At 66.4% G+C, this 57,671-nt stretch carries 43 protein-coding genes and 3 pseudogenes (1 of these 46 running past the window's edge); 36 read left to right on the top strand and 10 right to left on the bottom strand.

The features are described 5' to 3' along the window. The 18 genes and pseudogenes from DIE22_RS33330 to DIE22_RS33250 form a co-directional block, all read left to right on the top strand. On the top strand, positions 1-5,759 hold the 3' portion of the coding sequence (locus DIE22_RS33330) for a filamentous hemagglutinin (RefSeq protein ID WP_260426827.1). It extends 904 nt beyond the left edge of the window; 5,759 of the gene's 6,663 nt are visible here — the last part of the coding sequence; its start codon lies off the left edge, out of view; it ends in the stop codon at positions 5,757-5,759. Between the two features lie 10 nt (positions 5,760-5,769). Further along, on the top strand, positions 5,770-6,126 hold the full coding sequence (locus DIE22_RS33325) for a hypothetical protein (RefSeq protein ID WP_124607065.1): 357 nt from the start codon (positions 5,770-5,772) through the stop codon (positions 6,124-6,126). A gap of 397 nt (positions 6,127-6,523) precedes the next feature. Then, positions 6,524-7,048, top strand: coding sequence for a DUF4410 domain-containing protein (locus tag DIE22_RS33320; RefSeq protein WP_124607064.1), 525 nt, complete (start codon positions 6,524-6,526; stop codon positions 7,046-7,048). Positions 7,049-7,136: 88 nt separating this feature from the next. Then, entirely contained in the window at positions 7,137-9,173 is a 2,037-nt protein-coding gene (locus tag DIE22_RS33315) for a filamentous hemagglutinin N-terminal domain-containing protein (protein ID WP_124607063.1), read from the top strand. A 3-nt stretch (positions 9,174-9,176) separates the two neighbouring features. Then, entirely contained in the window at positions 9,177-9,317 is a 141-nt protein-coding gene (locus DIE22_RS38405) for a hypothetical protein (protein ID WP_185640747.1), read from the top strand. After that, complete coding sequence (locus DIE22_RS33310) at positions 9,314-11,113, top strand: ShlB/FhaC/HecB family hemolysin secretion/activation protein (RefSeq protein WP_124607062.1); 1,800 nt, start codon at positions 9,314-9,316, stop codon at positions 11,111-11,113. The genes DIE22_RS38405 and DIE22_RS33310 overlap by 4 nt, the downstream gene beginning before the upstream one ends. A 78-nt stretch (positions 11,114-11,191) precedes the next feature. Next, positions 11,192-12,037, top strand: coding sequence for a peptidyl-prolyl cis-trans isomerase (locus DIE22_RS33305; protein WP_124607061.1), 846 nt, complete (start codon positions 11,192-11,194; stop codon positions 12,035-12,037). 38 nt (positions 12,038-12,075) lie between these two features. Next, on the top strand, positions 12,076-12,948 hold the full coding sequence (locus DIE22_RS33300; RefSeq protein WP_124607060.1) for a hypothetical protein: 873 nt from the start codon (positions 12,076-12,078) through the stop codon (positions 12,946-12,948). Positions 12,949-13,150: 202 nt separating this feature from the next. Further along, positions 13,151-13,378: pseudogene (locus tag DIE22_RS33295) on the top strand (anthrone oxygenase family protein); the annotation flags it as partial. A gap of 440 nt (positions 13,379-13,818) precedes the next feature. Further along, positions 13,819-15,108 (top strand): glycine betaine/L-proline ABC transporter ATP-binding protein, encoded by a 1,290-nt coding sequence (locus DIE22_RS33290; protein ID WP_124499378.1) that lies wholly within the window; start codon positions 13,819-13,821, stop codon positions 15,106-15,108. Beyond that, a complete protein-coding gene (locus DIE22_RS33285; RefSeq protein ID WP_124499377.1) occupies positions 15,105-15,989 on the top strand; it encodes an ABC transporter permease in 885 nt (294 codons plus the stop codon). The genes DIE22_RS33290 and DIE22_RS33285 overlap by 4 nt, the downstream gene beginning before the upstream one ends. Before the next feature lie 153 nt (positions 15,990-16,142). After that, positions 16,143-17,024 carry a glycine betaine ABC transporter substrate-binding protein gene (locus DIE22_RS33280; protein ID WP_124499376.1) on the top strand — a complete coding sequence of 294 codons (882 nt, stop codon included), beginning with the start codon at positions 16,143-16,145 and terminating at the stop codon, positions 17,022-17,024. Between the two features lie 128 nt (positions 17,025-17,152). After that, complete coding sequence (gene glyA / locus DIE22_RS33275; protein ID WP_124499375.1) at positions 17,153-18,448, top strand: serine hydroxymethyltransferase; 1,296 nt, start codon at positions 17,153-17,155, stop codon at positions 18,446-18,448. Positions 18,449-18,608: 160 nt separating this feature from the next. Further along, positions 18,609-19,496, top strand: coding sequence for a dihydrodipicolinate synthase family protein (locus DIE22_RS33270; RefSeq protein WP_124607059.1), 888 nt, complete (start codon positions 18,609-18,611; stop codon positions 19,494-19,496). A gap of 6 nt (positions 19,497-19,502) precedes the next feature. Further along, on the top strand, positions 19,503-20,834 hold the full coding sequence (locus DIE22_RS33265) for an NAD(P)/FAD-dependent oxidoreductase (protein WP_124607058.1): 1,332 nt from the start codon (positions 19,503-19,505) through the stop codon (positions 20,832-20,834). A 16-nt stretch (positions 20,835-20,850) separates the two neighbouring features. After that, positions 20,851-22,344, top strand: coding sequence for an aldehyde dehydrogenase (locus tag DIE22_RS33260; RefSeq protein WP_124607057.1), 1,494 nt, complete (start codon positions 20,851-20,853; stop codon positions 22,342-22,344). A 526-nt stretch (positions 22,345-22,870) separates the two neighbouring features. After that, positions 22,871-23,872: a LysR substrate-binding domain-containing protein gene (locus DIE22_RS33255; protein WP_124499371.1), complete on the top strand. Its 1,002-nt coding sequence runs from the start codon at positions 22,871-22,873 to the stop codon at positions 23,870-23,872. A gap of 580 nt (positions 23,873-24,452) precedes the next feature. Further along, a complete protein-coding gene (locus tag DIE22_RS33250) occupies positions 24,453-27,974 on the top strand; it encodes a pyruvate carboxylase (protein WP_124607056.1) in 3,522 nt (1,173 codons plus the stop codon). A gap of 148 nt (positions 27,975-28,122) precedes the next feature. Here DIE22_RS33250 and deoC read toward each other — a convergent pair. Then, positions 28,123-28,785, bottom strand: a pseudogene (deoC, locus tag DIE22_RS33245) (deoxyribose-phosphate aldolase); the annotation flags it as partial. 74 nt (positions 28,786-28,859) lie between these two features. Here deoC and DIE22_RS33240 point away from each other — a divergent pair. Further along, on the top strand, positions 28,860-29,012 hold the full coding sequence (locus DIE22_RS33240; protein WP_260426825.1) for a hypothetical protein: 153 nt from the start codon (positions 28,860-28,862) through the stop codon (positions 29,010-29,012). A gap of 28 nt (positions 29,013-29,040) precedes the next feature. Here DIE22_RS33240 and DIE22_RS33235 read toward each other — a convergent pair whose 3' ends face one another. After that, a complete protein-coding gene (locus tag DIE22_RS33235; protein WP_124607055.1) occupies positions 29,041-29,718 on the bottom strand; it encodes a hypothetical protein in 678 nt (225 codons plus the stop codon). Between DIE22_RS33235 and DIE22_RS33230 the strand changes: the two genes are divergently transcribed. Next, a complete protein-coding gene (locus DIE22_RS33230) occupies positions 29,717-29,989 on the top strand; it encodes a hypothetical protein (protein ID WP_124607054.1) in 273 nt (90 codons plus the stop codon). The genes DIE22_RS33235 and DIE22_RS33230 overlap by 2 nt on opposite strands. Positions 29,990-30,019: 30 nt before the next feature. Here DIE22_RS33230 and DIE22_RS33225 read toward each other — a convergent pair whose 3' ends face one another. After that, positions 30,020-30,991 (bottom strand): AraC family transcriptional regulator, encoded by a 972-nt coding sequence (locus DIE22_RS33225; RefSeq protein WP_124607053.1) that lies wholly within the window; start codon positions 30,989-30,991, stop codon positions 30,020-30,022. Between the two features lie 94 nt (positions 30,992-31,085). Between DIE22_RS33225 and DIE22_RS33220 the strand changes: the two genes are divergently transcribed. Then, a complete protein-coding gene (locus tag DIE22_RS33220; RefSeq protein ID WP_124607052.1) occupies positions 31,086-31,919 on the top strand; it encodes an oxidoreductase in 834 nt (277 codons plus the stop codon). A gap of 79 nt (positions 31,920-31,998) precedes the next feature. Here the strand turns inward: DIE22_RS33220 and DIE22_RS33215 are convergent, their stop codons facing one another. Then, positions 31,999-32,373 carry a VOC family protein gene (locus DIE22_RS33215; protein WP_124607051.1) on the bottom strand — a complete coding sequence of 125 codons (375 nt, stop codon included), beginning with the start codon at positions 32,371-32,373 and terminating at the stop codon, positions 31,999-32,001. A gap of 249 nt (positions 32,374-32,622) precedes the next feature. Between DIE22_RS33215 and DIE22_RS33210 the strand changes: the two genes are divergently transcribed. Beyond that, positions 32,623-33,459, top strand: coding sequence for an alpha/beta fold hydrolase (locus DIE22_RS33210; RefSeq protein ID WP_124607050.1), 837 nt, complete (start codon positions 32,623-32,625; stop codon positions 33,457-33,459). 86 nt (positions 33,460-33,545) lie between these two features. Here DIE22_RS33210 and DIE22_RS33205 read toward each other — a convergent pair whose 3' ends face one another. Together DIE22_RS33205 and DIE22_RS33200 are read right to left on the bottom strand one after the other, a co-directional pair. Continuing rightward, positions 33,546-34,253 (bottom strand): DUF3142 domain-containing protein, encoded by a 708-nt coding sequence (locus DIE22_RS33205; protein WP_124499289.1) that lies wholly within the window; start codon positions 34,251-34,253, stop codon positions 33,546-33,548. Between the two features lie 7 nt (positions 34,254-34,260). Next, a complete protein-coding gene (locus DIE22_RS33200; RefSeq protein ID WP_124607049.1) occupies positions 34,261-36,432 on the bottom strand; it encodes a hypothetical protein in 2,172 nt (723 codons plus the stop codon). Positions 36,433-36,884: 452 nt separating this feature from the next. Here DIE22_RS33200 and DIE22_RS33195 point away from each other — a divergent pair, with 452 nt between their 5' ends. From DIE22_RS33195 to DIE22_RS33185, 3 genes are all read left to right on the top strand, one after another. Beyond that, positions 36,885-38,390, top strand: coding sequence for a hypothetical protein (locus DIE22_RS33195; protein WP_124607048.1), 1,506 nt, complete (start codon positions 36,885-36,887; stop codon positions 38,388-38,390). 31 nt (positions 38,391-38,421) lie between these two features. Then, positions 38,422-38,748 carry a hypothetical protein gene (locus DIE22_RS33190; RefSeq protein ID WP_124499286.1) on the top strand — a complete coding sequence of 109 codons (327 nt, stop codon included), beginning with the start codon at positions 38,422-38,424 and terminating at the stop codon, positions 38,746-38,748. Between the two features lie 149 nt (positions 38,749-38,897). After that, entirely contained in the window at positions 38,898-39,953 is a 1,056-nt protein-coding gene (locus tag DIE22_RS33185) for an AraC family transcriptional regulator (RefSeq protein WP_124607047.1), read from the top strand. 58 nt (positions 39,954-40,011) lie between these two features. Here the strand turns inward: DIE22_RS33185 and DIE22_RS33180 are convergent, their stop codons facing one another. Both DIE22_RS33180 and DIE22_RS33175 read right to left on the bottom strand, forming a co-directional pair. Then, positions 40,012-41,418 carry a 3-deoxy-D-arabino-heptulosonate 7-phosphate synthase gene (locus tag DIE22_RS33180; protein WP_124607046.1) on the bottom strand — a complete coding sequence of 469 codons (1,407 nt, stop codon included), beginning with the start codon at positions 41,416-41,418 and terminating at the stop codon, positions 40,012-40,014. A 135-nt stretch (positions 41,419-41,553) separates the two neighbouring features. Next, positions 41,554-42,315: a 2-keto-4-pentenoate hydratase gene (locus DIE22_RS33175; protein ID WP_124607045.1), complete on the bottom strand. Its 762-nt coding sequence runs from the start codon at positions 42,313-42,315 to the stop codon at positions 41,554-41,556. A gap of 266 nt (positions 42,316-42,581) precedes the next feature. Between DIE22_RS33175 and DIE22_RS33170 the strand changes: the two genes are divergently transcribed. After that, the gene (locus tag DIE22_RS33170) at positions 42,582-43,061 is read left to right on the top strand and encodes a universal stress protein (RefSeq protein WP_124502088.1); all 480 of its coding nucleotides are present in this window, start codon (positions 42,582-42,584) and stop codon (positions 43,059-43,061) included. 15 nt (positions 43,062-43,076) lie between these two features. Next, on the top strand, positions 43,077-43,268 hold the full coding sequence (locus DIE22_RS33165; protein ID WP_124502087.1) for a DUF2964 family protein: 192 nt from the start codon (positions 43,077-43,079) through the stop codon (positions 43,266-43,268). Between the two features lie 117 nt (positions 43,269-43,385). Here DIE22_RS33165 and DIE22_RS33160 read toward each other — a convergent pair whose 3' ends face one another. Next, positions 43,386-44,681 carry a tetratricopeptide repeat protein gene (locus DIE22_RS33160; RefSeq protein ID WP_260426824.1) on the bottom strand — a complete coding sequence of 432 codons (1,296 nt, stop codon included), beginning with the start codon at positions 44,679-44,681 and terminating at the stop codon, positions 43,386-43,388. A 318-nt stretch (positions 44,682-44,999) separates the two neighbouring features. Between DIE22_RS33160 and DIE22_RS33155 the strand changes: the two genes are divergently transcribed. The 8 genes from DIE22_RS33155 (at position 45,000) to DIE22_RS33120 (ending at position 56,633) form a co-directional block, all read left to right on the top strand. Next, complete coding sequence (locus DIE22_RS33155; protein ID WP_124607044.1) at positions 45,000-48,764, top strand: nitrate reductase subunit alpha; 3,765 nt, start codon at positions 45,000-45,002, stop codon at positions 48,762-48,764. Further along, positions 48,761-50,290: a nitrate reductase subunit beta gene (gene narH, locus DIE22_RS33150; RefSeq protein ID WP_124502085.1), complete on the top strand. Its 1,530-nt coding sequence runs from the start codon at positions 48,761-48,763 to the stop codon at positions 50,288-50,290. Before DIE22_RS33155 ends, narH begins: the two co-directional genes overlap by 4 nt. Further along, positions 50,287-50,982: a nitrate reductase molybdenum cofactor assembly chaperone gene (gene narJ / locus DIE22_RS33145; protein WP_124502084.1), complete on the top strand. Its 696-nt coding sequence runs from the start codon at positions 50,287-50,289 to the stop codon at positions 50,980-50,982. The genes narH and narJ overlap by 4 nt, the downstream gene beginning before the upstream one ends. Before the next feature lie 24 nt (positions 50,983-51,006). After that, a complete protein-coding gene (narI, locus tag DIE22_RS33140; protein WP_124607043.1) occupies positions 51,007-51,690 on the top strand; it encodes a respiratory nitrate reductase subunit gamma in 684 nt (227 codons plus the stop codon). A 9-nt stretch (positions 51,691-51,699) separates the two neighbouring features. Next, positions 51,700-52,488 carry a peptidylprolyl isomerase gene (locus tag DIE22_RS33135; protein WP_124607042.1) on the top strand — a complete coding sequence of 263 codons (789 nt, stop codon included), beginning with the start codon at positions 51,700-51,702 and terminating at the stop codon, positions 52,486-52,488. Between the two features lie 15 nt (positions 52,489-52,503). Next, positions 52,504-53,769: a nitrate/nitrite transporter gene (locus DIE22_RS33130; RefSeq protein WP_124607041.1), complete on the top strand. Its 1,266-nt coding sequence runs from the start codon at positions 52,504-52,506 to the stop codon at positions 53,767-53,769. A gap of 100 nt (positions 53,770-53,869) precedes the next feature. Further along, complete coding sequence (locus tag DIE22_RS33125) at positions 53,870-55,606, top strand: site-specific integrase (protein WP_124607040.1); 1,737 nt, start codon at positions 53,870-53,872, stop codon at positions 55,604-55,606. A gap of 115 nt (positions 55,607-55,721) precedes the next feature. Continuing rightward, entirely contained in the window at positions 55,722-56,633 is a 912-nt protein-coding gene (locus DIE22_RS33120; protein WP_124607039.1) for a hypothetical protein, read from the top strand. 31 nt (positions 56,634-56,664) lie between these two features. Here the strand turns inward: DIE22_RS33120 and DIE22_RS33115 are convergent. Continuing rightward, positions 56,665-57,157, bottom strand: a pseudogene (locus DIE22_RS33115) (branched-chain amino acid ABC transporter substrate-binding protein); the annotation flags it as partial. Between the two features lie 359 nt (positions 57,158-57,516). On the opposite strand from DIE22_RS33115, the gene DIE22_RS33110 reads away from it, so the two are divergent. Continuing rightward, a partial coding sequence (locus DIE22_RS33110) for a GntR family transcriptional regulator (protein ID WP_124469915.1) occupies positions 57,517-57,671 on the top strand: 155 nt, incomplete at its 3' end.

Here is a 57,671-nt window from a genome sequence, read left to right as displayed (position 1 = left end):
CCGGCCAAAACCTGTCGGTCGGTGCGACGACGGTCGTCGGCACCAGCACGCTCACGGCGACCAACGGAAGCGCGACGCTGACAGGCGACGCGCTGTCGGGCGGAGCGACCGCGATCACCGCCGGCACGGACGTGAACGCGCTGGGCAGCGTCAAGAGCTTGGGCGATCTGAACGCCAACGCGCAGGCGGGTAATCTGACGGTGGCCGGTGCTGTTTCGACGGCTGGCAACGCGAACCTGAACGCGGGCCAGAACCTGACGCTGAATGGCCAGACGACCGCATCGAAGGATGCGAATCTCACGGCGACCAATATCACGACGCAGGGCGTGGCGGTTGGCGGCAACCTCGCCGCGACGGCGACGAACAACCTCGACACCTCGGCGGGGCAGCTCAATCAGCCGTTCAGCGCCACCGCGCCTGCGTTGTCGGTAGGCGGCAACGCAACGTTGTCGGGCGCGAACGTGACGACCGCGAACGCGGTGGTGGGCGGCACGACGCGGATCACTGGCACGCAGAGCGTCACGACGGGCGGCACCGCTGCGTTCAAGGGCGACGCGACGCTGGCCGGTGGTACGGTATCGAACGTTGGCACGCAAATGGCGGCCGGCAACCTGAACGTGTCGGGTACGACCGTCACGAACACGGGCAGCCTGTCGTCGCTGCAAACGGCGACTGTCGCCGCGACGAACCTCACTAACTCGGGAACGATCTACGGGCCGACGGCGAATCTCAACGTCTCGGGCGCGACGACGAACTCGGGCGGTTTGCTCGCGACCAACGCGCTGAACCTGGCGACCGGCAGCCTGAATAACACGAACGGCCTCATTTACTCGGGTGACGTCAACAATCCGACGGCCGCAATCGGCAACACGACCGTGACGGTTACGGGCGGCAACGGCTCGTTTGACAATACGAACGGCCGGATTCTCGGGCAAAACATCGCGACGCTGAACCTGCCGAATCAGACGCTCGATCCGTCGGTAGCAAGCTATGGGACCGTCAATGGCGGCAACGGCCTGAACCTGTCCGCGCAGTCGGTGAGCAACTCCGGGACGTGGATGCTGCCTGGAACGGCGGTTACGGTCTCGGCAACGCAGGGCATCAACAACGCTGGCACGATCAATCAGGGTTCGGGTTCGCTGACCCTGAACGGGGCTGTCGGGAACTCCGGAACCGTCAACGGCAACAGCCTGACGATCAACGGCTCGCTTGCGAACGCGGCGAGCGGCACGGTCACGGCCAACGACGCGTTTACGCTTAATGGTTCGGGAACGAATGCCGGCACGGTGCAGGCCGCCAACACGCTGACGATCTCGGGGGCGAGCTACGACAACTCGGGCGGCATCACGAAGGCGGGCAACAGCAGTAGCCCGGCAGGCAGCGGCAATGCGACGATCAATCTGAGTGGGGACCTTGGAAATGCGGGCGGCACGCTGACCGCGACCAACGATCTGTCGGTCACCGCGAACAATATCAACAATTCCGCTTCGGCGAGCGCGACTACGACCACCACGACCACGACGGTCACCAATCCCGCGCTGACGATGGCGCTCGGGATTGGAACGGAGTCGATCACGGCGGCCCGCTGGTACCACGCCGGTCAACAGTGCTGTATCGAGGCATCGTGGACCTACAACGCGTCGCTGGCGGATCTGTTGTCACCCGATGGCTTGGCCAGCACGAGCACCGTCACGGCAAATATGCCGTCGGGTACCTATTGGGTCAGTCCGTCGAGTTTCCCGTCGAGCGCGCCGGTGGCGACATCCGGGACGATCACGTTCGTCCAGGTGCCGACGGTAATCGGCACCAACAACAATTTCGGCACGCCGCAGGTTGCGAACCTCTGGTTCGTCGAGACGCCACAGAATGCCTCACTGGCAATCGCCACGAAAACCATCACGCTGCCGACCGTCACGGAAACGACGACGACCGTCGGCGCCGTGTCGACCACCCAATCGGTGATCGCGGCCGGCCACGACCTGAATTTGACGGCCAACGCCCTCAATAACCAGGGCGGCACGGTCAGCGCCGGTCACGACGCCAATGTGAACGTCCAGTCGCTGAACAATGGCGGCTCGTCATATACGTCGACGGTGACCGATACGGTCGATGTGGCTTCGATCAATGCCATGCTGTCGCAGGTGCCAGCCGCTGTATCGATCTGGAGCTCGTTCAACCCGAGCACGTTCAGCAATTGCCTGATCGTCAACGCGGCGTGTATCGATCGACCGCAAATTCAACTGGCGCAGCCAGGGACGGTCATGCCGACCACGACGTCGTCGACCGTCACGGTGCAGGGTCCGACCGGCCAGATTCTTGCCGGTAACAACCTCAATCTGTCGGGCGGCAACCTGACGAACACCGGCACGCTTATCGCGAATAACGACGTCACGGTGCACGCGGCCAGTTTCACGAATCAGGGTGCGAATACAGGTTCAAAGAGCGTGACGGCTGGCTGTGCGTCCGGCTACACGGGTTGCACGGCAACCGGCACGACCAATCCGAACTCGGAAACCTACAGCTACCAGCAGACTGCCAACACCGTCACCGCGGGCCACGACATCGTCATCGCGGCGAACCAGGTCAACAACACTTACGGCAACCTGGTCGCGAAGCACGACATCGTGATCGGCGGCGCAGGCACGACTGCCGGCACCGCCACGCAAGCGTCGAGCGTGACCAATACGTCGGGCGCGATCGAGGCGGGCAACAACGTCCAGATCAACGCCACGACCGTCACGAACACGATCGCCGCGCCGGCCACGATCCATCAGAACTACGGGACGGCGTCGCCGTACTCGGGTTGCGGGCAGAACTGCGAAGCCTATATCGAGGTGCAGTCGGCCAAGCCGGCGACGATCACGGCGAACAACAACCTGTCGATTACGGCGGGCGTGTTCAGCAACACGGGCAGCCTCGTGACGGCGTTGAACAACGCCACGATCAACGCGAGCTCGAGCGCGTCCAGCGACAACCAATACCTGCATGCGTATTGGACCGGTAACCCCGCCGGCATTCGCACGTGGGGCTGCCAAGGGGCGGCCGCGACCTGCCAGAACCTGTACGGCGGGGCGTTCAGTCTCGGCGATGCGCAGGCCGCGCCCGGCTTGCCGTCGAACGTCGGTCTGTCGGATTTTGTGCCAGCCACGATTCAGGCGGGTAACTCGCTCGCGGTGAACTCGCCGACGTTGACGAACACTGGCAACGTGATCGGACAGTCGGTCGCGCTGACGGGTTCGCAGCTCGTCAACGGGATCACGAATCCGAACGTCTTTACGCCACCGCCCGTCGTGTCGGGGCAGGTGATCTCGCTTGGGCCCGTGTCGGCTCCGGCTGGTGTGGCGACGACTGTCAATGGGTTCGGCCAGGTCGTCGACGCGAGCGGCCAGCCGACGTCGGTGACGGGCTCGACGGGCTTGCCCCCGAACACGCCGATTGGTGCGCGAACCGTCGGCACGCCGGTCGCACCGATCGTCACACAGGCGAACACGCCGTTGAGCGCGATCGTCAAGACGATTTCGGGGCAAACGACCACGGTCACCTACCTGACGAACAATCCGGCAGCGCAGGTCGTGGACACGGTGTCGTCGGCGTCGTTGATCGCCAATTTGCCGGCGAATCTGCAGCCGGGCAATGTGCCGTTCTACTACGACCCGTACACGGAAAATCAGCAGATCGAGCAGGCGGCGCTGCAAGCGACCGGCAAGAGCAGTTTCTATAGCACGACGAGCGCGACGGACAGCACGAGCCAGGTATCGATCGCCAATCAGGACAAGGCGGCGCTTTACGGTGCGGCACTGGAGTACGCGAAGGACCACAACATCGCGCTTGGGACACAGTTGTCGGACGCGCAGCTGGCGATGGTCGATCATCCGATGCTCTGGTATGTCGAGCAGTCGGTGCCGGAACCGGGTTGCAGCACGACCGGTGGGGCGTCGTGCCCGACGGTGCAGGCATTGATGCCCGAAGTCCTGTTGCCGAAGAACTATGCGGTCGTGAACGCCGATGGCGAGATCACGGGTACCAACGTCACGCTCAACTACGCGAACAGCATCCTCAACACTGGCACCGTCACGGCGCAGAACCTGACGGTCAACACGAACTCGCTGACCAACGAGCAGCGCTCGACGAACGTCGGCACGATTTATCAGACCGGGCAGGACGGCATGCTGTTGCAAACCACGGGCACCGTGGTGCAGCAAGGCGGCTTCATGTCGGCCGCCAACTATCAGCTCAACGCGCAGTCGATCGCGCAGATCGGCGGGGCGCTGCAGCAGGTCAATGCCGACGGCAGCGTCAATCAGGCCGCGACGCAGCAGATGCTGTCGGACCTGAAGACGAAGCTCGGCGGGAATTTTACGCAGCAGTCGGTTAGCGACAACCTGCATACGGATGTCGTCGACGGCGACGCGTGGTACGACCAGCTCTTCATGACGGTGGTCATTACTGGCCTCTCGATCATGTCGGGGATGGCGGCATCGGCCGCGATCGGCGCGTTGGCGTCGGCAGCGTCGGGGACGACCTTCGCGGCGGCGGTTCCGGCGACCACGACGACAGCGGCGGTTGGCGCGGGCACGGCGAACCTTGCGTTGTCGGCCGGGTTCGCCGGCATGATGAACAGCGCGATGAGCCAACTGAATTCCGGCGGCTCGTTCAGTGTTGGGAAGATGTTGGAGACCGGCGGTGTGGCAGCGCTGACGGCGGGCCTGACGAACGGCATCACGTTCGACAGCGGTAGCGTGGGCTGGTCGTGGAATGCGTCGCAGAACAGTCTGTCTGCGCTTGCGGGTGTGCAGTCGGTAGGGAATACGCTTGTGCCGCAGGCGGGTGCAGCGACGGGTTCGTTACCGACCGCGATCGGCGCACTTGCGGCCGAGTCGGTCCTTCAGGCCGGCGTTCAAACCGCGATCGAGGGTGGCAGTTTCCTGACGAACCTGCGCAACAGCGCAGTGAGCGATGTGGCGGCGGCCGCGGCGTTTGCAATCGGCAATGCTGCCAGTGTTCAGGGCTCGCCGATTGAGGTGGGAAGGCCGGGCTATTGGCTTGCGCACGCCGCGCTTGGTTGCGCGGCTGGTGCGACGACCGGGCAGGGTTGTGGCGGAGGTGCGATCGGCGGGGCCATGAGCGCGCTGGTATCGCCGTTCCTCGTGGATCAGGCGGGTGGTGCTTCTAATCTGACCGATGGAGAACGCGCGGCGATCACGACAATTGCGATGATCTCGGGCGGCTCAGTGGCAGGGTTGCTGGGTCAGAACGTGCAGGGTGCGGTGACGGCGGCTCAGAACGAAGCGCTGAACAACAGTGAGCTGGAGCACACGAGCGAGGCGCAGCGCGAGCAAGACGCACTACACAAGCAGCAGAGTAAGGAGCGAGCCCAACTGGGCGAGAGTTCGATCGTCGACGAAGGTAACGGCGTCAGCGTCCTAAGCCCGAATCCGATGGCGTTTGGCGGGGCTAGAAACAGTGCACCGAATTTCATCGTTTCGCCGAACGGGGTTGCCTATCCCGTGCCAAGTGGTGCTACTGGCCCAACATTGGCGAACAATGGCAAGGGCATTCAGTTTCAGGGTGGGTCGGGCGGCAATGGGTTGAGTCCCAACACGACGGGTTTCCGTTTTATGGATCCCATTACCTCAGGCCCGTATCAGTATCCATACGGATACGGCTCGTACAATAACGCGAGCGGTCAAGCTGTGAATCCACTCACGGGTAAGACAATTCCGAAAACTGACCCTATGTGGCATATCCCGGGGAAATGAGGTGAGTACGATGGTTGAAGGCACGAAGAAGATCTTGCAGCTCTTAGAGGGGCGTGAGCTTGGGGCGGTGACGTTTGTTCGTGATTATGTGCAACTCCATTTCGAAGGCCCGTTGCTGAATGCCTACGTATGGCCCATTGTTCTGACGGGCAACGAGCGGTATTCAGTGGGTGGGCGTGGTTATCGAGACGAGCTATGCGCAAGGATCGGATGCACGGTCAACTCGGCAGAAGAGACCGAGGAGCACATGACGCTCTCTTTTAGCGACGGTTCGTCAGTCGAGATTAGTCTTCGGGATGAGGATCGATCGGGACCGGAGGCTGTACTTCTTGATGACGGTTCCGGTCAGGTTTGGAATGTGTGGTGAAGCGGCCGGGACTATCAGACGCAGGGTGCCGGTCTCGGCTACGTGGCGGCGCACGCGGTACTCGGTTGTGCAGCTGGTGCCGCTACTGGACAGGGATGTGGTGGCGGTGCGATTGGCGGGGCTACGAGTGCGGTGCTGTCGCCGCTGGCGCTTGACGCGATTGACCCGATGCATGCGCCGTTCGATCAGGGGCAGATCACGGCACTGGATGCATTTGCGCCCCTTGCAGGTGGTGGTCTTGCCGGACTTGGGGACAGAACGCGATGGCTGGTGCGATAGCGGCGCAGAACAATACCGCCGACCACAGGGGAAAAATGACCTGCTGTCGAAGGTGTTCAGGCTCAGCACAATGAGTCGATAGCAATGTAGCTGATGTTAAAAAAATAAGGATGCTTAATTGAAAACCGGAAAAATCATTTATCCCGCGATGGCGGGATTGCTTGTCGTCCTGGCTGGATGTGCTGCCACGAACCCGGACATGGATACGTCGCATGTCGCCGATTCAGCGCTGAAGGCGGCGCTGAAGCAAGGTGTGGCTGAACCGACGATCGATCCGAATGGGCAGGAAGTAAGCGCCGCCGTGAAGGCGGGGCTGATCGAGGCGTTCGACAAGCAAGCCTCCAAGAACGGTATTCCGGTGTCACCAACGGGTGTACCGGTCAAGATCACGATCCAGGAGTACAGCACGCGCTCGAACGTCGCGCGTTTCATGCTGGGCGTTCTGGCTGGGCGAGACCATATCAAGGCACGGGTTGACGTATCGAATGCGAGCTTCCCGGTTGAGGATTCGGCGCATTCGGCCTTGAACGGCATCGATGTGGTTGCCGAAGACGTGGGCGTTGAGACGGCCAACGGTATCGCTGAGCTGGCAGGGGTGCCGATCGTGACTGAGCAAACTACTCGACCATCGAGTGTGAAATAACGTTGCCGCCGCAGCGGCGGTCCGTCCGGAATGCGATTTTGCCTTTCGAGAACGTCGCCCGAATTACGTATTACGGGACGCGCGCGATATGCGCATTAAACAATTACCCCTGTGTTTGTTGTTGACGTGGGCGAGCCTGATTGGCCCGGCACGCGCCGCTGGCATTATGCCCGACGGCGGCACCGCGACGTCGGTATCGATTGACGCGAGCGGCCATCAGACCGTCACCATTGCGCCCACCGTCGGCGGTGTGTCGAATAACACCTATTCGTCGTTCAACGTCTCGAAAGCGGGTGCGGACCTGAACAACGTCGGGATCAATGCGCGCACGATCGTCAACCAGGTGACGAGCACGAACCCGTCGCTGATCCAGGGCAATATCAACGTGCTCGGCCCGCGCGCGAACGTGATTCTTGCGAACCCGAACGGCATCACCGTCGATGGCGGCAGCTTCACGAACACGGGCCACGTCGTGCTGTCTACTGGCCAGGTCAGCTTCAACGATCTCACGATCGCACCGGGCGTCATTCAACGCAACGTCGCACTGACGACGAATCGTGGCGGTATCGCGATCGGCCCTGGCGGCCTGTCCGGCACGCTGGTCAACCTCGACCTGATTGCCAAACAGCTGAGCATCAACGGCCCAGTGACAAATGACTTCACCAGTTCGACGAGCGGCATACGTGCGATCGTGGGCGATAGCAAGTCGACCTACGACACCAGCTTCTCCCCGTCCGACAACGGCCACGACTGGTTGACCGGCACGACGTCTCCCGGCACGAAAAACAATGCCGTCGCGATCGACATCACCGCGGCCGGTGGTCTCACGGCCGGCCGCGTGCAGTTGATCGTCACCGACCAGGGAGCCGGCGTGCACAGCCTCGGCAAGGTCTACGCGAACGCCGGCGACGTCGTTGTCGCAGCGAACGGCGACATTACAATCGCCGACGGTTCCGTGAAAGCGGAACGTGACGTCGCGCTGACGACGTCCGGAACCGTGTCGCTGCAGGGCGCACAGGTCACCGCTGCAAACAACACGACCGTTCAGGCCGGCGACATCACCCTGACCGATGACGCCACAGGCTCGACGACGTTGAGCGCAGGCAACACGGTCACCCTGACGAGCAGCGGTGCAATCACAAACACCGGCAGCCTCATTCAGGCCGGCTCTACGGCGAGCGACGGCACCAGGACCGGCGGCGACGTGATTCTCACCGCCGCAGGCGACATCACGAACCGCTCGAGCGCGAATAATCTCGGAATCGTTTTCGCAGCCAATGGCCAGACAAAGCTGACCGCCGGCGGCAACATCATCAACGACAACGCTCGCATTCTGTCCAACGGCGCAGTGAGCCTGACGGCCGCCGGCGACGTCCAGAACATCATCGACCATACCGGCGGCACGAACGGCGGTCAGCCCACTGCGTACACCGAGCGCGGCGGCAGCTTCCTGTTCTTCACGCATACGACGAGCGGCTTCAACGTCGACTATGGGACCGTCAGCAATCCCGACCAACTCGCCTATATCGCGGCCGTGCACGGCCCGGTGACGATCACGAGCCGCAACTTCACGAATGCCGGCGGAATCGTTCAATCGAACGACGGCGACGTCAACATTGCCGCGCAAAATAACTTCACCAATGCTGCGGTCTTCACGGGACAAGCCAGCTATACGCGTAGTTGCTGGATCTTCTGCCACGCCGACGCATCAAGCAACGTCACGCCATACGGCGGCACGATCCAGGCAGGCGGCAACATCGGCATCAAGGCCGGTACGGTGGCCAGTAACGTCGGCGGCAATGTGTTCGCAACCGGCGACATCAAGGTCGATGCCCCCGTGACCTATGCGCAAGGCGTAACCGGCTACTCGGCCATCAACCAGCACCGCGGTTTCAAGGCGTTCTTTGGCAGCACGTGGGCGCAGATCATCGCAATGGACGTGGGTGGTGGCTTTAGCGCGAACGGCAGCGTGACGCTGACCGGCGACGGCGTGATCGACGGTGGCTCGTTCAGCGGCGGGAAGGGCGTCACGGCGGCCGGTGGCATCACCACGGTGCGCGCGCCGTCGCGCACGCCTGTCCAGATCGACCAGCATCTCGGCCTGACGACGTGGTGGTGGCGCTAACCGATGGACGATCGAAAAATAAATCGACTCGGGCTGGCGGTTGTCGCCCTCCTTGCCTTCGTGATCGTCATTGCCGCGTCGAAGGGTGACCTCACCGGCACGGCTGCATCAAAGCTCGGGCACCTGCACGCACAACCACGATGAAACCACGCGTATTCCCCCGACTGCAGCTGCCGCTGCTGGTCGCGAGCCTCGCCGCACTCCATGTGCCAGTGCAGGCGCAAACACCGCCTCCGGCAGGTCGCCCCGTGCAGGATCCGGCGCAACTGATCATCGAGCAGCAGCGTGAACAGGCGCGCCAACGCCAGCTCGAGCAGCCGCCCGCATCGATCACGGTCGCGCCGACGACCGAGACGACGCTCGATATTCCGTCGGATATGCCGGTCGATGCGATCAAGGAATCCGGACCGACCTTCCCGGTCAACCGGATCGTGCTGCAAGCGCCGGATGGCAAACCGTTCGTTCCACCCGGCGGCATTTCGGAAGCGAAGCTCGGAGCGGTCGTCGCGCCTTTCGCGAACCACGATCTCGGTTCGCATCGTGTCAACGTTCTGTTGAAGCGGCTGACGGACGTATTCGTCGAAGCCGGTTTTGCCACGACGCGCGCGTTGCTCGGTCCGCAGAACCTCGCGACCGGCACGCTGACGGTCACGATCCAGGTTGGCCGGATCGCCGGCTTCACGATCAACGGTGTGCCGATCCACCGGCTGAAGCCGGACGAGCATTCGTCGGGTGGTGGCTGGTTCACGGACGCAGGCTACGAGAACGCGTTTCCGGCGGCGCCAGGCGATCCGCTGCGTCTGTCCGACATCGATCAGGGCGTCGCACAGATCAACCGCCTGCGCCGCAATCAGGCGACGGTCCAGATTCTCCCCGGCCAGAGCCCGGGCGAATCGATCGTCGACATCGGCAACCAATCGGGCGATCGCCTCTACTACACGTTAGGTGTCGACAACTACGGCAGCTCGGCGACGGGCGTGACGCGTTATCGTGCAGGCGTCGAGGCCGACAATCTGCTAGGTCTGCAGGAATCGCTGAGCGTCAATTTCCTCGACAGCTTGGATAGCAACGCCATCGTCGGCTCGTTCGCCGTGCCGTTCGGTCGCCATACCTTCAGCTACACGATTTCCGATTCGGAATACCAGCAACTGATCGGCACGACCGCACTCGAATACGGCCGCACGCTGTCGCACATCTTCGGCTGGAACTACCTGGTCAGCCGGACCGTAAGCGACATCACCAGCATCGATGCGACGGTGTCCTGGCGCCGTACCGATCGCGAGGTCAACGGCATCGATCTCGATCCGCAGCGTGTCGCCGTGTTCCGCCTCGGTGGCAATTGGCTGCACAAGTTCGTGATGAATGACGCGCAAGGCAATTTCACGCTCAACGGCGGGGTGTCGCAGGGACTGCCGTGGTTCGGCGCGAATCACGATCCGCATGGCATCACGCGCGACGAGGCACACAGCCAGTTCACGAAGGTGGATGCGACCGCCGCCTTCACGTTGCCGTTGCCGAAGATCGGTCATGCACTGCTCGCATACCGGGGCGTGCTCGGCGGTCAATACACGAACATGGCGCTGTTCGGATCCGAGCAGCTATATCTCGGCGGGATGGATACCGTGCGGGGCTTTCGCTCAGGCGAAATCGCCGGCGATCGGGGTTTGTACTCGCGCAACGAACTCGCATGGGTGAACGCACCGGCATGGAAAGACGGCCGAATCGAACCGTATGTGTTCGTCGACGCGGGCAAGGCGAGTCTTGTCGCGATACCGGGTTTCCCGACACTCGCCGGCGCGGGCGCCGGATTGCGCGCGCAATGGCAATGGCACAAGCAGTTCCTTTCAGGCGAGGTTCTGGTCGGGCGTGCGCTGACGCAGCCGGCTGCACTCGGACCGAAGGCAACGTTGGTGTTGGCGACGATGAACTGGAACTACTGATCGACTGTATCGGCTACCCGGACGGCGCGCATTTGCGCAGGACGTGTTTGTGCGCTCATTTATTGGAAATTCGAAACGATGACGAAAACGAAACTGAGCTGCACGCTATCGGCACTTGCCCTTGCCGCGGCACTGACTGGTTCGGCACTTGCACAGACGTCCGCGCCACCCCAAGCAACGGGCACCGTTGCGACAGTAAACGGCACCGCGATCACCCAGGCGGAAATCGACGCAGTGCTGCACGCAACACGGCAGCCGGATACGCCGCAGATGCGTCAAGCAATCAAGAATCAACTGATTGCCCGCGTGCTGATCCAGCAGGCAGCAGAGAAAGCGAACTATGGCAGCAAGCCGGAAGTCCAGGCGGCGATGCAGGTAGCCAAGTCCAACGCCGAGACGCAGCTGTATCTGAAAGACAACGTGAAGCCGGAGCCGGTAACGGATGCGCAAGTCAAGTCGCGTTACGACGAGATCGTCGCGTCGCTCGGCAAGAACGAGTACAAGCCGCGATTGATCGTGGTTCGCGACGCCGCGACGGCAGCGACCGTGCTGAGCGAACTGAAGGCGGGCAAAGCGTTTGAAGGACTTGCGCGTCAATACAGCATCGCACCGAGCCGCGATACGGGCGGGGAACTGCCGTGGGTGAGCTTCAAGACGCCGGCGACGGAAGGCAAGACGTCCGGCCTGCCGGTCGCGATCGCGCAGGCGCTTGAAAAGCTGCCTGCCGGCGCTGTGACACCCGAGTCGATTCCGGTCGACGGTGCACGCGCGATCGTGAAGCTCGATGCAAAGCGGCCGACGCAGGTGCCGGCGTTCAATCAGGCGCAGCCGACGATCCGTCAGCAGCTCGAGGCGCTTGCGCTGGAGAAGGCGAGTGCGCAGTTTGTCGGCGGGTTGTTGAAGAGTGCGACGATTCAGCAGTAAGGGGGCGCACCGGTGAACTTCAACATCGAGTGAAGAAAATGGCGAGTATTGAAATGAAAACGAAAATGCGGGTGCGCTGTACAGTTGCGATCGTTGCGTCGAGTGTGGTGCTCGGTGCGTGTGCATCGACACCTCAATTCGACCTCGATACGCAAAAAATGTCGTCGATCAAGACAATTGCGGTCGATGTGTCGAGGCCAACCGTGTATTTTGCCGCTACGGCCGGGGGGCCGGTCATCGTTCCGATTCCTGGGGTGGGTCTGTTGGCCGCCGCGGTTGGCGGCGCGATCGCCGGAGGGACGGCGGCAGTATCGACTCGTACCAACAAGGATTTCAACAGTCTCGTCAAGAGCGAACTGGGCGATACCGGGCTGAACCGCAAGTACATTGAGGCATTGGAGGGCGAGCTACGGGCACAAGGCTACCAGGTGAAGGAAATCGATCTTGGTCAGGCCGGCATGCCCAAAATTGCAGGGGATTGGCTGCATCCGGTGCTGAAAGGCGACGCGTACACGGGAGCGGATGCAATTCTGATCGCGCCGGCCAATACGGGTTACGGCGCAAACGGATTGGGTTGGCCGTATGTCCGATCGGTAAATACCCAGATTCGAATTTTTTCGGCGAAGACGTTCGAGCCGATTTTTTCGCAAAACATCTTCTATCCGATCCCTGGTCATCTAAGCCCGAGCTCTGGCGGGGGTGGCGTCAACAAGAATACAGGCTCCACCTTCGCCCAGGACGCAAAGGGGGATGGCCCTTATATCTATCCTTTCTATACCGATCTGGTAAAGGATTTGCCCAACGCGATCAAGGGCATCGACGAGGCCCTCATGAGTTTCGTGCCACAGTTCCGCAACGCGTTGCTGACCGGCCGAGGCGTCTCTCAATCAGCCAGTGCCAGCCAGAAGTAAGAGAACGCTGAATTGGCACGCAGAAGGCCGATGAAATCGAACGAATCGTGCGAGCGTCTTTCAATGCCGCAAATGACGAAACGCGCGCACGATCGTCAACCAGGTCCCGTGCACGAACGCGTTGCCGATCCAGGGCGATAACTTCAGCGCGCGGCCGCGGGCTTTGCTCGGTGCGGCGACGCGTCGAGTACCGATCATCATGATCGCGTTCGTGGCTTCCGCATTGCTTTGGGGTTCGGCGATCGGTTGCGGGAGGATGGCCGTCAACGTGCCGCTCAACGAGGCGCTCGCCGCGGCCGATCCGGCAACCGCGCAGGGTGCGGCGTTGTGGGCGCGCTATGCGCACGACTGGACGCGGTGGAATCACGTGCGCACGGTAGCGTCGGTGGCGGCTTGCGTGTTGTTCGTCGCGGGGATTGCGGCGCGGTAGCGTCCTTCCTCGACCGCCGATTCTTCGTATCCGAGCCGCCTCGACTGCCGTCTGCACCGTCGCGCGCCGGTTTTCTCGGTAGTTTCCCTGATGCACCACCGTCGGGATTTTCCCCTAGCGCACGATCCTGCGCCCCGCGTGCACCACCTTGCCGCGATTTCCGCGTGATCCCGCTCAGCCGCGCCGGTATTGGCTCTCGCCCCGATTCTGCCGGTCGTCGCCATGCGCACTTTTCCGCACGTTTTCGATGCATTACCAAAGGTATGGGAAAGCGCACAGAAAATGTATCTGGAACGACGAAATTGGATTGATACGCTGCAATCACTGCATCAGCGCCGTCAACCGCGCAGGAGCGTATCGAACCCACGCAACAAGCGGGCAATCGAAGGCGACTCGTACGAAGTTCGCGGTTTCCATCACCACCCAGTCGGGATGACAGAATGGCCCCAAATCTGACGTTTGCACCGGGCGACGTAGTTCCCCCCGGAGCAATCACCACCGACGGTGCGCCGTCGCTCGCCCGGTCGAGTATCGCGACCGGAACCGACATCCTGACCGTCAAGCACCTGTCGAAGATCTTCGGTCCGAAGCCCGAGCGTGCGATCGAAATGATGAAGCGCGGCGTCGGGCGCAACGAGATCTTCGCCGAAACGGGCAACATGGTGGCGGTCAACGACGTGAGCCTGAGCGTCAGGGCCGGCGAGATCTTCGTGATCATGGGCCTGTCGGGCTCCGGCAAATCGACGCTGGTTCGCCTGCTCAACCGGCTGATCGAGCCGAGCTCCGGGCAGGTCGTGCTCGAAGGCCGCGACATCGCCCCGATGTCGACGCCGGAGCTGCGCGACGTCCGGCGCCAGAAGATGGCGATGGTGTTCCAGTCGTTCGCACTGCTGCCGAACCGGACCGTGATCGACAACATCGCGTACGGGCTCGAGGTCGCGGGGATCAAGAAAGCGCAGCGCTACGAGGTTGCACGCGCCGCGCTGGAGCGCGTCGGCCTCGGGTCGTACGAGAAGCTGCTGCCGAGCGAATTGTCCGGCGGCATGCAGCAGCGCGTGGGCCTGGCTCGTGCGCTGGCGGTGAATCCGTCGGTCCTGCTGATGGACGAGGCATTCTCCGCGCTCGACCCGCTGATCCGCTTCGAAATGCAGAACGAACTGCTGCGCCTGCAGAAGGACGAGCAGCGCACGATCGTGTTCATTTCCCACGATATCGAGGAAGCGGTGAAGATCGGCGGGCGCATCGGCATCATGAAGGACGGCTGCCTGATCCAGGTCGGCACGCCGGCCGAACTGATCCAGACGCCGGCGGATGCGTATGTGCAGGACTTCTTCCGCAACGTCGACGTATCGCGCTTCCTGAAGGCATCCAGCATGATGACGACGGTCGAGCGCGGGCTGCTTCGGTGCGATGCCGGCACGCCGTCCGACCGCTACCTGAACCAGCTGATCGACAGCGGCGCGGAATGCGGCTACGTGTGCGACGAGGCCGGCCAATATCTGGGCTGCGTCACGCCGGCCACGCTGCACCGGTCGGGCGCGCGGCCGATTCGCGAGGCGTTCCTGCATGACTTCAACGCGGTTTCGATCGATACGGATCTTCACCAGCTCGCATCGATCGCGCTGACCCAGGAGCACGACGTGCCGGTGACGGACGCAGCGGGACAACTGGCGGGCGTCGTGTCCTGCCGGACGATACTCAAGCAGATGATGCAACGGAGGGCAGCATGAATTCGTCGGTGATCGGGAAGTTCGCGGAAAATTTCGTCAATTTCCTGTTTCTGCATTTCCGCGGTGGCTTCGACACCTTCTCGGCCGGGCTCGGCGCGGTCGTGAAACTGCTCGAGGACGGCCTCGCCGCCGTACCGTTCATCGCGATGGTCGTGATCCTGGTCGGACTCGCGCTGTGGCGCCGCGGTATCGTGTTCTCGATCTTCGTCGGCCTCGCGCTGCTCGTCATTCACTACATGGGCTTGTGGGCACAGACGGTCTCGACCCTCGCGCTCGTCACCGCGGCGACGTTCTTCAGCCTGGTGATCGGCGTCCCGCTGGGGATCTGGGGGGCGCGCAACAACCGGATCGGCATGATCCTGCGCTCGCTGCTGGACTTCATGCAGACGATGCCCGCGTTCGTGTACCTGATCCCGGCCGTGATCCTGTTCGGCCTCGGACGCGTGCCGGCGGTGATTGCGACGATCGTGTTCGCGATGCCGCCCGTCGTGCGGCTGACGACGCTCGGCATCCGGCAAGTCCGCGAGGAACTGATCGAAGCCGGCCGCTCGTTCGGCAGCACCGACTGGCAGCTTCTGTGGAAGATCCAGCTGCCGAACGCGCTGCCGTCGATCATGGCCGGCGTGAACCAGACGATCATGATGGCGCTGTCGATGGTGGTGGTCGCGTCGATGATCGGCGCGGGCGGCCTCGGCGAGTACGTGCTGAGCGGCATCCAGCGCCTCGACATCGGGATCGGCTTCGAAGGCGGGCTGGGCGTCGTGCTGCTCGCGATCGTGCTGGATCGGCTGACGGAGAGCTTCGGCGTGAAGGCGAAGAAGAAGGCGCGGCCGGCCGCGCGTGCAGGCAAGGCCGGCCCGCGTGGCGCGGCACGTACCTGACGGATTCGGCAGCCGCAGGCAGTTGACGGAACATGAAGCGCTGCGGCCACGGTGCCGCGGCGGAACCGGTGTAGCAGTGCGTGGAGACCAGCAACGCCGATCGAAGGCGTTACTCATCCTTGAAAGACTCGCGTGATTAACAAGGAGTACTAGATGAATACCCATACGTTCAAATCGCTTCTGGCGAAACTCGCGGTATCGACGGTGGTTGCCTGCAGCGCAGGTGTGGGAGCGGCGTCGGCCGCCGAGCCGGTCAAGATCGCGGTGACCAACTGGGCGGACGTGCTCGCGGTGGCCAACGTCGCGAAGTACGTGCTGGAAACGCAACTCAAGCAGCCCGTGCAGTTCGTTCAGGCTGACATCGGCATCCAGTACCAGGGCGTTGCGCGCGGGGATCTCGACATCATGGTCGGCGGCTGGCTGCCGGTCACGCACGGGACGTACTACGCAAAGTACAAGAACGACCTGGATGACGTCGGCATCATCTATACCGGCGGCAGGAACGGCTGGGCCGTGCCGACCTACGTTCCCGAATCGGAGCTGTCGTCGATCGCCGACCTGAACAAGCCGGAAGTCAAGAGCAAGCTGAACGGCACGATCCAGGGCATCGAGCCGGGCGGCGGCCTGATGCAGGCGTCGGAGAAGACCATCAAGACCTACAACCTGGACGGCTACAACCTCCAGGCGTCGAGCGAGGCCGGCATGCTGGCGAGCGTGTCGCGTGCGTACCAGTCGAAGCAGTGGATCGTCGCGACGGTGTGGAGCCCGCACTGGCTGTTCCAGAAGTGGCAGATGCGTTACCTGAAGGACACGAAGGGCACGCTGGGCGGTGAAGAGCAGGTTCACGCGTTCGCATCGAAGAAGTTCGCCGGCAAGTTCCCGCGTGCCGACGTGTTCTTCAAGCACCTGAAGCTGACGCTGGCCGACGTCGAAGCCATCGAGTTCGAAGGCAACACCACGAACGACTACGCGACGGCCGCGAAGAAGTTCGTCGATGCCCATCCGGAAAAGCTGAAGGCCTGGCTGCAGCAGTAAAGCCGCGCTACCGGCGACGCATGTCGCCCGATGCCGACGGCCGGGGCCCCAACGCGGGCGCCGGCCTTGCGGTATGCGGTACATGCAGTTCATGCAGCACGTAACGATTCGCGCCGCGGAGTCACCAAGTGAACGAGAACGCCCGATTTTTTTCCGAAACGCTCCAGAGCCGGGATCCGGTGATCGCATCGGAGATCGCACTGGAACTGCGTCGCCAGCAGAGCCAGATCGAACTGATCGCGTCCGAAAACATCGCGTCGGCGGCGGTGCTGGAGGCGCAGGGCACCGTGCTGACGAACAAGTACGCGGAAGGCTATCCGTCCCGGCGGTACTACGGCGGTTGCGACCACGTCGACCGGATCGAGTCGCTCGCGATCGATCGCGCGTGCGCCCTGTTCGACGCCGCGCAGGCGAACGTCCAGCCGCACTCGGGCGCGCAGGCCAACGGCGCGGTGATGCTCGCGCTCGTCAAGCCCGGCGACACGGTGATGGGCATGTCCCTCGATGCGGGCGGCCATCTCACGCACGGCGCACGGCCCGCGCTGTCGGGGAAGTGGTTCAACGCGGTGCAGTACGGCGTGAGCCCGGACACGCTGCGCATCGATTACGACGACGTGCGCCGGCTTGCCGAGCGGCATCGCCCGAAGCTGATCATCGCCGGTTACTCCGCGTATCCGCGCGCGCTCGACTTCGCCGCATTTCGCGAGATCGCGGACAGCGTCGACGCGAAGCTGATGGTCGACATGGCGCACATCGCCGGCATCGTCGCGGCCGGCCGGCACCAGAACCCGGTGCCGTTCGCCGACGTGGTGACGTCGACGACGCACAAGACGCTGCGCGGCCCGCGCGGCGGCTTCATCCTGACGAACCACGCCGAGATCGCGAAGCAGATCAATTCGGCGGTATTTCCGGGGCTGCAGGGCGGCCCGCTGATGCATGTCGTCGCCGGAAAGGCGGTGGCGTTCGCCGAGGCGCTGCGCCCGGAGTTCACGCGCTATATCGACCAGGTGTTGCGCAACGCGCAGACACTCGCCAACGTGCTGACGGCCGGCGGCCTCTCGCTCGTCACGGGCGGCACGGACAACCACCTGCTGCTGGTCGACCTGCGTTCGCGGCGCATTACCGGCACACAGGCCGAGAAGGCGCTGGAGCGCGCCGGCATCACCTGCAACAAGAACGGCATTCCGTTCGATACGGAAAACCCGATGGTCACGTCCGGCATCCGGCTCGGCACGCCGGCCGGCACCACGCGCGGCTTCGGACCCGCGCAGTTCGAGCAGATCGGGGAAATGATCCTCGAAGTCCTGGCGGCGCTCAAGCGCGATCCGGGCGGCGACGAAGCGGTCGAGCGCTCGGTGCGGACCCGCGTGCGCGACCTGTGCAGCCAGTTCCCCATTTATGCGCATGTGGAGGCATTCGCCTGATCCCGGCATCGGCGCCGGACCTGAACATCGTTCCGATCACGTAGCGAATCGATCGGCGTGGCTGCGCGAATGCCGCGACGCGCCGACGGCGTTTTGTCAAATTGCCGGTTTCCCGCTCGACGGCGAGAACCCGGCGCACCCACCTGAATGAGGAATCAAAATGAGCTTCGAGGGCGTACACACACCGCTGGTCACCCCGTTCGACGCGGACGGCGAAATCGATCATGCACTGCTGGGCCGCCATGCGGCCAATCTCGCGGGCCGGGTGTCCGGCCTCAGCATCGGCGGGACGACGGGCGAATACTACGCATTGAGCTTCGACGAGCGCGTGCGCACGTTCGACACGGTTGCCGCCGCGGCCGGCGGCAAGACGTTCCTGACCGCGGGCATCAACGCGACGACGACGAAGGAGGTGCTGCGCCTCGGCCGCGAAGCGAAACGCGCGGGACTGAACGCGCTGCTGGTTGCGGCGCCGTACTACGCGCAGCCGACCCAGCAGGAACTGCTCGCGCACCTGCTCGCGGTCGACGACGCGCTCGACATGCCGATCATGCTGTACAACTTCCCGGCCCGCACGGGCACGGAAATCGGCGACGACATTCTCGAGACGCTGCTCGAGCGCAAGAACTTCGTCGCGATGAAGGAAAGCACCGGCGATATCGCGCACCTGCATCATCTGTCGACGCATTTCAGCGACCGGCTCGTGCTGAGCTGCGGGATGGACGACCAGGCGCTCGAGTTCTTCGCGTGGGGCGCGCGCAGCTGGGTGGGCGGCGCGTCGAACTTCCTGCCGGAAGCACACACCGAGCTGTTCGACGCCTGTGTGAAGCGCGGCGATTTCGCGACCGGCCGCAAGCTGATGGCGCAACTGCTGCCGGTGCTCGAACTGCTCGAGCGCAGCGGCAAGTTCATCCAGTACGTGCGCTACGGCTGCGAGCTGGCCGGCCTGCCGGTCGGCGTCGCCCGCGCACCGCTCGGCGCGCTGTCGGATGACGAGCGCGACGCGTTCGCGAAGCTCGTGAAACCGCTGCTGCGCGACGCCGGGTAATCCATCATGGGCTCGAATCTGGAATTCGCGCGGTTTCCGGCGCCGGACGGGACGAACGGGTGGTGGGAGACCCTGCCGCCGGCGCAGGAAGCGAAGGCCGTCACATCCGACAGCCGGTTCGACTGGGTGGTCGTGGGCGGCGGCATCACCGGCCTTTGCGCGGCGCGCCGGCTCGCGGAGCTCGCGCCCGGCGCGTCGATCGCGCTCGTCGAGGCCGACCGGATCGGACGCACGACGGCCGGGCGCAATTCCGGATTCTTCGTCGACCTGCCGCACGACATCAGCAGCGAAAGCTACTCGCGCAGCATCGACGAGGATCGCGCCGACGTGCGGTTTCAGCGGCACGGCATCGACTATGTGCGCGCGATCGTGCGGCGCTTCGGCATCGACTGCGACTGGCGCGACGACGGCAAATTCCACGCATCGGTGAACAAGAAGGGCGCCGCCGCGCTCGCGCATTTTGCCGACGGACTGACCCGCATCGGCGAAGCGTTCGAATGGCTCGACCAGGCCGGGATCCAGGCGGTGACCGGAACCGACTTCTACACGGGCGCACTGTTCACGCCCGGCTGCAGCACGGTGCAGCCGGCCGCGCTGATGCGCGGCCTGGCGGCGACGCAACCGGACAACGTGACGGTGTTCGAGCTCAGCCCCGTCACGCGGATCGAACCTCGGGGCGACACACGCGTGCTGCACTTCGCCGGCGGCACGATCGTCGCGAAGCAGGTGATCCTGTGCACGAACGCGTACGCGGCGACCTTCGGCATGCATTCGAACGGCCTGCTGCCGGTGTACACGTTCGCGTCGCTCACGCGCCCGATGAATCCCGACGAAGTGGCGAAACTCGGCGGCACGCGCTCGTGGTCGCTGATTCCGGCCGATCCGATGGGCACGACGGTGCGGCGGCTGATCACCAACCGCATTTGCGTGCGCAACCATTTCGCGTTCCGGCCGGACGTGAAGGCGTCGCAGGCCGATCTCGCGAAGTCGCGGCATCTGCATCAGCGCTCGTTCGAGCGCCGCTTCCCGATGCTCGGCGGCGTCGAGCTCGAATATACGTGGGGCGGGCCGCTGTGCCTGTCCGCCAACAACGGTGCGCTGTTCGGCAAGCGCGACGACGGCCTCTACCAGGCGATCGGCTGCAACGGCCTCGGCCTGAGCCGCGGGTCGGCCTCCGGCAAGCTGATCGCCGAACATGCGCTCGGCGAATCGAACAGCCTCGTGCAGCAGTTGCTGAAGCAGCCGCGTCCGCGCCCGCTGCCGGTTCGACCGATCGTCGACCTGGCCGTGTCGGCAACGATCTGGGCCAAGGAATTCTCGGCCGGTGCCGAGCTTTGATGATTGAGGAAATGACATGACGACCCATCAGGATTGGAAACAGCAGGCGAATGCGTTGTCGCTCGACGGGCGCGCGTTCATCGCGGGGCAACGTAGCGCGGCGGCGTCGGGCGAGACGTTCGCGACGCTCAACCCCGCGTCCGGCAAGGTGCTCGCCGAGGTGGCGCGATGCAGCGAGCAGGACGTCGAGCGGGCGGTCGCGGCCGCGCGCGACGTGTTCGAATCGGGTGTCTGGTCGAAGGCCGCGCCCGCGCACCGCAAGGCAGTGCTGCTGCGCGTCGCGCAGCTGATCGACGAGCATGCGGAGGAGCTCGCGTTGCTCGAGGCGCTGGAAGCCGGCAAGCCGATCGGCGAATGCCTGGGGCTCGATATTCCCGAGTCGGCCGCGTGCATTCGCTGGCACGCGGAAGTGACCGACAAGCGCTACGACGCGTTGTCGCCGTCGGGTGCGGGCGTCGTGAGCATGATCACGCGCGAGCCGATCGGCGTCGTCGGCGCCGTGCTGCCGTGGAATTTCCCGGCGCTGATGCTCGCGTGGAAGATCGGTCCCGCGCTGTCGGTGGGCAACAGCGTGGTCGTGAAGCCGGCCGAGCAGACGTCGCTGTCGACGCTGCGGATCGCCGATCTCGCGCTGGAAGCCGGCGTGCCGCCGGGCGTGTTCAGCGTCGTCACCGGGTTCGGCGGCGAAGCCGGCGAGGCGATCGGCCGCCATCCGGATGTCGATCTCATCGCGTTCACCGGCTCGACCGCGACCGGCAAGCGGTTCCTGCACTACTCGGCCGATACCAACCTGAAGCGCGTCGTGCTCGAGTGCGGCGGCAAGAATCCGCAGGTGATCCTGCCGGACGTCGCGAACCTCGATGCGGTGGCGGAACAGGCGGTTGCGGCCGCGTTCTGGAACATGGGCGAGAACTGCAGCGCCGGCTCGCGGATCCTCGTTCCGTCGAGCCGCAAGGCAGAACTGCTGGAGAAGATCCAGGCCGTGCTCGCCGGCTGGAAGACCGGCGATCCGCTCGACCCGGACGTGAAGCTCGGCGCGCTGATCGAGCAGAAGCACTACGAGAAGGTGCTCGGCCATATCGAGAAGGCGAAGGCGGAAGGCGCGCGCGTGGTGTGCGGCGGGCACGCGATCCTCGCGGAGACGGGCGGCTGGTTCGTCGAACCGACGATCTTCGATCAAGTGACGCCGGAAATGAGCATCGCGCGCGACGAGGTGTTCGGGCCGGTCGTGTGCGTCATCGAATACGACGACGTCGACGATGCGGTGCGGATCGCGAACGACACGTGCTACGGGCTGGCGGCGTCGCTGTGGACCGACAACGTGAACAGCGCGCACAAGGTCGCCGCGCGGATTCGCGCGGGAACGGTCACGGTGAACTGCTTCGGCGAAGGCGACCTGTCGACGCCGTTCGGCGGCTTCAAGCAGTCGGGCTTCGGTGGGCGCGACAAGTCCGTCTACGCGCACGATCAGTATTGCGAGCTGAAGACCACCTGGCTGAAGCTCGACTGAGCGCGCGCCGGATGCGCCGCACGCCGGGCCCGCGCGGCCTGGCCGGCGGCATGCGCGCAGCGGCTGCGGCCGCTTCACGCACGCCTCGGCTTGACCGCGATGCCGCCCTGCGCCATGCCGCGCGAGCACGGCCGCCGGTCGATCGGCCGGCGCAAGCCACGCAAGCCGCGCGCGACGAACGGCGGTGCGTCCGGCTGCCTGCCGTGACGGCCCGGCCTGGCAGGTGGTGCGCTGCGCAAATGCGCGGTGCGGGGGCGGCGCGGCCGACGGGCATGCCGGTTCGCCGTTCGTCTTGCAGTCCCGATCATCGCTTCCGATAATGGCGATGCGGTGCACAATCGATCGACAATGACGTCGTCGTGACGCCGCTTCGGCGCCGCCGCCGTTGCCAGCCACCCCGGCTGGCACGCAAGCTGCAATATTCGGATAATTAAGGTTTGCGATGACACGGCCCGCGGGCAGCCGGCAGGCTGCGGACGACGGGTTCGTCGGCGCCGCGTCCGACCCCCGTTTGAGAGTGAAAGCCATGTTGAAGAAGCAATTGTTTGCAGACCGACTCCTCGCGCAGATGCCGTCGCTTCGGGCGCTGCGGTGCTTCGTGACGGCGGCGCGCTACGAAAGCTTCACCCAGGCGGCCGAGGTGCTGTGCGTGACGCAGGCCGCGATCAGCCGGCAGATCAAGGAGCTCGAGGATTCGCTCGACGTCGCGCTGTTCGAGCGGACCGGCCGGCATATCGCGCTGACGGATGCCGGACGGATTCTCTACAACGCGTCGTATCTGTCGATCATGAACATCGCCGAGGCGGCGGAGGCGGTGCGCCGTACCGACAAGCACGCGCTGATGATCTGCGTGTCGCACACGTTCTCGGCGCTGTGGCTGTCGTCGCGGCTGCCGGCGTTTCGCGAGCAGTTTCCGGATATCCGGCTGCACGTGATCGTCACCGAGCACTTCATGGAGCTCGACGGGCTCATCGAGCCCGACGTGATCATCACGAAGAACCCGCCGCGCGAGGCCGAGTTCGAAGTCGAGCCGCTGTTTCACGACATCGTGTACCCGGTGTGCAGCCCGTCGTTTCACGAACGTCATTTTCATGGCCGGTCGCTCAAGCCGCTGGACCTGCTGTCGTGCCCGACCCTGAACCTGTCGATGCTCGGCCGCGCGCAGGTGTGCGAGCACGTCGACTGGCGCGTGTGGCGCAACTGGTTCCAGCAGAGCGACGGCACCGACACGCTGACCGAGAACAAGCATCTGGAAAGCAACGACTACCGGCTGCTCGTCGCGCAGGCCGAGGCCGGCGAGGGCACGCTGCTGGGCTGGCATCACCTCGTGCACCGGCAAATCGACCAGGGCATCCTGATGCGGCCGGTACAGGACGTGCTGGTGTTTCGCGATCGCCATCATTACCTGATCACGCACCGGAATGCGCAGCCGCGCCCGGAGTATCGGCTGTTCCGGCAGTGGCTGAGCGACGAGGTCGGCGTGATGATGCGCGGCTGGCTCGATGCGGGCGTCGAGATCGGGCAATGACACGCTGTCCTGGCACCATGCGTCCATCCGGTGAGACCTGCGCCGGCTGCCTTATGTCTGGTTTGCCGCGCGCAAGCCGGGCGTCCCGAGGCCGCGGTCCGGCAGGTCAAGTGCCGGCGGCAGTTCGATTGCCCGCGCAATGAGACGCGCATTCCTTGCGCATGAGATACCGCGGATGTTCGCGGCCGGCCGGATTTCAGAATTGAAACCTCGATTTCGTATGTGAGCCGATACGGGGCCGGGTTTCGCGTCGGGACACCGTCCATCAACGCCGTCCGTTCGATATTCGATGTGGCCTGCTTTTTGCATTAATGGAGCGACATGACCGGTCTTTCCGGATGAAACGAACCGGACCGGCGACCGGCTTGGGAGCCGCTCCCTTATTTCCGGCTGGTCGGCTGAATACCATTCGTCGTCGCGACGGTTATAGCCACAGTCGTGCGATATGGCGAACATGTTGGCTGGCGAAAGCCGGGACGATGCAACCGCGAATGACCGATGCAAGGCCTGCATGCCGCCCAGCGAAGCAACCGGGCGGCGGACGGCGCATCGGCGAGTTCAATTCAACTTTTCACTATCCATGGCTGCCGTGACGCCTACCCCCATCCAGTCCATCCTGATCGCGAACCGCTCGGAAATCTCGATTCGCGTGATGCGTGCCGCCGCCGAGCTGAACATCCGCACGGTGGCGATCTATTCGAAGGAAGACCGTCTCGCGCTGCATCGCTTCAAGGCGGACGAAAGCTACCTGATCGGCGAAGGCAGGAAGCCGCTCGCCGCGTATCTGGACATCGACGACATCCTGCGCGTCGCGCGGCAGGCCAACGTCGACGCGATCCATCCCGGCTACGGCTTCCTGTCCGAGAACCCCGACTTCGCGCAGGCCGTGATCGATGCCGGCATTCGCTGGATCGGCCCGTCGCCGGACGTGATGCGCACGCTCGGCAACAAGGTGGCCGCGCGCAACGCGGCGATCGCGGCCGGCGTGCCGGTGATGCCCGCGACCGCGCCGCTGCCGGACGATCTCGCGGCATGCAAGGCGCTGGCCGAGGAAGTCGGCTATCCGCTGATGCTGAAGGCGAGCTGGGGCGGCGGCGGACGCGGGATGCGCGTGCTCGAAAGCGCGCAGGACCTCGAGACCCTGCTGCCTGTCGCGCGCCGCGAGGCGCTGGCCGCGTTCGGCAACGATGAGGTGTATGTCGAGAAGCTCGTGCGCAATGCGCGGCACGTCGAGGTGCAGGTGCTCGGCGATACGCACGGCACGGTCGTGCATCTGTACGAGCGCGACTGCACGGTGCAGCGGCGCAACCAGAAGGTCGTCGAACGCGCGCCGGCGCCGTATCTCGATCACGAAGGTCGCGCCGAACTCTGCGAAGCGGCATTGCGCCTCATGCGCGCGGTCGGCTATACGCATGCCGGCACCGTCGAGTTCCTGATGGACGCCGACACCGGCCAGTTCTACTTCATCGAAGTGAACCCGCGCATCCAGGTCGAGCACACGGTGACCGAGATGGTCACCGGGATCGACATCGTGAAGGCGCAGATCCGCATCACGGAAGGCGGGCGGATTGGTCTGGCCGACGATGTCATTGATGGCGCGGGCACGCTCGTCGAACGTGCGGCCGGCGTGCCGGAACAGCAGGCGATTCCGCTGAACGGCAACGCGCTGCAATGCCGGATCACGACCGAGGATCCGGAGAACGATTTCCTGCCCGACTACGGGCGACTCACTGCCTACCGCAGCGCGGCCGGCTTCGGCGTGCGCCTCGATGCCGGCACCGCGTATGGCGGCGCGGTGATCACGCCGTACTACGACTCGCTGCTCGTCAAGGTGACGACGTGGGCACCGACGGCGGCCGAATCGATTCACCGGATGGATCGCGCACTGCGCGAGTTCCGGATTCGCGGTGTCACGTCGAACCTGCAGTTCCTCGAGAACGTGATCAACCACCCGGCCTTCATCGCGGGCGACGCGACGACACGCTTCATCGACAAGACGCCGGAGCTGCTCGCATTCGCGAAGCGCGGCGATCGCGCGACGAAGCTGCTGCGCTATCTCGGCGAGCTGAACGTGAACGGCAACGCCGAGATGAGCGGCCGCACGCTGCCGGCGCTGCCGTTGTCGAAACCCGTGCTGCCGAAGATCGATACGGCCGTGGCGATCCCGGCCGGCACACGCGATCGCTTGCGTGAGCTTGGCCCCGAGAAGTTCGCGAACTGGATGCTCGACCAGAAGCAGGTGCTGCTGACCGACACGACGATGCGCGACGCTCACCAGTCGCTGTTCGCGACGCGCATGCGCACGGCCGACATGCTGCCGATCGCGCCGTTCTACGCGCGCGAGCTGTCGCAACTGTTCTCGCTCGAATGCTGGGGCGGCGCGACCTTCGACGTCGCGCTGCGCTTCCTGAAGGAAGACCCGTGGGAACGGCTCGCGCTGCTGCGCGAGCGCGTGCCGAACATCCTGTTCCAGATGCTGCTGCGCGGCTCGAACGCGGTCGGCTACACGAACTACGCGGACAACGTCGTGCGCTTCTTCGTGCAGCAGGCCGCCAGTGCCGGCGTCGACGTGTTCCGCGTGTTCGATTCGCTGAACTGGGTGCGCAACATGCGCGTGGCGATCGACGCGGTGGGCGAGAGCGGGATGCTCTGCGAAGGCGCGATCTGCTACACCGGCGACCTGTTCGACACGTCGCGTTCGAAGTACGACCTCAAGTATTACGTCGGCATCGCGCGCGAGCTGCAGCAGGCCGGCGTGCATGTGCTCGGCATCAAGGACATGGCCGGAATCTGCAGGCCGCGGGCAGTCGCGGCGCTCGTGAAGGCGCTCAAGGAGGAAACCGGGCTGCCGGTGCATTTCCATACGCACGACACGAGCGGCATCGCCGCGGCGTCGGTGCTCGCGGCGGTCGAGGCAGGCTGCGACGCGGTGGACGGCGCGCTCGACGCGATGAGCGGCCTCACGTCGCAGCCGAACCTGTCGAGCATCGCGGCCGCACTGGCCGGCAGCGAACGCGATCCGGGGCTTGATCAGGATCGCCTGCACGAAGCGTCGATGTACTGGGAGGGCGTGCGTCGCTACTATGCGCCGTTCGAATCGGAGATTCGCGCGGGCACGGCCGACGTCTACCGTCACGAGATGCCCGGCGGCCAGTACACGAACCTGCGCGAGCAGGCGCGCTCGCTCGGCATCGATCATCGCTGGACCGAGGTGTCGCGCGCGTATGCGGACGTGAACCATCTGTTCGGCGACATCGTGAAGGTCACGCCGACGTCGAAGGTGGTCGGCGACATGGCGCTGATGATGGTCGCGAACGACCTGAGCGTGGACGACGTACGCAACCCGGACAAGGACCTCGCGTTCCCCGAGTCGGTCGTGTCGCTGTTCAAGGGCGAGCTGGGCTTCCCGCCGGACGGCTTCCCGGCGGACCTGTCGCGCAAGGTGCTCAAGAGCGAGCCGCCGGCGCCGTATCGTCCCGGCGACCAGATTCCGCCGGTCGATCTCGACACGGTGCGCAAGCAGGCCGAGGCCGCGTGCGAGCAGCCGCTCGACGACCGGCAACTGGCGTCCTACCTGATGTATCCGAAGCAGACGGTCGACTATTACGCGCACGTTCGCGCGTACAGCGACACGTCGGTCGTGCCGACGTCGGCGTTCCTGTATGGCCTGCAGCCGCAGGAGGAAGTGGCGATCGACATCGAGCCGGGCAAGACGCTGCTGGTGTCGCTGCAGGGCCAGCACGCCGATGCGCAGGACGGCATCGTGAAGGTGCTGTTCGAGCTGAACGGCCAGTCGCGTTCCGCGCTGGTCGAGCAGAAGACGGTCGTGCAGGCGGGCAAGGAGCGCCATGGCCTGCAGCGTGCCGATCCGGCGAATCCGCTGCATGTCGCCGCGCCGATGCCGGGCTCGGTGGTGACGGTGGCCGTGCAGCCGGGCCAGCGCGTGACGGCCGGCACGACGCTGATCGCGCTTGAGGCAATGAAGATGGAAACGCACATCGCGGCGGAGCGTGACTGCGAGATCGCGGCCGTGCACGTGAAGGTCGGCGAGCGGGTCGCGGCGAAGGATCTGCTGATCGAGTTGAAAGACCCGACGCAATGAGTCCTGGCGTGAGCGGTTGTCCGTGCTGACCGTGGCGGGGATCGTGGCGGGAACGCCACCCGCCCGGGCGGCGGGCGAACTGTCCGGGGACGGCTGCCTGCACATCGTCAGCCGCTGACGCGCAGGCAGCCTGGTTGCCGCCGGGTCGGTACGCCGCGTCGCCGCTCCGCTCGTCACTGACGATCACCACCACGGTGCTCGTACCCAGCCGCGTCGCGCCGGCCTCGCGAGCGCGGTCGCGCACGCCGCCGGATGCCTTTACGCCGAGCGCGGGGCCGACCGTGAGGCGCATCAGCGCGACGTCCGCGAGCGTCGCGCCACCGTGACCGAAGCCGGTCGACGTCTTCACGAACGCGACGCCGAGCTCACGGCACATCTCGCACACGCGCACCTTCTCGTCGTCGGCGAGCAACCCCGTTTCGAGGATCACCTTGAGCGGCACCGTGTCGCATGCGCGGTGCACGGCGTCGATGTCGGCCTTCACGTCGTCGGCGCGGCCGCTCTTCAGCGCGCCGAGGTTGATCACCATGTCGATCTCGCGCGCGCCCACCGCGATCGCGGCCGGCGCCTCGAACGACTTCGCGGCGGACAGGCCCGCGCCGAGCGGGAAGCCGACCACCGCACAGACGCGCACGCCGGTGCCGGCCAGCGCGCGCGCGGCGAGCGGCACGTTCGCCGAATTCACGCAGACCGAGTAGAAGCGATGCTCGGCCGCCTGGCGGCAGAGTTCGCGGATCTGCGCGTCGCTCGCGTCGGGCGCGAGCAGCGTGTGATCGATGGTTTGGGCGAGCTGGGCGTTGGAAAGCGGCATGTGTCGGGACTCCACGGGGCGTGAGCCGGACAGGCACACGGAAAGTTGATGTTTTCACATCGGTTTATTACGCGTTGCCGCCCAGCCTGACCGGCTGGCTCGTGCAATACGGCGGCGGCCATGCGAGCGCGTTCGTGCTCGCGGGTGCGTCGGCGCTCGCCGGTGCGGTGATCCCGACGTGCGCGGTGCGGGCGCGGGCCGTCGTGCGGATGCGCGGGGCCGTCTGACGAACCGGCACGTCCGCGCGTATCGCAGTCACGCGTACATGCGGATCAGCGCGTCGAGATTGCGTTGCGCGAGCGGCGTGAGCGGCGCGAACTCCACCGAATGAAACAGCGAATCCTGCTCGCGCAGATGGTCGAGCGCGTGCTTGCGGCCGATGCGGAATGCCGTCGACGGCGCGTCGGGATCCTGCGCCCATTCGCGTGCGATCGCGCGGTCGTATTCGCGAAGCCGGTCGGGTGCGGCCGCGAGGATCGCGAGATCGGCATCGAGAAAAATCCGCCCGGCGCGTAGCACGTCCGGATCGGAGCCAAACGTGTCGGGCAGCCGGTGCGACTTCGTCGCGAGCACCAGTGCGTGTGCGATGGACACGTGCGCTGCGTGCGCATGTCGCCACGATTCGGTGCAGTGCGCGTGCACGATCTGCGTGAGCGATTGCGCGCTGCGCGCTTCGTTTTCCGCGTAGTCCGGCAGCGTCGTCGTGTAGACGCTGTCGTGCGCCCAGACGGCGAGTTCGATCGCCGGCCAAAGCGGTTCGGCGCGATAGGGCGCGAGATGCCCGAACAACTCGGCCAGGTGCGCGAGCGTGTGGTAGAAGCGCTGCGGCTCGCCATACGCACGCTCGACGAGCGGCCAGACAGCGGCCGTGCCGTAGCACGCGTCGCAGGAGGCGCGCAGCGTGCGCGCGACATCGGCGGTCAGGTCGTTCATGTCGGCGATCGACTCGGGCGGGCGATGCGCGCAGCATAGCAAACTCAGCCGCGCGGATTACGGAACCACCGCGGCCGGGCGCGCGGTGAGCGCGCACACGCTGGCCAATGCGCGCGGCGTGATGCTGAAGGTCGTCACGTACGGCGGCATGTGCGCGCGGGAAGCCGAGCACTTTCCCGATTCGCCGGACCATCCGTCGTTCCCGACGACCGTGCTCAAGCCGGAGGAGACGCTGCACGCGGTGACGGTGTGGAAGGCGGGCGCGCGGTGAGGGCATGCAGGCGCAGCGGGGCGGGACGCGTCAATGCGACGACACGAACACCGCATCCTCGAACGCCGCCGGAATCGCGAACTGCGCGCGCATGCGCTTCGTCTCCTGCGCGGGCGTCAGCCCGAACAGCCGCTTGAATTCCCGGCTGAACTGCGACTGGCTCGCATAGCCGACCGCATGGCCGGCCGCCTCCGCCGTCAGGTCCTGGCGCACCATCAACAGGCGCGCCTGATGCAGCCGCGTCGATTTCAGGTACTGCATCGGCGACACCTGCGTGATCGCCCTGAAGTGGCTGTGGAAGCTCGGCACGCTCATGCCGGCTTCCCCGGCCAGTTGCGTCACGTCGAGCGCTTGCGCGTAGCCGGCGTGGATCAGGCGCAGCGAACGGCCGATCCGGCCGAACTGGCCGCGCATCGCCAGCGCGTTCCTCATCGCGCTGCCCTGCGCGCCGGTGAGCACGCGGAAATACAGTTCGCGCAGCAATCCGGTGCCGAGCACCGCCGCTTCGAGCGGCCGATGCATCGCCTCGACGAAACGCAGCACGCTCGCCTGCATTGCGTCGTCCATCGGCGTCGACATCATGCTCCTCGGCGCCTGCACGGATTCGGCGATGCCTTCGCGATCGATCCGCTCGGCCAGTTCGGCCGCCATCGGGAAATCGAGGTGCAGATACAGCGCGAGCAGCGGGTGCTCCGCCGTTGCGTCGGTTTCCATGCTGAACGGCACGGGCACCGACACGGCCAGATAGTGGGCCTCGTCGTACAGATAGCGCTCGCCGCCGAAATAGCCGCGCTTGCGGCCCTGGCACACGATCACGATGCCCGGGTCGTACAGGACCGGCGTGCGCGACAGCGCACGGTTCGAACGCAGGATACGCACGCTCGGCAGCGCGGTCAGGTTGTAGCCTTCGTCCGGCGCCAACGCGAGCAGCAACGCGATCAGGCGTTGGCGGCCGCGCGCGGGCAGCGACGGCGATCGAGCCGGGGAGGGCGTGGCGCTCATAGTTTTGTGCAAGAAAATCAGCGGAATCGGGCTTATTCGGCGTAGTCCGTCAGACTAGTATGCACGCTTCGATCGACATTCGGGAGAAGCTCACATGGCATCCGGCAACATCATGCTCATCACCGGCGTCAGCAGCGGCTTCGGCCGCGCGCTCGCACAGGAGGCGCTGGCCGCGGGTCACACGGTGGTCGGCACCGTGAGAAGTGAAAAGGCCAGGCGGGCGTTCGAAGCGCTGTCCCCGCATGCGGCCATCGGGCGCGTGCTCGACGTGACCGATTTCGAACGCATCGACGGCGTCGTCGCGGACGTCGAGGCGAGCGTCGGCCCCGTCGGCGTGCTGGTGAACAATGCCGGCTACGGGCACGAAGGCATCATGGAGGAGTCGCCGCTGTCGGAGATGCGCCGGCAGTTCGACGTGAACGTATTCGGCGCCGTCGCGATGATGAAGGCCGTCGTGCCGTTCATGCGCGAACGCCGGCGCGGCCGCATTCTGAACATCACGTCGATGGGCGGCCACATCACGATGCCCGGCATCGCGTATTACTGCGGCAGCAAGTTCGCGCTGGAAGGGATTTCCGACACGCTCGGCCAGGAACTCGCGCCGTTCGGCATCACGGTGACGGCCGTCGCGCCGGGCTCGTTCCGCACCGACTGGGCCGGCCGCTCGATGACGCGCACGCCGCGCTCGATCGCCGATTACGACGCGATCTTCGATCCGATCCGCCAGGCGCGCGAGGAGAAGAGCGGCCGGCAACCGGGCGATCCTGCCAAGGCCGCGCGCGCGATGCTCTCGGTCATGGCGGCGGACCATCCGCCGGCCCATCTGTTGCTCGGCAGCGACGCGCTTCGGCTCGTGCGCGCCAGATGGGCGGCGCTGGAAGAAGACCTGCGCGCGTGGGAGGCGGTGACCGTGTCGACGGACGGCTGACGCGCGGTCGCTTGCGCGCGGCAAGCTACGGTTCGTCGAGTTGCACGCGAGCGCGGTGAATCGTTGTTCGATCGAACGATCACGCCTCGGGACGCGAGCAAACCGCCTCGAGGTTGTGCCCGTCCGGACCGATGACGAAAGCGGCATAGTAGTTCGCGTGATACTGCGGGCGCAGGCCGGGTGCGCCGTTGTCCTGGCCGCCGGCTGCCAGCGCCGCACGGTGGAACGCGTCGACTTGCGCGCGCGTGTCGGCCGCGAAGGCGAGGTGAAGATGGGCCGGCTGCTCGTCGGTCTGGAACAGGCACAGCGTCGGCTTGCCCGGCGCGCCCAGTTCGACGCCGTAGGTCGGCACGCCTTCGCCGAGGACCGCTACGCCGAGCGGTTCGAGTGCGCGGAGAAAGAACGCCTTGCTCGCGGCATAGTCGCTGACGCCGAATTTGACGTGGTCGAACATGAGGGTCCCTGGAGTGAGTGGGGCTGCACGACGGATCCGACGCGATATTGCCACACGTCGCCGTGGCCCGCCGGGCGCGATGCAGGTCGGCATGTAATCGGCGTCATGACACGGTCGCCGTTTTCCGCTACAACGGGAGGTGCTGCGTCGACCGACGCGGTGTGCCACCGCGCCGCAGTTCGTCACCGACACCCGCCCGGGCGATCGGCCGGCACGCGATGTTCACTGACCCAAAAGGAGCTTGCAGCCATGCCGTACATCACCACGAAGGACAACGTCGACATCTTCTACAAGGACTGGGGCCCGAAGGATGCACAGCCGATCATGTTCCACCATGGCTGGCCGCTGTCCTCCGACGACTGGGATACCCAGATGCTGTTCTTCGTTCAGAAGGGCTACCGCGTGATCGCGCACGATCGCCGCGGTCACGGCCGGTCGGCGCAGGTTTCCGACGGCCATGACATGGACCACTATGCGGCGGACGCGTTCGCGGTGGCCGAAGCGCTCGACCTGCGCAACGCGGTCCATGTCGGCCACTCGACCGGCGGCGGCGAAGTCGCGCGCTACGTGGCGCGGCACGGCGAGCCGGCCGGCCGCGTCGCGAAGGCGGTGCTGGTCAGCGCGGTGCCGCCGCTGATGCTGAAGACGGACGCGAACCCGGAAGGCCTGCCGCTCGACGTGTTTGATGGTTTCCGCAAGGCGCTCGCCGACAATCGCGCGCAGTTCTTCCTGGACGTGCCGTCCGGCCCGTTCTACGGCTTCAACCGGCCCGGCGCGGTGGTGCACCCGGGCGTGATCCAGAACTGGTGGCGCCAGGGCATGATCGGCAGCGCGAAGGCGCACTACGAAGGCATCAAGGCCTTCTCGGAAACGGACCAGACCGAAGACCTGCGGTCGATCTCGGTGCCGACGCTCGTGCTGCACGGCGAGGACGACCAGATCGTGCCGATCGCGGATTCCGCGCTGAAGTCGGTCAAGCTGCTGAAGAACGGCACGCTGAAGACGTATCCGGGTTATTCGCACGGGATGCTGACGATCAACGCGGACGTGCTGAACGCCGACCTGCTGGCTTTCGTGCAGGCGTAACGGTGCAACGGTAGCGGCGCATGCCCGCTTTCGCGGGCTGCGCCGCCATTGCGCGGGCGGGATTGCGGCCGCCGCGTTGCCGCCCGCTAGTCGTTGCGCAGGAACACGACGTAGCCGCGGAACCACGGATTCGCCGCGAGGTACGGCGGCGCGTCCCACTCGCCGCCCTGGATCACGCCGATGCGAAACGGCAGTCGCAGCCGCGCGACGCGCGGCAGGTAGGCCGCATAGTCGGGGATCGTGCTGCGCCCCTGATAGGTCTGCACGACCACTTCGTCGACGATCCCCCGGAGCTGGTTGACCTGGTCGGTATCGATGCGGCTGCTCCAGTCGAGCAGCCCCGTGATGCTCAGCCGGCAATCGGCGGGCAGGGTCTCGCGCAGCGTGCGCAGGAATTCGAGGTAATCCTGCAGGTGGCGCGTGCGCGCGTCGAAGTCGATCTGGATGCCGGTGATCGTGCGGCCGGACGCGCGCCAGCGCTCGAGCTGCGCGAGCATGATCTGCGTGACGCGCGGCGTCCAGTGCAGCGTATGCGCACGATAGACGAGCCACACGCGAGCGTGCGGCGCGGGCGGCAGCGCGACGCCCTGCGCGATGACGCGTACCTGCGACTCGTCCCGCGGCGCGGCTTCGATCTGCCCCTGCAGCACGTAGACGGCGCGCGCGCCGCTGACGACCGGCTGCGGCTTCACGCCGGCCCACAGCCAGAACGCGTCGTATTGCGCGGGATCGACGGTGCCGGCCAGCGCGACGCGGCCGGCCAGCAGCAGCGCGAGACACGCGATGCGCTTCACGCGGCGCTCACCAGTAGTAGCGAAGCTTCTGCGCCCACGGGCTGCCCGGATAGGCGGTCTTCAGCGTGTCGAACCAGCGCTTGCGCGTGTTCTTCGGCACGTCCTTGCCGCCGCATTCGTTATAGCCGGCCGGCGCATGGCACTTGATCGCACGGTAGAGCGCGTACGCGCGGTCGTTCGGGTCTGCCTGCGCATCGGCGATCACCGTCACGTAGCTCGACATCCGCTCGTACGGCTTGCCCCCGAACTGCGACGGCGCGCCGCCGAGCGTCGGCGGCACGCGCGTGGCGGCCGCCGCCGACGCGTTGCGCACCCACGGCGGTACCGTGTCGTTTTCGAGGCCGGACGCGGGCGGATGAAGGCGCACGAAATCGGCGAGGCAGTTCAGCCCTTTCGGATCGCCGGGATGCTGCTGCAGCGCCGCGGCGAGGTCGCGCGCGGACGGGCACACGTAGCCGTCCTCGTTCCTGGCGCCGGATGCGACGAACGGTTTCAACGGAGCGGCGGGCGCGCCGGACACCAGCGCGGTATCGGCGATGAACTCGGCGTAGTGCGAGCGCGTGAGTTCCTTGTACAGCAGCGCGTACAGCGCGGTGTCGCGCAGCGCGCCGCCGGTCGCCTGGTTTTGCGCCTGCGTGCGCAGCAGGTCCGCATCGGCCGTGCGCTGCAGCAGGACGGCCCGGATCGCGGCGTTCTGCACCGGCGAATCGTCGGCGAACACGTCGTTGACGCGCCCGGCCTGCTCCAGATTGATCGCGAGCGCGAGTTCCAGCGCCTCGCGCTGGAAGCGGAATTTCGCGAGCGGGATCAGGTCGCGCCACAGCTGGCGGGCCTTGTCGCCCTGGCCGCTATCCTCCAGCGCGAACGCGCGCAGCGCCTGCTGGCTCAGGCCGAAGTAGTCGAGCGGCACGGCGGGCGTCTGCGGCAGCAACGCGAGCGCGGCGTCCGGCTGGTGCCCGATCTGGACATGCCAGGTCGCGAGCAGGTAGTCGTGCAGCGCAGGCGCGTTCGCGAAGCGCGGTTTCTGCGCCTGCAGATCGTCCAGCGTCAGCGGCTTGCCGCGGCTCGAGTCGCTGCTGTCCGACGTGCGCATGCGCAGCAGGTCGACGGTCGCGAGCACGGTCGGCGACTGGATCTGGCGCGCGTCGAGTTCCGACCCGAACAGCAGCTTGCTGTCGAGTTCGTTCGCCAGTTGCATCAGCGGCACGTTCGACGTCGCCGGCGACCAGCGCGCGAGCGCGTGGCCGTAGAGGTCGGCCTGCTGCGCGACGTTCCCGCCGAGCCACGCGACCCGCCGCAACAGCCCCGTTGCGGAAACCGCATAGCGCCCCTGCGGATACACCTTCAGGTAGGTGCGAAACACGGTGTTCGAGGCGTCGAGCGACACCTTCGTCACGCGCGCGCGCGACGGCGTCGGGCTGTCGTTGTCGAATGCATTGGCCTGCGCGGCGTTCAGTTGCGCGCGCCCGGCCATATAGAGGCCGGTTTCCTTCAGCCACGGGTTCGTGCTGTGCGATGCGCTCGCGAAGGCCCGGGTCGCGGTGAGGAAGTCGGCGCGGTAGAACGCATTCGTGCCGTCGAGATACGCGGCGAACTGCTGGCCGAGCGGCGACTTGACCGGCGGCTTCGTCCATGCGGCGCTCGCGCCGCCCGCGGCACAGGTCTTCTGCGCGATGTCGGTGCGCGCCGCGCGCAGGCGTGCGGCTTCGTCGGCGGGAAGGCCGCCGGCGCCGCCCAGTGCGTCGTTGAATGCGTCCGCGCCCGAGTCCATGCTGCGGCAGATGCTGCCTTCGCCGTCGGCATACCGGTTCGACGGCGCGTCGGCATCCGATGCGCCGCCGGTCTTGTCGGGCTCCTTCTGGCCGATATGGATCCACCCGGAAAAATCCATCGGGAACGGCACGATGATCTGGTTGATCCGGTCTTTCGCCGGGATGGTCTTCGGGTCCGGAAACACCTGCGCGACCTTGCCGCTGTCGACCATCATCAGCATCGCGTTGATGCGCGTGTCGTTGGCGGGGCTCAGCATCGGCACGTTGCCGCACGAGTACGTGCTTTGCCGGAGCGTGGGCGGCACGTTGCAGCTGTCGTCCGAGCTGGCGCGGGCGGCGGGTTGGCAAAGCAGGCTGGCCGCCAGTGCGGCGAGCAGGTTTCGGTGCAGCGTCGGGTTTCTCGGCATTTTTTCTTGTGCTGGGGTGGGGCCGCGACGGCCGGGTCTCTCAGGGGGCATTTCGTCCCGGCGCGTATCGTACCTCACGAGCCGCGTCGGTAGCCGGCGCACGCAGGCCGGCCCGTCGCGCCGCTCGCCGGTCCGGCGAAACGGAAGTCCACTCAGTGCAGACGCAATGCCACCTTGAATCCGGCGTGCATGAATTAAGATGCAGCCGGCAGTGACGGACACCCGGCGATAGACGACATGCCGTCGTCTTCGCCGTCCGACGGGGGAGGTCTGCAGAAGGCGGCGTTCGCGTCGATCCGCCCGACGGAATCGATCGTGACGGGGGCGTGAAACGGCGCCGCTTTCCATGCCTGTTCAATAGTATTGCTAATCAATCGGCCGATCGATGTCATGCGTCGTTTCGGCGAACGGCAGACGAGCGCATGCCGGAAAAAGAAAACGAGAGGATTCCGATGAAACCCATTACATGGATGATCATGTCAGCCGCTCTCGCGCTGACCGCATGCGGCGGCGATGACGTCGCCACGACCGGCGGCGGGTCGTTGTCGACGCCGGGCAATCCCGGTGCGCCGTCCGGTACGACATCGCCCGGCGGCGGTTCGAGCGGCGGCCCGACGGGCGGCGGAACCGCGCAGCCGCAGGCCGGCTGGTCGACGGCCGTCGCGGTGGACGGCAAGGGACCGGAAGGCGACCCCAGCGTGACGATCGACGCGAGCGGCAATGCGCTCGCAACCTGGATGACCTACGGCCCGGCCGGCGCGAACGGCAACGAAATGTGGGGCGCGCGCCATGTCCCGGGCGCGGGCTGGGGAAGCGCGACGCGGCTCGACACGAGCGACGGTTCGCATTCGATGAACGGGCTGACCGGGGTTCAGCCGCAACTGGTCGGCAACGCGAGCGGACAGGCGGTCGCGTTCTGGACCGAATGGATGCCGGGCCCCAACACGTATGCGCTGTGGGCACGCCCGTACAGCCCGGGTAGCGGATGGGGCGCGGCGTTCGAGCTGGCGCCGGACATGAGCGGGTCGTCCTATACGGCCGGGATCGACAGCCAGGGCAACGCGCTCGTCGCATGGACGCAGTCGATCAGCCTGCTCGATACGCGCATCGCATGGACGCGCTATACGCAGGCGGGGCAGTGGTCGCCGACGGCGCTGATCCAGATGCCGGTGCAGACCGGGCCGGGTGCGGTGACCGGCGATACCGACAACGTGAGGCCGATGATTGCGGTCCTGTCATCCGGCCGCGCGGTGCTCGCGTGGCGGCAGACCAACCACACGCAGTCGGCGCTGTGGACGGCCACGTACGACGCGACCAACGGCTGGACCGACGTCAACCAGGCCGTATCGAACACGAGCCTGTTCACGACGATCATCTCGCCGGTGGCCGGCATGGACGCGAAGGGCAACATCACGCTGGTCTGGGGGCAAATGGACGTGACGGGCGGGCAGATCCTCACGACCACGATGTCGCAACGCTACGTATCCGGCACCGGGTGGCAGCCCACGCAGCCCGTGGCGCCGGCGATCGCGGAGCCTACGGGGTTCATCGCGACGCCGATGCTGACCGTCAACGAAAACGGCGTGGCCGCCGCGATGTGGGCGCAAGGCGGCGCCGTCCTGCTGGCGAGCGTGTCCGACGCCAGCGGCAACTGGGGGCCGCTGCAGCGGCTGACGGAACACCTGAACGGGGCGGCCGCGCAGTACCCGCCGCTGGTGATCGACGCGGCCGGCAATGTGACGGCCGCATGGCAGGACACGGGTTTGCCGGGCGGGTCGGCCGTCATCGCGGCCCGCTACCGGAGCGGTGCGTGGAGCGCGTCGACGGTGGCGCCACAGAGCGCGTCGTGGCCGGCGCTGGCCGTCAACGCGGCGGGGTCGATGGCGCTCGTCTGGCAATCGTATGTCGCGAGTATCGGCAGCCAGCTGCAGTCCAGTTTTTATACCCCGGGCTCGTAATCGCGTGGCGCGGCAAACCGAAGGAGAATCGATGAAGAAGACCTTGCATTGCACCGTACGGACCGCGCTGGGCGCCGCGGTCGCCGGCCTCGTGCTGTCCGCGTGCGGCACGACGCAGATGAACATGGTCGACGTGCAGACGTCGACCGCGAAGACGCTCGGGCTTGCGTCGTCCGACGAGATCACCATCGCCAACGTGCAGTACGGCAGGAAGGACGGGCTGGGCGGCCAGAAGGTGAGTTACGACGCGACGACGGGCAAGGGACGGCGTTTCGGCTGTACGGTGTTCATGATTCCGGGGCTCACGCCGATCGATCGGCCGACGTACAACAACTGGGAATGCCATCCGCAACGCTGATGGCCGCGATCGCGACGACGCCCGCCGCAGGGCGCCGGTCGACCGCTTGTTGCGGACGATTTGCCGCGCCGGCCTTGTGCCGGCGCAATTTGGTCCGATAATCGACGAACCGATTCATCCCTTCCGGTCGGCTCGATAAAAGAACTGTCATGGATCATGCGGCATTCGTCCCTGTTTTCAAGTTTCGCACGACCGATTACCCCGAGCCGGACCGGTTCCACGTCTGGGTCAAGGACATGCTGTGCGACTACCGGCTGGACGACGCCGGCGGCCACGGCCCGTTCGACGCGGAAGCGACCGGTGCGGCGCTCGGCCCGCTGATCTTTTCGGGGCGGCGCTGGCAGTCGCGCGCGCCGACCTATACGGTGCAACGGACCACGCGGCGGATCCGGCTCGACGGCCAGGATTCGATCCGCTTCACGGTGCTGCTGGGCGGGCGGCTCACGTGCCGCACCGGCGGGCCGGAGCTGGTCAAGCGCGCGGGCGACCTGTTCGTCTACGACGTCGCGCAGGTCAACGACTGCCGGGTCGAGGCCGGCGACGTGATCAGCCTGGTGGTGCCGCGCCATCTGCTGCCGGCCCATGCGGCGAACGCGCACGGGCAGACGCTTTCGAGCGGTGTCGGACGGCTGCTGGGCGACCAGATGCTGTCGCTGTTCCGCAATCTTCCGGACCTGCGCACGCATGAGGTGCCGAGCGTCGTGCAATCGTTGCTGCTGCTTCTGGCCGCGGCGGTTGCACCGAGCGCACAGGCACTCGACGATGCGCGCGGCCCGCTCGACAACGCGCTGGTCGAGCGCGTGCGGCGCTATATCGACGCGCACCTGCTGGAGCCCGACCTCACGCCCGACCGGATCTGCCGGGACATCGGCGTGTCGAGGGCGCGGCTCTATCAGCTGTTCAAGGAACAGGGCGGCGTGATGCGGCAGATCACGCATAGACGGTTGCGGCATGCGTATCACGTGCTCGGCGATCCGCGGCGCCGGCATCAGCGCATTGCGGAAATCGCGTGGGCGCACGGCTTTCCCGACGAGAAGTATTTCCACCGGCTGTTCAAGGCCGAGTTCGGCCATACGCCGAAGGAAACGCTCGAATGCGCGGCGGCACCGGTGCTGCTGCCGGTCGGCGCGGACGGGGACAATCGCTGGGGAGACGGCGGGCGGCTGACGGGATGGACGCTGCCGTTCGGGGTGCTCAACAACTGAGCCGATGGCGCGTGGCGTGGCGATTCAGCGCGAAAGCCGGTCCGTCCGGGCGCGTGCGTCACGAATCGTTCGCAGCGCTGTCGCCCATATCGCCTTCGATCGCGGCCATCAGGTCGTCGACGCCCACCATCAGCGCGCGTACCTGCCGCAGCGATTCGTACTGGTGCAGCACCGCGCGCCATGACGGCAGTGCCAGCAGCGCGTCCCAGACGGCGTGCAGGCCGTGCGGATCGGCATCCATGCGCTGCGTCAGCGCGCTCGCGTAGTCCAGGCTCGCCGGCGCCGACAGCAGCTGCATCCGGCTCGCGGCACCCAGCAGGCGCGGCGCCGGGTCCGCCGATGCATCGCAGCAGTACAGCACCTCGCGCTGCAATGCCGCGTCGTCGGTCGCCAGCGCGCGCAGCGACGCGCCGTGCAGGCGTACCGTGCCTTCGCGCGTATCGAACGCATAGACCGTATCCGGCTCGGCTTGCGCGAGCAGGCTCAGGCCGCGCAGCAGGCGCGGCAGATCGGTCGTCGCGGCATCCGCGGACGCCTTTGCCTCGACGAGGAAGCGGACGTGCCACGCGGCCGACGGATCGTCGCCGCGCGCGCGCTCGAGCAGCACCGCATCCCACTCGGTTTTCGCGCGGTCGTGCTTGGCCGGAATCGATGCCGGCACGCGCATCGACGTGACCACGCGATACGTGCGATGCGCATCGCTCGCATCGAGTTGCGCGGCCAAGGCGTCGAGCGCCTGCGCGGCCAGCGCTTCGACGGCCGCGCCCCGCTGTTGCGACGTGAGGCCCTGCGCGACGGCGAGCGCGCTGCCTTCGAGCGGCCCCTGGCGTCCCCACAGCGTGCGGTACTGCCGGACGTCGGCGTCCCGCGACAGTGCGTCGAGACGCTGCAGCCGGGCGAGCGCGGGGCTGCCCTTCAGTTTGACGATGTCCTGCTCGAACGCGCTGCCGGTCGCCGTCTCCGGTTGCGCGAGCAGGTGCCGCAGCGTGGCATGGAGATCGTCCCACGACGCGCCGGCCGCGGCCGCATGCAGCCGTGCGAGCGGCTCGCGTTGCCACGCCTGCGCGTGCCGTTCGAGCCGGGCCGGATGCGCGAGCGTGTTGACGGCCGAGCGCAGCGTGCGCCGATCCTGTTCGGCATGCGCGGCAAGCGATGCGTATTCGCGCACGGCTGCCGCGCCATGCCGCAGCACCGCGGCCTGGAAGGCAGGGTCGCCGGATTGCGTGTCCATCGCGTCGCGGATCATCCGCGCGAGCGCGCCGATGAAACGGCGCTGCAATCCCGGGTCGGGCGGTCGGCCCTCCACCTGCATCCGGCGCGCTTCCTCGATCACGACCGCGATGACGGTGGCCGGGTTCGCGGCGTCGGTCAGCGACGACGTGCGCACGAGCGGCGGCAACCGGTAGCGGCGATCGACGGTGCGCAGGACTTCGTCCAGCAGGGCGGGCAATGGTATCGGCGGCATGACGAATGACGGGAGCGGGCGCGGCTTCGCGTGCGTGACGGGCGATGTGCAACGGTATCACGCCACGCCGGCACGCAGGGCCGGATGCCGCGCGCTCGCCGGGATTCGCGCGCGGGCCGCCCGCGCCGCCGGACGTCAGGCCGTCAGCGTCACCGACAGGCTGCCGAGCTCGCCGAAGCGGACCGTCAGCGCATCGCCGAGCGGCACGTCGATCGCGCCCGCATACGAGCCGGTCGTCACGATCTGGCCGGCGCGCGCGCCGTCGCCGCGCGACGCGAGGAAATTCACCAGCCACACGAGCGGCTCGAGCGGATCGCCATCCGGATGGCGGCCGTCGATCGTGCGGTTCAGCGCGCCCTCGAACGACAGCGCGAGCGTCTCGAGCGGCACGTTCAACCCGTCGGGCACGACGGGGCCCACGCACAGCCCCTGGTTGAACTGCCCGTCGGCGAGCAGTTCGAACTTCGACGCGCGCGCAGGCTCCGCATAGCGGCACCCCAATACCTCGAGCACGATGCGCACTTCGCGGATCGCGCCGCGCACGTCGTGCTCGTCGTACGGCCGCGCGCGGGCGGGCAGGTCGCGATCGAGCACGAACGCGATTTCCGGCTCGATCCGCACGATCGGCCCGCCGACGACACGGTACGGCGCATCGGCTTCGCGGATCGTCGATGCGAAGATCGGCGCGACGATCACGCGGTCGGGCGGCGGCAGTGCGCATTTCCATCCGCCGATGGTTTCGCCGAGCAGGTCGGCGACGCGATGCTGGATTGCGAGCGCGGTGTCGACGTTCTCGGGACGGAAGGCGTCGGGCAGCAGCGGGCCGGGCACGCCGGCATGGCGGGCGGCGACGAGATGCTGGGCGGCGCCGTCCACGCGTTCGGTAGTCGTTGTCATGTCGGTTGAGCGAGTTGAAAGTGAGCCGGCAAAAAAAGGGCCGGACGAAGGTCGCATAGCTGATGATAGCGCTTTCGGCGGCATGGCCGCTCGATTGCTCGGCGCGGCCGCACATCCGGAACCCCGATTGCTCCGCGTGGCGCTTTGCCGCACGACCCGTTTCCGGTGAATCTTGATCGCCGTCAAGCTTCGAGCCCGCCGCGGGCCGATGATGGGGACATGGCCGCGCGCCGTCGCGCGCGGCAACTCACCCCAGCGAGGTTCGCATGTACAAGAAGATCATGGTGGCCGTCGACGGCAGCGCTTCGTCGAAACAGGCGCTTGCCGAGGCGTTGAAGGTGGCGAAGGCGGGCGATACACACGTCAGCGTCGTGTACGTCGTCGACAAGTCGGTGCTGTTCACGTACGCGGGCCGTTTCGACCCGCACGCGCTCATCGAGGAAATCCGCGACGACGGGCGCAAGGTGCTGCGTGAAGCCGAACAGGTCATCGCGCAGGCCGGCGCGAAAGGCGAGGGCGAACTCGTCGAAACCGAGAGCATCGGCGAGGACGTCGCGGAACGCCTGCAGCGTTACGTGAAGGAGCAAGGGATCGATCTCGCGGTGGTCGGCACGCACGGGCGGCGCGGGATCCGGCGCGTGGTGCTCGGAAGTGTTGCCGAGCGCTTCGTGCGCGGCTCGAAGTGCCCGGTGCTGCTGATTCGCGGCGACGATGCCGGCGTGCCGGCTTCCGCCGCGACGGCCTGACGCGGAGGGCGCGCGATGATACGCCGCCAGTACCGGATCGTCGTCGCGGCGATCGCCGTGTTCGTGTCGCTCGCGGGGATGATGGCCGTCGTGACCGGGCTGCTGTTCGACGAAACGATCGCGCTGCGCGGCGGCGCGATCGCGTTGATCGTCGGCGTGGCCGGTTTCGTCGTGATGCTCAACCCGGGGCCGAAGGGCGAGAGCTGACGCGGGAAAACCGCCTGTCTTCTTGAAGATGAAGACGCGTGCGGGTGCCCGGCAGTGACGGGCGGTGCCCGACGATCACTGCCGGCCGCGCGTTGCGAGCCTGTTACCTGTTACGTGTTACGTGCCGGTCGCACCGGACGCTGACGCACCCGCATCGTCGGGCTTTGCCTGCACGTTCAGCCGCTGCAACGTTTCCGCCAGCTCGGCGTTGTTCGGCTGAATCCTGCGCGCCTGCGCGAACGCGGCGCGCGCTTCGTCCTGGCGGCCCAGCTTCCACAGCACTTCCCCTTTGTGCGTCAGGCCGGTCGCCCACGCTTCACGCGTGTCGCCGTCGTCGTCCTTCGCGAAGATCGCGATCGAGCGGTCGAACCACGCGAGCGCTTCGTCGTTGCGGCCGAGGCGATACAGCGCCCACCCCTTGCTGTCGAGCGCATACGCATCGTCCGGCGATTTCGCGAGATGCGCGTCGATCATGGCCAGCCCGCGATCGACTTCGATGCCCGCATCGACGAGCCGATAGCCGATGTCGTTCAGGCGGTCGCCGGAGATCTCGCCGAGGTCGAGCACGGCGGCCACGCGGCCGGCGTCGCGTGCGGCGATCGCGAGCGACAGCAGCTTGGTGACGATCCGTTGCCGCAATTCGCTGCTGATCCGGTCGCCGTTGCCGACCAGGCTGCCGAGGTATTGCGTGTACAGGTCCGGCGCGCCCGGTTCGTCCGCGCTGTTCGCAATGGCCACGCCGGGGCCCGCGCACCAGTCGGTGTCGGCGGACCCGTCCGGCATCCCGGTGTAGAGACTGACGTTGCGCGGCGTGCGCGATTGCGCGTAGTAGGTGTAGCCGTTCGCGTCCGAGTAACCGCACGCCAGGTATTCGTGCTCCACGTCCAGCATGTACGGGACGCCGCCGAGCGGCGCGTCGCCGGCCGCCCCGACCAGCCGGAACGATTCGCCCAGGTCGCCGTCGCCGATGACCGGATTGAACACCCACTGCTTCTGCGGATGCGATTTCGGCAGCCGGATCCGGACCGTGCGTCCGGCTGCGTCGGTCGTGCCGAAGATCACGCTGTCGTGCTGGCCCGGCTTGACGGGCAGCCCCGCGATGACCTGGCCGGGCAGGAACAGCCGGTACCGCGCATGGGGCAGCGGCTGGTGCGTGACCGGATCGCGCAGCACGAACTGATGGACGTAGGCACCTTTGCCGAGCGACGCCGTCGGCGCGATATAGGTGCGCGCATGGGCGGCGGGCAGCGCGGTGCAGCCGATGACGGCGGCAATGCATGCGGTGAAAAAGCGTGATGTCATGAAAATGCGGTTCTTGTATGCAAGGGTGTTATTGACCGACGGCCGGTAAACCATCGAATGCATGGCGCAGTCTTCTATAAACAGCGTGCCGCGGGCCGGCGATTCCGCCATGGGGATCGCCGTTCATTCCATGCCATTCGAGGCGGATTGCGCCCGGCCGACCCACGCGGGAAACGGACGGGCAGGGCAGCGGACTTGCCCGCGCGCAGCATAACAGGTGATGCCGTCAAATCCGTCCCTATTTCGTGTCGTTGCGGGCCGATGAACGATATCGTGATTTGTATCAAGCCGTGATATGTCGGTTCGCCCGACAATGGGTTCGACCACGGCGAGACAGGCGGAGCGTCAAAGCCGATCGTCCTTTACAACCGGTATTACACCTCCTTAAATAATCAGGGTCTGCCAAAAGACCGGAAAAACGAGATCCCCATGAGCCATTTCCTGGATAGATTGCGTTATTTCTCCACAACAAGGCCAACCTTCTCCGGCGGACATGGCGCCGTCACCGACGAGGACCGGAAATGGGAAGACGGCTACCGGCTGCGCTGGCAGCACGACAAGATCGTCCGTTCGACCCACGGGGTGAACTGCACGGGCTCGTGCTCGTGGAAGGTCTACGTGAAAGGCGGGATCGTCACCTGGGAAACCCAGCAGACCGATTACCCGCGCACGCGCCCCGACATGCCGAACCACGAGCCGCGCGGCTGCTCGCGCGGCGCTTCGTACTCCTGGTATCTGTATAGCGCGAACCGGCTCAAGCATCCGATGGTGCGCAGCGCACTGGTGAAGCTGTGGCGCGAACGCCGCCGCACGCTTGGCGCCGTCGACGCATGGCGTTCGATCGTCGAGGACGACGACGCACGGCGTTCGTACCAGAGCCGGCGCGGGCTCGGCGGCTTCGTGCGCGCGAACTGGGACGAGGTCAACGAGATCGTTGCGGCCGCAAACGTCTACACGGTCGAGCGGCATGGCCCCGATCGCGTGGTCGGCTTCTCGCCGATCCCGGCGATGTCGATGGTGTCGTACGCGGCAGGCTCGCGCTACCTGTCGCTGATCGGCGGCGTGTGCCTGAGCTTCTACGACTGGTACTGCGACCTGCCGCCCGCGTCGCCGCAGACCTGGGGCGAGCAGACCGACGTGCCGGAATCGGCCGACTGGTACAACTCGACGTTCATCATGATGTGGGGCTCCAATGTCCCGCAGACCCGCACGCCGGACGCGCACTTCCTCGTCGAGGCGCGCTATCGCGGCACCAAGGTCGTGTCGGTGTTCCCCGACTACTCGGAAGGCGCGAAGTTCGGCGACCTGTGGCTGCATCCGAAGCAGGGCACCGACGCGGCGCTCGCGCTCGCGATGGGCCATGTGATCCTCAAGGAATTCCATCTCGCGGGGAAGAGCGACTACTTCGTCGACTACTGCAAGCGCTACACCGACATGCCGTGCCTCGTGCGCCTCGTGCCGCACGGCGACGGCTACGTGCCCGAGCGCCTCGTGCGCGCATCCGACTTCGACGATGCGCTCGACGAGGCCGCGCATCCTGACTGGAAGACTGTGATGATCGACGACGCGACGGGCGAGTTCGTCGTGCCGGTCGGTTCGGTGGGCTTTCGCTGGGGGCAGCAGGCCGATGCGGACAAGGGCAAGTGGAACCTGCGCGACGAGACGTCGAAGGGCGCGGCGCTGTCGCCGCGGCTGTCATGCACGGCCGAGCACGACGACGTCGTCGACGTGCTGTTCCCGTACTTCGGCAACCAGCCGCATGCGCACTTCAACTCGACGCAGCACGGCTCCGAGCTGTCGCGCCGGATCGGCGTGCGGCGCGTGGCGACACGCGACGGCGAGATGCTGGTCGCGACCGTGTACGACCTGTTCGTCGCGAACTACGGGCTCGACCAGGGGCTGGGCGGGCGCGACGTGGCCGCGAGCTACGACGACGACCTTCCGTATACGCCGGCGTGGCAGGAAACGATCACCGGCGTGAAGCGCGCGGACGTGATCTCGGTCGCGCGGCAGTTCGCGGAGAACGCGCACAAGACGCAGGGCAAGTCGATGGTGATCATCGGCGCGGGGATCAACCACTGGTTCCACATGGACATGTCGTACCGCGCGATCATCAACATGCTGATCATGTGCGGCTGCGTCGGCAAGCCGGGCGGCGGCTGGTCGCATTACGTGGGCCAGGAGAAGCTGCGCCCGCAGACGGGCTGGACCGCGCTTGCGTTCGCACTCGACTGGAACCGTCCGCCGCGGCACATGAACGCGACCTCGTTCTTCTACGCGCACACCGACCAGTGGCGCTACGACACGATGGACCCGGGCGCGCTGCTGTCGCCGCTCGCGGACAAGACGCAATTCCACGGCGCGCCGATCGACTACAACGTGCGTGCGGAACGGATGGGCTGGCTGCCGTCGGCGCCGCAACTCGCGGTGAATCCGCTGAAGGTCGGCGCGAGTCTTGGCGACGCCGCGCAGGCCGGCGCCGACGTCGCACGGCAGCTGAAGGCCGGCACGCTGCAGATGGCGTGCGAGGACCCGGACGCCCCCGACAACTTCCCGCGCAACCTGTTCGTATGGCGCTCGAACCTGCTCGGCTCGTCGGGCAAGGGCCACGAGTATTTCCTGAAACACCTGCTCGGCACGACCAACGGCGTGCAGGGCGAGGATCTCGGTGCGACGGGCGGCACGCGCCCCGAGGAAGTGAAGTGGCACGACGAAGCGCCGCGCGGCAAGCTCGACCTGCTGGTCACGCTCGACTTCCGGATGTCGACCACCTGCATGTATTCGGACGTCGTGCTGCCGACCGCGACGTGGTACGAGAAGGACGACATGAACACGTCCGACATGCATCCGTTCATCCATCCGCTGTCGGCGGCGGTCGATCCCGCATGGGAATCGAAGAGCGACTGGGAGATCTTCAAGGGGATCGCGAAGCGCTTCTCCGAGCTGTGCGACGGGCACCTCGGCGTCGAGCGCGACGTCGTGCTCGCGCCGATCGCGCACGACACGCCGGGCGAACTCGCGCAGCCGTTCGACGTGCAGGACTGGAAGCGCGGCGAATGCGAGCCGGTGCCGGGCCGCACGATGCCGGCCGTGGTCGCGGTCGAGCGCGACTATCCGAACACCTATGCGCGCTTCACGTCGCTCGGCCCGCTGATGGACAAGCTCGGCAATGCGGGCAAGGGGATCGGCTGGGATACGAAGGACGAAGTGAAGCTGCTCGGCCAGCTCAACTACACGGTCGCCGACGGCGCCGCGCACGGGCGCCCGCGCATCGACACCGCGCTCGACGCCGCCGAGGTGATCCTCGCGCTCGCGCCGGAAACCAATGGCGAAGTCGCGGTGAAGGCGTGGCGTGCGCTGTCCGGCATCACCGGCATCGATCACACGCACCTGGCAATCGCGCGCGAGGACGAGAAGATCCGCTTCCGCGACATCCAGGCGCAGCCGCGCAAGATCATCTCGTCGCCGACGTGGAGCGGGATCGAATCCGAGCACGTGTCGTACAACGCAGGCTACGTGAACGTGCACGAGCTGGTGCCGTGGCGCACGCTGACGGGCCGCCAGCAGTTGTACCAGGACCATCCGTGGATGCGCGCGTTCGGCGAGTCGCTGTGCGCGTACAAGCCGCCGATCGACACGGGCAGCTATGCGCACATGGTCGGCAAGCGCTCGAACGGCAACCCCGAGCGCGTGCTGAACTTCCTCACGCCGCACCAGAAGTGGGGGATCCACAGCACGTACACGGACAACCTGCTGATGCTGACGCTGTCGCGCGGCGGCCCGATCGTGTGGATGTCGGAGGACGACGCGAAGGCGGTCGGCGCGGTCGATAACGACTGGATCGAGTGCTACAACTCGAACGGCGCGTTGTGCGCGCGGGCGGTGGTGAGCCAGCGGATTCCGTCCGGGATGGTGATGATGTACCACGCGCAGGAGAAGATCGTGAACACGCCGGGCTCCGAGATCACCGGCACGCGCGGCGGCATTCACAACTCGGTCACGCGCATCGCATTGAAGCCGACCCACATGATCGGCGGCTATGCGCAGCTGTCGTACGCCTTCAACTACTACGGCACGGTCGGCTCGAATCGCGACGAGTTCCTGATCGTGCGCAGGATGAACAGGATCGACTGGCTCGATGGCGAAGAGGCCGCAACCGACACACCGAACGTACGCGCTGGAGAAACCTCATGAAAATACGCGCACAGATCGCGATGGTGCTGAACCTCGACAAGTGCATCGGGTGCCATACCTGCTCGGTGACGTGCAAGAACGTGTGGACCAGCCGCGAAGGGATGGAGTACGCGTGGTTCAACAACGTCGAGACCAAGCCGGGCATCGGCTATCCGAAGGACTGGGAGAACCAGGACCGCTGGCGCGGCGGCTGGCAGCGGCGCGCGGACGGCAGGATCGAGCCGCGCCTGGGCGGCAAGTGGCGGCTGCTTGCGCAGATCTTCGCGAACCCGCACCTGCCGGAGATCGACGACTACTACGAGCCGTTCACGTTCGACTATGCGCATCTGCAGGAAGCGGGCAACACGCGCGCGATGCCGGTCGCGCGGCCGCGCTCGCTGATCAGCGGCCAGCGGCTCGAGAAGATCGAGTGGGGCCCGAACTGGGAGGAAATCCTCGGCGGCGAGTTCGAGAAGCGCGCGAAGGACTACAACTTCGAGTCGGTGCAGAAGGAGATCTACGGGCAGTTCGAGAACACCTTCATGATGTACCTGCCGCGCCTCTGCGAGCACTGCCTGAATCCGGCGTGCGTCGCGGCGTGCCCGTCGGGCTCGATCTACAAGCGGGAGGAAGACGGCATCGTGCTGATCGACCAGGACAAGTGCCGCGGCTGGCGCATGTGCGTGTCGGGATGCCCGTACAAGAAGATCTACTACAACTGGCAGAGCGGCAAGGCCGAGAAGTGCATCTTCTGCTATCCGCGCATCGAGGCCGGCCAGCCGACCGTGTGTTCGGAAACCTGCGTGGGCCGCATCCGCTACCTCGGCGTGCTGCTGTACGACGCCGACCGGATCAGCGAGGCCGCCAGCGCGGAGAACGAACAGGACCTGTACGAGGCGCAACTGTCGCTGTTCCTCGATCCCGAGGATCCGGCCGTGATCGCGCAGGCCGAGCGCGACGGCGTGCCCGCCGCGTGGATCGACGCCGCGCGGCGCTCGCCGACCTACAAGATGGCGATCGACTGGAAGATCGCGTTTCCGCTGCATCCGGAATACCGGACGCTGCCGATGGTCTGGTACGTGCCGCCGCTGTCGCCGATCAACTCCGCCGCGAACAGCGGCGCGCTCGGGATGAACGGCTACCTGCCGGACGTCGAATCGCTGCGCATCCCGCTGCGTTATCTGGCGAACCTGCTGACGGCCGGCGACGAGGCGCCGGTGAAGCTCGCGCTCGAACGGCTGCTCGCGATGCGCGCGTTCATGCGTGCGCGCCACGTCGACGGCATCGACGCGCGCGGCGTGCTCGACCAGGTCGGGCTGTCGCTCGCGCAGGTCGAGGAGATGTACCGCTATCTCGCGATCGCGAACTACGAGGATCGCTTCGTGATCCCGACGACGCACCGCGAGTATGCGGAGAACGCGTACGACCTGCGCGCATCGTGCGGCTTCTCGTTCGGCAACGGCTGTTCCGACGGCCGTTCGGAGGGCAGCCTGTTCAGCCCGAAGAAGGGCACGAAAACCATTCCGATCCACGAGGCGTCCCGATGAGCACCGCACCCGATCCGACCTACGCGGCGTTCGCGGCGCTGCTCGACTATCCCGACGACGCGCTCGTCGACGTGCTCGACTCGATCGAAGCCCACCTGCGCGAACGCGCACGCGTGCCGAAGGCGGTGCGCGCGGGCCTCGACCGGTTCTTCGCGTACGTGCGCGAGCGCGACCTGCTGACGCTGCAGGAGAACTACGTGGCGCTGTTCGATCGCGGCCGCGCGACGTCGCTGCACCTGTTCGAGCACGTGCACGGCGAATCGCGCGATCGCGGGCAGGCGATGGTCGACCTGCTGCAGATGTACGAGCGGCACGGGCTGACGCTGAACCCGGGCGAGCTGCCCGACTACCTGCCCGTGTTCCTCGAATACCTGTCGCGGCTGCCGGCGCCCGATGCGCGCAACCTGCTCGGCGAGACCGGCGAGATCCTGCGCGCGCTGGCCGGCCAGCTCGCGCAGCGCGGCAGTCATTACAGCTTCGTCGTCGGCGCGCTGCTGTCGATGGCCGGCCTCGCGCCGGTCGACGCACCGGCGGACGCGGACGACGACGTGGCCGCCGAGCGGCCGAGCGCCGACGACTACCGCGCGCTCGACGCGTCGTATGCGGACGAAGCGGTGCGCTTCGTTGGCGCCGCAACGCCGGCCGAGCAGACGGTGCGGTTCCACGACAAGCGGCCGGCCCGAAGCGCGTAAGCGCGGGCCCAACTGGGGAAAGACATGAACGCTTACTTGCATCAGTTCCTGTTCGGGATCTACCCGTACATCTGTCTCGCGGTGCTGCTGGTCGGCAGCCTGATCCGCTTCGACCGCGAGCAATACACGTGGAAAAGCGATTCGTCGCAGCTGTTGCGTCACGGGATGCTGCGGCTCGGCAGCAACCTGTTCCACTGGGGCGTGCTGGTCGTCGTGCTCGGACACTTCGGCGGTTTTCTCGCACCGCACTGGCTCGTGTCGCCGTTCCTGTCGGCGTCCGGGCACCAGCTCGTCGCGATGGTGGCGGGCGGTGCGGCCGGCGTCGCGGCGATCATCGGCCTGACGATCCTGATCTGGCGCCGCCTCGGCGACCCGCGCATCCGCAACAACAGCCGCAAGTCGGACATCCTGATCGTGCTGATGCTGTGGGTGCAGCTCGCGCTCGGGCTCGGCACCGTCGTGCTGTCGACGCGCCACATGGACGGCGCGATGTTCGAGCAGCTCACCGACTACGTGAAGGGCGTCGTCACGTTCCGGCCGGACATCGCGAGCCTGCTGGTCGGCGTGCCGCTGACGTACCGGCTGCACATCCTGCTCGGCTTCACGATCTTCCTCGTGTCGCCGTTCACGCGGATGGTGCATATCTGGAGCGGCATCGCGTCGGTCGCGTACCTGATCCGGCCGTACCAGCTCGTGCGCAAGCGCTGAGGAGGCCGCATGAACGACGTTCTCTCCGAAGTCGCGACGGCACCGCTGACGGTCAACGGTGTCGCGATCGACGACGCGGCCATTGCCGCCGAGGCCGGGCATCACGGCGACGCGCCAGATCCGCTCGATGCGGCGCGGCATGCGCTTGCGGTGCGCGAATTGCTGCGGCAGCGCGCGGTGTCGCTCGCGCTGATCGATGAAGGCACGCCGCTCGACGATGCGGCGGTCGACGCATTGCTCGAGCGCGAGCTCACGCACGTACCGGAACCCGACCGCGCCGACTGCGAGCGCTACTACGCGCAGCATCCGGCGCGCTTTCGCCGCAACGACATCGTCTATGCGAGCCACGTGCTGTTCGCGGTGACCGACCGCGTGCCGCTCGCGCCGCTGCGGCAGCGCGCGGAACGCGCGCTCGCCGACGTGGTCGCCGCGCCCGATACGTTCGAAGCGGTTGCGCGCGCATCGTCGAACTGCCCGTCGGCGCAAGTCGGCGGCAGCCTCGGGCAGCTCCTGCGCGGCGACACCGTGCCGGAGTTCGAGGCCGCGCTGTTCGACACGGACGGCCTCGGCGTGCTGCCGAAACTCGTCAATACGCGCTTCGGTTTTCACATCGTGCGCATCGAGCGCCGCGTGCCGGGCGACACGGTGCCGTTCGACGAGGCCGCCGGCCAGATCGCCGCGTACCTGTCGGAACGCGTGCGGCAGCGGGCGATGCGGCAGTACGTGGCAATACTCGCGGGCGGCGCGCGCATCGAAGGCGTGGCCTTCGACGGTGCGAACGGGCCGCTCGTCCAATGAAACGGGGTTTTGCGTATGTCAACTCAACAAGGTAACGTCGGCCGGGCCGCGGACACGCAGGCCATCCCGCTGCGCGCATGGTCGGTGCTGGCTGCGAGCACGCTCGCGTTCATGGTGTGCTTCGTCGTGTGGATGATGTTCGGCGTGCTCGGCGTGCAGCTGCGCACCGATCTCGGCCTGAACAGCACCGAGTTCGGCCTGCTCACGTCGACGCCCGTGCTGACCGGCGCGCTGATGCGCTTGCCGCTCGGCACGTGGACCGACCGCTTCGGCGGCCGCATCGTGATGACGGTGCTGCTCGTCGTCTGCGCGATTCCCGTCTACATCGTCAGCTACGCGACGCAGCTCTGGCAGTTTCTGTTCATCGGACTGTTCCTCGGTTGCGTCGGCGCATCATTCGCGGTCGGCACGCCGTATGTCGCGCGCTTCTTCCCGCCGAAGCGGCGCGGGATGGCGATGGGCGTGTTCGGCGCGGGCACGTGCGGCGCGGCGGTCAATCTGTTCGTCACGCCGCTGCTGTTGTCGGCGTACGGCTGGCGCTTCGTGCCGCGCGTCTATGCGATCGCGCTGCTCGTCACGGCCGTGATCTTCTGGTTCGCGTCGGCGCCTGATCCGGGGGCCGGCAAACGGGGCGGCTCGCTGCTCGACGCCTTCAAGGTGTTGCGCGACCCGCGCGTGTGGCGGCTCTGCCAGTACTACTCGATCACGTTCGGCGGCTTCACCGCGCTGTCGCTGTGGATTCCGCAGTACCTGAAGAGCGAATACGGGATGTCGCTCGTGATGGCGTCCGCGTTCGCGGCAGGCTTCTCGCTGCCGGGCTCCGTGCTGCGCGCGCTCGGCGGCGCGTTGTCCGACCGCTTCGGCGCGCACGCGGTCACGTGGTGGGGGCTGTGGGTCGCGTGGATCGCGCTGTTCCTGCTGTCGTATCCGGCGACCGATTTCGTGATCCACACGATCGACGGCACCGCGTCGCTGAACCTTTCGATGCCGGTGGCCGGCTTCGTTGCGCTGACCTTCGTGCTCGGTGCGGTGTTCGCGTTCGGGATGGCGTCGACCTTCAAGTACGTCGCCGACGATTTCCCGGACAACATGGGCGTCGTCACGGGCATCGTCGGGCTCGCGGGCGGGCTCGGCGGCTTCCTGCTGCCGATCCTGTTCGGCGTGCTGCTCGACCTGCTGCGCGTGCGCACGACCTGTTTCATGTTCCTGTACGGGATCGTGTGGGTGTCGCTGACCCTCATCTATCTGTCCGAAGTGCGGCGCACGCCGGTCACGGGTTGACGGGTTTCCGCGCGATGCCCGGCACCGTCCGGCATCGCACGGCTGTCGTGCGGACCCTCAGGCGTTTTCGAGCGTCCGCAGTTCTGTCAAACTGGGGCCCATGACACCGCGCCTCGCTTCACCGCCTTCCTCCGATTCAGCGCCTGCACCCGCAGGCTTTCCCGACGCCGACGAACTGGCCGCGCTGCGTGCGTGGTACGCGGGCATGACCGTGCGCCAGGCGGTCGAGCGCTATCTGCCCGATCGGCTCGGCGAAGGGCGGTCGGCGCGCGGCGTGATCGGCGGGATTCGCCGCCGCCTCGTGCGTGTCGCGCGGCAGGCCGGGCGCCCCGATCTTGCCGAGCAGCTCGGTCATGCCGACAGCGCGCGCATGCAGATCGCGAAAACGGCGACCGACGCGATCGGCCTGCTGCGCCATGCGCGCCCGCCGGTGCCGCAGATCAGCGACGACGTCGGCCGGTGGCTGCCGGCGCGTGCGGTCGTCGCGCTGCGTGCGCACGGGATCGCGACGCTGGCCGACCTGACCGTGCGGATTCCGCGGCGGCGTCAGTGGTGGCGCACGATCGCGGGGCTCGGTATGGCGGGCGCGCGGCAGATCGAGGCGTTCTTTGCCGCGCACCCCGGCCTGACCGAGCGGGCGCGCGCGCTGATCGCCGCGACGCCGCGCGGCGGCATCGTGCCGTGGGAGCAGCTGAAGCTGCCGCACGAGGTCGACGGGTCGGCCGGCACGTTCCGCGCGCCGCGCGCAACCTGCACGCTCGATGCGGACAACGATTACGCGGCCGTGCACGCGTGGCTGTCGCTGCACGAATCGGCCGCGACGCGCCGCGCGTACCGGAAGGAGGCCGAGCGGCTGATCCTGTGGGCGATCGTCGAGCGCGGGCGCGCGCTGTCGTCGCTGACGACCGAGGATGCGGTCGCGTATCGCGCGTTCCTGCGCCACCCGACGCCGCACGAACGCTGGGTCGGCCCCGTGCGGCCGCGCGGCGCGCCGGACTGGCGGCCGTTCTCCGGCGGGCTGTCCGCGCGCTCGGCTGCGTACACGCTGTCGGTCCTCGGCGCGCTGTTCCGCTGGCTGATCGAGCAGCGCTACCTGCTCGCGAATCCGTTTGCGGGCGTCAAGGTGCGCGACACGCGCGGTGCGAATGCGCTCGACACGTCGCATGCGTTCACCGAAGGCGAGTGGCTGCTGGTGCGCACGATCGCGGACGGGCTCGAGTTTCGCAGGGACAAGCCGTCCGGCGCGCTGCAATCCGGCTGGACGCCGGCCGCCGCGCAACGGCTGCGCTTCATCCTCGACTTCGGCTATGCGACCGGGCTGCGCGCCAGCGAACTGGTCGGCGCGACGCTCGGCGACATCGACACGGACGCGCACGGCGATGCGTGGCTGAAGGTGATCGGCAAAGGCAGCAAGGCCGCGCGCGTCGCGCTGCCGCCGCTCGCGCGCACGGCGCTCGATCGTCATCTGGTCGCGCGGCGGCTGCCGGTGACGCCGGTGCGCTGGCGGCCGGAGACGCCGCTGATTCCGAGCCTCGCGGAAGACGGCGCGGCCGGGATCACGAGCGTGCGGCTGTGGAAGGTGATGCAGCGGTTCTTCGCGCAGACGGCTGCGCTCGTCGACGAGGACAACCCGGCGCTCGCGCAAAAGCTGCGGCAGGCGAGCCCGCACTGGATGCGGCATACGCATGCGACGCATGCGCTCGCGCGGGGCGCGGAGCTGACGACGGTGCGCGACAACCTGCGACACGCGTCGATTTCGACGACGTCGATCTATCTGCACGGGGACGATGTGAAGCGGGCGCGGCAGATGTCGAGTGCGTTTTCGGCGGATAAATGAACCCGGCGTGTGCGACTGCGTGTGGATTGAACGGAACGACACGGCATCGTTGACGGTCAGACGCTTTATTCGGTAACGGAACAGGCGCGCAAACGCCACCCGCTGGAGCACAAGAATGGAGACGCCCGATCACCTGCAAGCCCCGCGGTTCGCCCGCCGCGCATGGCACGCGCTCGTCGCGGCGCTTTGCCTCGGCTGGAGCGCGCTGTCGTTCGGCGCGGACGGCGCCGCGGCGCTGCTCGACCGCTATCACGGCCTCGACGAGCAACTGAAGAGCAACCCGTTCCACCGCCCGCTGTACCTCGAATCGTCCGAGGCATCCACGTCGCTGAAGGGCGATATCTACGCGGTCGTCGACTATCCGTTTTCCGTCGTGAACGGCAAGCTCAACGACGCCGCGCAGGGCCCCGCGAACTGGTGCGCGGTGCTGATCCTGCACCTGAACACGAAGTATTGTCACGCGTCGACCGGCAGCAACGGCCCGGTGCTCGACGTGAACCTCGGCCGCAAGATCGAGCAGAAGCTGTCGGACACCTATCGCGTGCAGTTCCGCTACCGCGTGGCCGCCGCGACGCCCGACTACTTCCAGGTCGACCTGACCGCCGACAGCGGCCCGATGGGCACGAAGGACTACCGGATCGCACTGGAGGCCGTGCCGGTCGGCGCATCGCGCACGTTCCTGCACCTCACGTATTCGTACGGCTTCGGCGCGGTCGGCCGGATGGCGATGAAGACCTACCTCGCGACGGTCGGCAGCGACAAGGTCGGGTTCACGGTCGCCAACGGCGCATCGGCCGCGCAGCCGCAATACATCGGCGGCGTGCGCGGATTGCTGGAGCGCAACACGATGCGCTACTACCTCGCGATCGACACCTATCTCGCGACGCTCGACAAGCCGCTCGACCAGCGGCTTGCGCGCTGGTTCGACGCGACCGAGCAGTATCCGCAGCAACTGCACGAAGTCGAGCGGGGCGCGTATCTGCAGATGAAAGCGCAGGAAGTACAGCGGCAGCAGGCGGCGCGGTAACGCCGTCTGCTGCCGGGCTGCCCGGCGTCGATCAGTTCGACGCGCCGCCGACCGTGCGAATGCTGTGCCACTGCCCCTGTTCGACGCGGAACAGCGTGTAGGGCGGCTTGATCAGGTCGCCGCGCTCGTCGAACGAGATCTTCCCGGTCACACCGGTGACCGACACGCCCGGCAGGCTCGCGACGAGCTTGCCGCGGTCGACCGCATCGGCCTGGTGGATCATCGCGATCATCGCTAGCGCCGCGTCGTACGCGAACGGCGCATACAGCCCCACGTCCTGGTTGAAGCGCGCCGGCGCCGACCGGTTGCGCACGGATGCCGAGCGGGCGCATCTGCTTGACGAGCGTCGCCCCCTGGTCGTCAAGGCCGCCGAAGAGCAGCAGGGCGACGTTGTTGCTCTTCATCGTCGTCAGGACGCCGCGGAAATCGACGGCCCTGTCGCGCGCGTATTCACGGTCGACGATGTCGATCCGCTTGACCTTCATCTGCTCGACCGCGAAGCGTCCGGCGACCACGCCGCCGACAGGACTGCGCGATCACGCCGTATTGCCTCCCATCGCCGTCCGCCACGCCGATTCGTAAGACGTACAGTTGACCCGAAATGCTGAATTCGCGCCAAACTGTACTCTTGTGTGCGTATCCGATGTGTGTACTCCGCGTCAACTGTTCTGCTTTTAATATTCCATCATCAAGTGCACAGTGCCGCAGGCCCAGAAATGACGGGCCTCCCGGCGCATCTTCAAAAGCGAGCCACTGCGATGGAAAAGGCAAAACCGGAGGGAGCAATCAGGCGGAACGACGGCCCGGTCGGCGGGCGGCACACGCGCGTATCGAACGCGCACGGAGCGGCGGCGCGCATGCGCGGGCCGGCGGGGAGCGCGCGATGAAGCTCTACGAAAAACTCGCGGACGACATCGAGCGCCTGATCCGACAGGGCGTGTACCGGCACGGCGACCGGATTCCGTCGGTGCGGCAGGCGAGCCAGCAGCACCGGATCAGCATCACGACCGTGCTGCATGCATACCTGTTGCTCGAAAG

Origin of the sequence: Burkholderia sp. Bp9142, assembly GCF_003853415.1 — a bacterium.
Lineage (GTDB): Bacteria > Pseudomonadota > Gammaproteobacteria > Burkholderiales > Burkholderiaceae > Burkholderia.
Note: the sequence above shows the minus strand (reverse complement) of the source record. Positions and strands in the feature narration are given on the sequence as shown.

Coding starts and splice junctions, on each gene's coding strand:
- DIE22_RS33325 (WP_124607065.1), top strand. CDS start 5,770: ATGGTTGAAGGCACGAAGAAGATCTTGCAGCTCTTAGAGGGGCGTGAG.
- DIE22_RS33315 (WP_124607063.1), top strand. CDS start 7,137: ATGCGCATTAAACAATTACCCCTGTGTTTGTTGTTGACGTGGGCGAGC.
- DIE22_RS38405 (WP_185640747.1), top strand. CDS start 9,177: ATGGACGATCGAAAAATAAATCGACTCGGGCTGGCGGTTGTCGCCCTC.
- DIE22_RS33310 (WP_124607062.1), top strand. CDS start 9,314: ATGAAACCACGCGTATTCCCCCGACTGCAGCTGCCGCTGCTGGTCGCG.
- DIE22_RS33305 (WP_124607061.1), top strand. CDS start 11,192: ATGACGAAAACGAAACTGAGCTGCACGCTATCGGCACTTGCCCTTGCC.
- DIE22_RS33300 (WP_124607060.1), top strand. CDS start 12,076: ATGGCGAGTATTGAAATGAAAACGAAAATGCGGGTGCGCTGTACAGTT.
- DIE22_RS33290 (WP_124499378.1), top strand. CDS start 13,819: ATGGCCCCAAATCTGACGTTTGCACCGGGCGACGTAGTTCCCCCCGGA.
- DIE22_RS33285 (WP_124499377.1), top strand. CDS start 15,105: ATGAATTCGTCGGTGATCGGGAAGTTCGCGGAAAATTTCGTCAATTTC.
- DIE22_RS33280 (WP_124499376.1), top strand. CDS start 16,143: ATGAATACCCATACGTTCAAATCGCTTCTGGCGAAACTCGCGGTATCG.
- DIE22_RS33270 (WP_124607059.1), top strand. CDS start 18,609: ATGAGCTTCGAGGGCGTACACACACCGCTGGTCACCCCGTTCGACGCG.
- DIE22_RS33265 (WP_124607058.1), top strand. CDS start 19,503: ATGGGCTCGAATCTGGAATTCGCGCGGTTTCCGGCGCCGGACGGGACG.
- DIE22_RS33260 (WP_124607057.1), top strand. CDS start 20,851: ATGACGACCCATCAGGATTGGAAACAGCAGGCGAATGCGTTGTCGCTC.
- DIE22_RS33255 (WP_124499371.1), top strand. CDS start 22,871: ATGTTGAAGAAGCAATTGTTTGCAGACCGACTCCTCGCGCAGATGCCG.
- DIE22_RS33250 (WP_124607056.1), top strand. CDS start 24,453: ATGGCTGCCGTGACGCCTACCCCCATCCAGTCCATCCTGATCGCGAAC.
- DIE22_RS33230 (WP_124607054.1), top strand. CDS start 29,717: ATGTCGGCGATCGACTCGGGCGGGCGATGCGCGCAGCATAGCAAACTC.
- DIE22_RS33235 (WP_124607055.1), bottom strand. CDS start 29,718: ATGAACGACCTGACCGCCGATGTCGCGCGCACGCTGCGCGCCTCCTGC.
- DIE22_RS33225 (WP_124607053.1), bottom strand. CDS start 30,991: ATGAGCGCCACGCCCTCCCCGGCTCGATCGCCGTCGCTGCCCGCGCGC.
- DIE22_RS33220 (WP_124607052.1), top strand. CDS start 31,086: ATGGCATCCGGCAACATCATGCTCATCACCGGCGTCAGCAGCGGCTTC.
- DIE22_RS33215 (WP_124607051.1), bottom strand. CDS start 32,373: ATGTTCGACCACGTCAAATTCGGCGTCAGCGACTATGCCGCGAGCAAG.
- DIE22_RS33210 (WP_124607050.1), top strand. CDS start 32,623: ATGCCGTACATCACCACGAAGGACAACGTCGACATCTTCTACAAGGAC.
- DIE22_RS33200 (WP_124607049.1), bottom strand. CDS start 36,432: ATGCCGAGAAACCCGACGCTGCACCGAAACCTGCTCGCCGCACTGGCG.
- DIE22_RS33195 (WP_124607048.1), top strand. CDS start 36,885: ATGAAACCCATTACATGGATGATCATGTCAGCCGCTCTCGCGCTGACC.
- DIE22_RS33190 (WP_124499286.1), top strand. CDS start 38,422: ATGAAGAAGACCTTGCATTGCACCGTACGGACCGCGCTGGGCGCCGCG.
- DIE22_RS33185 (WP_124607047.1), top strand. CDS start 38,898: ATGGATCATGCGGCATTCGTCCCTGTTTTCAAGTTTCGCACGACCGAT.
- DIE22_RS33180 (WP_124607046.1), bottom strand. CDS start 41,418: ATGCCGCCGATACCATTGCCCGCCCTGCTGGACGAAGTCCTGCGCACC.
- DIE22_RS33175 (WP_124607045.1), bottom strand. CDS start 42,315: ATGACAACGACTACCGAACGCGTGGACGGCGCCGCCCAGCATCTCGTC.
- DIE22_RS33170 (WP_124502088.1), top strand. CDS start 42,582: ATGTACAAGAAGATCATGGTGGCCGTCGACGGCAGCGCTTCGTCGAAA.
- DIE22_RS33165 (WP_124502087.1), top strand. CDS start 43,077: ATGATACGCCGCCAGTACCGGATCGTCGTCGCGGCGATCGCCGTGTTC.
- DIE22_RS33160 (WP_260426824.1), bottom strand. CDS start 44,681: ATGGCGGAATCGCCGGCCCGCGGCACGCTGTTTATAGAAGACTGCGCC.
- DIE22_RS33155 (WP_124607044.1), top strand. CDS start 45,000: ATGAGCCATTTCCTGGATAGATTGCGTTATTTCTCCACAACAAGGCCA.
- narH (WP_124502085.1), top strand. CDS start 48,761: ATGAAAATACGCGCACAGATCGCGATGGTGCTGAACCTCGACAAGTGC.
- narJ (WP_124502084.1), top strand. CDS start 50,287: ATGAGCACCGCACCCGATCCGACCTACGCGGCGTTCGCGGCGCTGCTC.
- narI (WP_124607043.1), top strand. CDS start 51,007: ATGAACGCTTACTTGCATCAGTTCCTGTTCGGGATCTACCCGTACATC.
- DIE22_RS33135 (WP_124607042.1), top strand. CDS start 51,700: ATGAACGACGTTCTCTCCGAAGTCGCGACGGCACCGCTGACGGTCAAC.
- DIE22_RS33130 (WP_124607041.1), top strand. CDS start 52,504: ATGTCAACTCAACAAGGTAACGTCGGCCGGGCCGCGGACACGCAGGCC.
- DIE22_RS33125 (WP_124607040.1), top strand. CDS start 53,870: ATGACACCGCGCCTCGCTTCACCGCCTTCCTCCGATTCAGCGCCTGCA.
- DIE22_RS33120 (WP_124607039.1), top strand. CDS start 55,722: ATGGAGACGCCCGATCACCTGCAAGCCCCGCGGTTCGCCCGCCGCGCA.